General features: G+C 57.8%; 57 protein-coding genes (2 of these 57 only partly in view). 27 read left to right on the forward strand and 30 right to left on the reverse strand.

Annotation, left to right across the window (positions count from 1 at the left end; genetic code table 11):
- The 8 genes from R1T46_RS01095 to R1T46_RS01130 form a co-directional block, all read right to left on the reverse strand.
- Positions 1–368, reverse strand: the 5' portion of a protein-coding gene (locus tag R1T46_RS01095) for an ureidoglycolate lyase (protein WP_041332580.1). Its footprint begins 136 nt before the window's first position; 368 of the gene's 504 nt are visible here — the first part of the coding sequence; its start codon is at positions 366–368; the stop codon falls past the left edge of the window.
- Entirely contained in the window at positions 365–1,390 is a 1,026-nt protein-coding gene (gene alc, locus R1T46_RS01100; protein ID WP_041332579.1) for an allantoicase, read from the reverse strand. The genes R1T46_RS01095 and alc overlap by 4 nt, the downstream gene beginning before the upstream one ends.
- 15 nt (positions 1,391–1,405) lie before the next feature.
- Positions 1,406–2,338: an allantoinase PuuE gene (puuE, locus tag R1T46_RS01105; protein WP_041332577.1), complete on the reverse strand. Its 933-nt coding sequence runs from the start codon at positions 2,336–2,338 to the stop codon at positions 1,406–1,408.
- A complete protein-coding gene (locus R1T46_RS01110) occupies positions 2,335–3,024 on the reverse strand; it encodes a TetR/AcrR family transcriptional regulator (RefSeq protein WP_041332576.1) in 690 nt (229 codons plus the stop codon). The genes puuE and R1T46_RS01110 overlap by 4 nt, the downstream gene beginning before the upstream one ends.
- Positions 3,025–3,093: 69 nt before the next feature.
- On the reverse strand, positions 3,094–3,870 hold the full coding sequence (locus tag R1T46_RS01115; RefSeq protein ID WP_041332575.1) for an outer membrane protein OmpK: 777 nt from the start codon (positions 3,868–3,870) through the stop codon (positions 3,094–3,096).
- A gap of 62 nt (positions 3,871–3,932) precedes the next feature.
- A complete protein-coding gene (locus R1T46_RS01120; protein WP_041332574.1) occupies positions 3,933–4,862 on the reverse strand; it encodes an ABC transporter permease in 930 nt (309 codons plus the stop codon).
- Positions 4,855–5,958 (reverse strand): ABC transporter permease, encoded by a 1,104-nt coding sequence (locus R1T46_RS01125; RefSeq protein ID WP_041332573.1) that lies wholly within the window; start codon positions 5,956–5,958, stop codon positions 4,855–4,857. The genes R1T46_RS01120 and R1T46_RS01125 overlap by 8 nt, the downstream gene beginning before the upstream one ends.
- Entirely contained in the window at positions 5,945–7,480 is a 1,536-nt protein-coding gene (locus R1T46_RS01130; protein WP_091644528.1) for an ABC transporter ATP-binding protein, read from the reverse strand. Before R1T46_RS01130 ends, R1T46_RS01125 begins: the two co-directional genes overlap by 14 nt.
- A gap of 238 nt (positions 7,481–7,718) precedes the next feature.
- Here R1T46_RS01130 and xdhA point away from each other — a divergent pair, with 238 nt between their 5' ends.
- From xdhA to R1T46_RS01165, 7 genes are read left to right on the forward strand one after another with little or no spacing between them, the layout of a single operon-like run.
- On the forward strand, positions 7,719–9,182 hold the full coding sequence (gene xdhA, locus R1T46_RS01135) for a xanthine dehydrogenase small subunit (protein WP_317307070.1): 1,464 nt from the start codon (positions 7,719–7,721) through the stop codon (positions 9,180–9,182).
- A complete protein-coding gene (gene xdhB, locus R1T46_RS01140; protein WP_041332572.1) occupies positions 9,175–11,529 on the forward strand; it encodes a xanthine dehydrogenase molybdopterin binding subunit in 2,355 nt (784 codons plus the stop codon). Before xdhA ends, xdhB begins: the two co-directional genes overlap by 8 nt.
- On the forward strand, positions 11,529–12,389 hold the full coding sequence (gene xdhC, locus R1T46_RS01145) for a xanthine dehydrogenase accessory protein XdhC (protein ID WP_317307071.1): 861 nt from the start codon (positions 11,529–11,531) through the stop codon (positions 12,387–12,389). Before xdhB ends, xdhC begins: the two co-directional genes overlap by 1 nt.
- Positions 12,386–12,616, forward strand: a complete 231-nt coding sequence (locus R1T46_RS01150; RefSeq protein WP_041332571.1) for a hypothetical protein — start codon at positions 12,386–12,388, stop codon at positions 12,614–12,616. Before xdhC ends, R1T46_RS01150 begins: the two co-directional genes overlap by 4 nt.
- On the forward strand, positions 12,613–12,957 hold the full coding sequence (gene uraH / locus R1T46_RS01155) for a hydroxyisourate hydrolase (protein ID WP_091644537.1): 345 nt from the start codon (positions 12,613–12,615) through the stop codon (positions 12,955–12,957). Before R1T46_RS01150 ends, uraH begins: the two co-directional genes overlap by 4 nt.
- 8 nt (positions 12,958–12,965) lie before the next feature.
- Complete coding sequence (gene guaD / locus R1T46_RS01160; protein ID WP_052479656.1) at positions 12,966–14,333, forward strand: guanine deaminase; 1,368 nt, start codon at positions 12,966–12,968, stop codon at positions 14,331–14,333.
- A 3-nt stretch (positions 14,334–14,336) separates the two neighbouring features.
- A complete protein-coding gene (locus tag R1T46_RS01165; RefSeq protein ID WP_091644540.1) occupies positions 14,337–15,539 on the forward strand; it encodes a urate hydroxylase PuuD in 1,203 nt (400 codons plus the stop codon).
- 62 nt (positions 15,540–15,601) lie between these two features.
- On the opposite strand, the gene R1T46_RS01170 is transcribed toward R1T46_RS01165, so the two are convergent.
- The gene (locus R1T46_RS01170) at positions 15,602–16,633 is read right to left on the reverse strand and encodes an isopenicillin N synthase family dioxygenase (RefSeq protein ID WP_041332570.1); all 1,032 of its coding nucleotides are present in this window, start codon (positions 16,631–16,633) and stop codon (positions 15,602–15,604) included.
- A gap of 532 nt (positions 16,634–17,165) precedes the next feature.
- Between R1T46_RS01170 and R1T46_RS01175 the strand changes: the two genes are divergently transcribed.
- Positions 17,166–18,527, forward strand: coding sequence for an amidohydrolase family protein (locus R1T46_RS01175; RefSeq protein WP_317307072.1), 1,362 nt, complete (start codon positions 17,166–17,168; stop codon positions 18,525–18,527).
- A gap of 71 nt (positions 18,528–18,598) precedes the next feature.
- Here R1T46_RS01175 and R1T46_RS01180 read toward each other — a convergent pair whose 3' ends face one another.
- The 5 genes from R1T46_RS01180 to R1T46_RS01200 form a co-directional block, all read right to left on the reverse strand.
- A complete protein-coding gene (locus R1T46_RS01180) occupies positions 18,599–19,666 on the reverse strand; it encodes a BMP family ABC transporter substrate-binding protein (protein WP_041332568.1) in 1,068 nt (355 codons plus the stop codon).
- A 617-nt stretch (positions 19,667–20,283) separates the two neighbouring features.
- Positions 20,284–20,436, reverse strand: a complete 153-nt coding sequence (locus tag R1T46_RS01185; RefSeq protein WP_158498346.1) for a hypothetical protein — start codon at positions 20,434–20,436, stop codon at positions 20,284–20,286.
- Complete coding sequence (locus R1T46_RS01190) at positions 20,408–20,947, reverse strand: hypothetical protein (RefSeq protein WP_317307073.1); 540 nt, start codon at positions 20,945–20,947, stop codon at positions 20,408–20,410. Before R1T46_RS01190 ends, R1T46_RS01185 begins: the two co-directional genes overlap by 29 nt.
- A complete protein-coding gene (locus R1T46_RS01195) occupies positions 20,865–21,680 on the reverse strand; it encodes a hypothetical protein (RefSeq protein ID WP_317307074.1) in 816 nt (271 codons plus the stop codon). The genes R1T46_RS01190 and R1T46_RS01195 overlap by 83 nt, the downstream gene beginning before the upstream one ends.
- Before the next feature lie 38 nt (positions 21,681–21,718).
- A complete protein-coding gene (locus R1T46_RS01200) occupies positions 21,719–22,321 on the reverse strand; it encodes a hypothetical protein (protein ID WP_317307075.1) in 603 nt (200 codons plus the stop codon).
- 443 nt (positions 22,322–22,764) lie between these two features.
- Here R1T46_RS01200 and R1T46_RS01205 point away from each other — a divergent pair, with 443 nt between their 5' ends.
- Entirely contained in the window at positions 22,765–23,547 is a 783-nt protein-coding gene (locus R1T46_RS01205; RefSeq protein WP_317307076.1) for a helix-turn-helix domain-containing protein, read from the forward strand.
- A 53-nt stretch (positions 23,548–23,600) separates the two neighbouring features.
- Here the strand turns inward: R1T46_RS01205 and R1T46_RS21580 are convergent, their stop codons facing one another.
- From R1T46_RS21580 to R1T46_RS01225, 4 genes are read right to left on the reverse strand one after another with little or no spacing between them, the layout of a single operon-like run.
- Complete coding sequence (locus R1T46_RS21580) at positions 23,601–24,041, reverse strand: DUF3565 domain-containing protein (RefSeq protein ID WP_407070156.1); 441 nt, start codon at positions 24,039–24,041, stop codon at positions 23,601–23,603.
- Positions 24,038–24,328: a putative sulfate/molybdate transporter gene (locus R1T46_RS01215; protein WP_228301442.1), complete on the reverse strand. Its 291-nt coding sequence runs from the start codon at positions 24,326–24,328 to the stop codon at positions 24,038–24,040. Before R1T46_RS01215 ends, R1T46_RS21580 begins: the two co-directional genes overlap by 4 nt.
- Positions 24,246–24,605 (reverse strand): putative sulfate/molybdate transporter, encoded by a 360-nt coding sequence (locus R1T46_RS01220; protein WP_317307077.1) that lies wholly within the window; start codon positions 24,603–24,605, stop codon positions 24,246–24,248. The genes R1T46_RS01215 and R1T46_RS01220 overlap by 83 nt, the downstream gene beginning before the upstream one ends.
- A gap of 39 nt (positions 24,606–24,644) precedes the next feature.
- Positions 24,645–25,529: a helix-turn-helix transcriptional regulator gene (locus R1T46_RS01225; protein ID WP_317307078.1), complete on the reverse strand. Its 885-nt coding sequence runs from the start codon at positions 25,527–25,529 to the stop codon at positions 24,645–24,647.
- 116 nt (positions 25,530–25,645) lie between these two features.
- On the opposite strand from R1T46_RS01225, the gene R1T46_RS01230 reads away from it, so the two are divergent.
- The 7 genes from R1T46_RS01230 to R1T46_RS01260 all read left to right on the forward strand — a co-directional run bounded on the left by R1T46_RS01230 (position 25,646) and on the right by R1T46_RS01260 (position 31,222).
- Positions 25,646–26,344: an ABC transporter permease gene (locus tag R1T46_RS01230; RefSeq protein ID WP_041332562.1), complete on the forward strand. Its 699-nt coding sequence runs from the start codon at positions 25,646–25,648 to the stop codon at positions 26,342–26,344.
- Positions 26,341–27,084: an ATP-binding cassette domain-containing protein gene (locus R1T46_RS01235; protein WP_317307079.1), complete on the forward strand. Its 744-nt coding sequence runs from the start codon at positions 26,341–26,343 to the stop codon at positions 27,082–27,084. The genes R1T46_RS01230 and R1T46_RS01235 overlap by 4 nt, the downstream gene beginning before the upstream one ends.
- Before the next feature lie 69 nt (positions 27,085–27,153).
- Entirely contained in the window at positions 27,154–27,960 is an 807-nt protein-coding gene (locus tag R1T46_RS01240; RefSeq protein WP_317307080.1) for a substrate-binding domain-containing protein, read from the forward strand.
- Positions 27,961–28,025: 65 nt separating this feature from the next.
- On the forward strand, positions 28,026–28,895 hold the full coding sequence (locus R1T46_RS01245) for a formate dehydrogenase accessory sulfurtransferase FdhD (RefSeq protein WP_317307081.1): 870 nt from the start codon (positions 28,026–28,028) through the stop codon (positions 28,893–28,895).
- Positions 28,888–29,475 (forward strand): molybdenum cofactor guanylyltransferase MobA, encoded by a 588-nt coding sequence (gene mobA / locus R1T46_RS01250; protein WP_317307082.1) that lies wholly within the window; start codon positions 28,888–28,890, stop codon positions 29,473–29,475. The genes R1T46_RS01245 and mobA overlap by 8 nt, the downstream gene beginning before the upstream one ends.
- Complete coding sequence (gene mobB, locus R1T46_RS01255; RefSeq protein ID WP_317307083.1) at positions 29,472–29,963, forward strand: molybdopterin-guanine dinucleotide biosynthesis protein B; 492 nt, start codon at positions 29,472–29,474, stop codon at positions 29,961–29,963. The genes mobA and mobB overlap by 4 nt, the downstream gene beginning before the upstream one ends.
- Positions 29,960–31,222 carry a molybdopterin-binding protein gene (locus tag R1T46_RS01260; protein WP_317307084.1) on the forward strand — a complete coding sequence of 421 codons (1,263 nt, stop codon included), beginning with the start codon at positions 29,960–29,962 and terminating at the stop codon, positions 31,220–31,222. Before mobB ends, R1T46_RS01260 begins: the two co-directional genes overlap by 4 nt.
- Here the strand turns inward: R1T46_RS01260 and R1T46_RS01265 are convergent, their stop codons facing one another.
- The 4 genes from R1T46_RS01265 to R1T46_RS01280 are packed head-to-tail and all read right to left on the reverse strand — an operon-like array spanning position 31,223 to position 35,241.
- Positions 31,223–31,699, reverse strand: a complete 477-nt coding sequence (locus R1T46_RS01265; protein ID WP_041334507.1) for a DUF6505 family protein — start codon at positions 31,697–31,699, stop codon at positions 31,223–31,225.
- Positions 31,696–32,400 (reverse strand): biotin/lipoate--protein ligase family protein, encoded by a 705-nt coding sequence (locus tag R1T46_RS01270; protein ID WP_041334505.1) that lies wholly within the window; start codon positions 32,398–32,400, stop codon positions 31,696–31,698. Before R1T46_RS01270 ends, R1T46_RS01265 begins: the two co-directional genes overlap by 4 nt.
- Positions 32,397–33,242 (reverse strand): Mrp/NBP35 family ATP-binding protein, encoded by an 846-nt coding sequence (locus R1T46_RS01275; RefSeq protein WP_317307085.1) that lies wholly within the window; start codon positions 33,240–33,242, stop codon positions 32,397–32,399. Before R1T46_RS01275 ends, R1T46_RS01270 begins: the two co-directional genes overlap by 4 nt.
- A 19-nt stretch (positions 33,243–33,261) precedes the next feature.
- The gene (locus R1T46_RS01280) at positions 33,262–35,241 is read right to left on the reverse strand and encodes a 4Fe-4S binding protein (protein WP_317307086.1); all 1,980 of its coding nucleotides are present in this window, start codon (positions 35,239–35,241) and stop codon (positions 33,262–33,264) included.
- 149 nt (positions 35,242–35,390) lie between these two features.
- On the opposite strand from R1T46_RS01280, the gene R1T46_RS01285 reads away from it, so the two are divergent.
- The 9 genes from R1T46_RS01285 (at position 35,391) to R1T46_RS01325 (ending at position 42,766) form a co-directional block, all read left to right on the forward strand.
- Positions 35,391–35,969, forward strand: a complete 579-nt coding sequence (locus R1T46_RS01285; protein ID WP_317307087.1) for a DUF3305 domain-containing protein — start codon at positions 35,391–35,393, stop codon at positions 35,967–35,969.
- The gene (locus tag R1T46_RS01290) at positions 35,969–36,592 is read left to right on the forward strand and encodes a DUF3306 domain-containing protein (RefSeq protein ID WP_317307088.1); all 624 of its coding nucleotides are present in this window, start codon (positions 35,969–35,971) and stop codon (positions 36,590–36,592) included. The genes R1T46_RS01285 and R1T46_RS01290 overlap by 1 nt, the downstream gene beginning before the upstream one ends.
- 109 nt (positions 36,593–36,701) lie before the next feature.
- Positions 36,702–37,313, forward strand: a complete 612-nt coding sequence (locus R1T46_RS01295) for a molecular chaperone (protein ID WP_317307089.1) — start codon at positions 36,702–36,704, stop codon at positions 37,311–37,313.
- A 41-nt stretch (positions 37,314–37,354) separates the two neighbouring features.
- Complete coding sequence (locus R1T46_RS01300) at positions 37,355–37,543, forward strand: twin-arginine translocation signal domain-containing protein (RefSeq protein ID WP_317307090.1); 189 nt, start codon at positions 37,355–37,357, stop codon at positions 37,541–37,543.
- An 86-nt stretch (positions 37,544–37,629) separates the two neighbouring features.
- Entirely contained in the window at positions 37,630–40,515 is a 2,886-nt protein-coding gene (locus R1T46_RS01305; RefSeq protein WP_317307091.1) for a formate dehydrogenase subunit alpha, read from the forward strand.
- Positions 40,516–40,530: 15 nt separating this feature from the next.
- Positions 40,531–41,139: a formate dehydrogenase FDH3 subunit beta gene (fdh3B, locus tag R1T46_RS01310; protein ID WP_317307092.1), complete on the forward strand. Its 609-nt coding sequence runs from the start codon at positions 40,531–40,533 to the stop codon at positions 41,137–41,139.
- 85 nt (positions 41,140–41,224) lie between these two features.
- On the forward strand, positions 41,225–42,397 hold the full coding sequence (locus R1T46_RS01315; RefSeq protein WP_317307093.1) for a formate dehydrogenase subunit gamma: 1,173 nt from the start codon (positions 41,225–41,227) through the stop codon (positions 42,395–42,397).
- Positions 42,394–42,519: a hypothetical protein gene (locus R1T46_RS01320; protein ID WP_036202841.1), complete on the forward strand. Its 126-nt coding sequence runs from the start codon at positions 42,394–42,396 to the stop codon at positions 42,517–42,519. The genes R1T46_RS01315 and R1T46_RS01320 overlap by 4 nt, the downstream gene beginning before the upstream one ends.
- A complete protein-coding gene (locus R1T46_RS01325) occupies positions 42,512–42,766 on the forward strand; it encodes a sulfurtransferase TusA family protein (RefSeq protein WP_051946750.1) in 255 nt (84 codons plus the stop codon). The genes R1T46_RS01320 and R1T46_RS01325 overlap by 8 nt, the downstream gene beginning before the upstream one ends.
- A 43-nt stretch (positions 42,767–42,809) precedes the next feature.
- On the opposite strand, the gene R1T46_RS01330 is transcribed toward R1T46_RS01325, so the two are convergent.
- Positions 42,810–43,349, reverse strand: coding sequence for a cytochrome b (locus R1T46_RS01330; protein ID WP_036202834.1), 540 nt, complete (start codon positions 43,347–43,349; stop codon positions 42,810–42,812).
- A 218-nt stretch (positions 43,350–43,567) separates the two neighbouring features.
- Here R1T46_RS01330 and R1T46_RS01335 point away from each other — a divergent pair, with 218 nt between their 5' ends.
- Positions 43,568–45,253: a SulP family inorganic anion transporter gene (locus R1T46_RS01335; protein ID WP_258955235.1), complete on the forward strand. Its 1,686-nt coding sequence runs from the start codon at positions 43,568–43,570 to the stop codon at positions 45,251–45,253.
- A 27-nt stretch (positions 45,254–45,280) separates the two neighbouring features.
- Here the strand turns inward: R1T46_RS01335 and R1T46_RS01340 are convergent, their stop codons facing one another.
- The 4 genes from R1T46_RS01340 to uraD form a co-directional block, all read right to left on the reverse strand.
- Positions 45,281–47,497, reverse strand: coding sequence for an EAL domain-containing protein (locus tag R1T46_RS01340; protein WP_177190665.1), 2,217 nt, complete (start codon positions 47,495–47,497; stop codon positions 45,281–45,283).
- Positions 47,478–48,389, reverse strand: coding sequence for a diguanylate cyclase (locus tag R1T46_RS01345; protein ID WP_036202825.1), 912 nt, complete (start codon positions 48,387–48,389; stop codon positions 47,478–47,480). Before R1T46_RS01345 ends, R1T46_RS01340 begins: the two co-directional genes overlap by 20 nt.
- An 8-nt stretch (positions 48,390–48,397) precedes the next feature.
- Positions 48,398–52,009: a CHASE domain-containing protein gene (locus R1T46_RS01350; protein WP_317307094.1), complete on the reverse strand. Its 3,612-nt coding sequence runs from the start codon at positions 52,007–52,009 to the stop codon at positions 48,398–48,400.
- Between the two features lie 139 nt (positions 52,010–52,148).
- On the reverse strand, positions 52,149–52,664 hold the full coding sequence (gene uraD, locus R1T46_RS01355) for a 2-oxo-4-hydroxy-4-carboxy-5-ureidoimidazoline decarboxylase (protein ID WP_041334489.1): 516 nt from the start codon (positions 52,662–52,664) through the stop codon (positions 52,149–52,151).
- 524 nt (positions 52,665–53,188) lie between these two features.
- Here uraD and R1T46_RS01360 point away from each other — a divergent pair.
- The gene (locus tag R1T46_RS01360; RefSeq protein ID WP_041334486.1) at positions 53,189–53,944 is read left to right on the forward strand and encodes a GntR family transcriptional regulator; all 756 of its coding nucleotides are present in this window, start codon (positions 53,189–53,191) and stop codon (positions 53,942–53,944) included.
- Positions 53,945–53,997: 53 nt separating this feature from the next.
- Here R1T46_RS01360 and R1T46_RS01365 read toward each other — a convergent pair whose 3' ends face one another.
- The 3 genes from R1T46_RS01365 to hyi all read right to left on the reverse strand — a co-directional run.
- Positions 53,998–55,311 carry a glycerate kinase gene (locus R1T46_RS01365; protein WP_041334483.1) on the reverse strand — a complete coding sequence of 438 codons (1,314 nt, stop codon included), beginning with the start codon at positions 55,309–55,311 and terminating at the stop codon, positions 53,998–54,000.
- 130 nt (positions 55,312–55,441) lie between these two features.
- Positions 55,442–56,329, reverse strand: coding sequence for a 2-hydroxy-3-oxopropionate reductase (locus R1T46_RS01370; RefSeq protein WP_199447348.1), 888 nt, complete (start codon positions 56,327–56,329; stop codon positions 55,442–55,444).
- A 39-nt stretch (positions 56,330–56,368) separates the two neighbouring features.
- Positions 56,369–56,727: the final stretch of a hydroxypyruvate isomerase gene (gene hyi, locus R1T46_RS01375; protein WP_036202810.1), read on the reverse strand. 418 nt of this gene lie beyond the right edge of the window; the window shows 359 of its 777 coding nt (coding positions 419–777); its start codon lies beyond the right edge, outside the window; the stop codon is at positions 56,369–56,371.

Genomic DNA, 56,727 nt, shown 5'->3' on the forward strand with positions numbered 1-56,727 from the left:
GCGTGGTATGTGACGCCTTGATGGCCTTTGACCAGAAATACCCGGACGGCGGTTTCGTCGAAATCACCTGGCAGTGCAACGACTGCCAGAAAGTCGACGTTGTTCATGGGTATGAATGACTGACTCCCCAACGGGTGACGTTCCATCAGATCTAGTTCGAGAGGAACAAGAGGCTGGCCACGAAAAATCGAAAGAATGCCCCGATCTGTAGCACCCGATAGAGCCACAGTGGACAAGGCATGAAAACGCTCGGTACGCCCCTGGTTAATGGGAAAAGACTCGGCACCATCGGTATCAATCACATCTCCGAACGGAGCGAAAGCTTCGCGGGTCAAAGGCTCGGCAACAAGACGTCGGAACTGTTTCATGACACGGGTGTTCCGCACAGGCGAACGCGGCTGACGCCACCGTCAGGAATGCTATTGAACCGGATGTGGGTAATCGGCCCGAGGTCCTCCAGCGCCTGGAACTGATGGATACGGTCAGCCGTCAACGGCTGCTGATCCATCAAGGTCGGCCAGAACATGCTTTGGGTAATCAGAGACTGTGCCGTGCTGGCTCCATCCTCCACGCAGGCCGCCTGAATGGAGCAGGCGGCCGGAAAGTTGCCTTTAAAATGCGCTGTATCCACCTCTATGCGTTCAGCAACCCCCTTGTGACCAAGGGCCAGAATGCACCAGTCGTTACCGGGTTCGCGCCGCCGGCGGGTTTCCCAGCCATCGCCCATATTAAGGCCTCGTCCCGGTCTCAGTAATTTGCGCGGCTCGCCGTAGTGGGCGTCGCTCCAGGCCACCTGATCTGCGCCATGTTCCAGTGCCAGAAGATTTCGGCTCTCACCGGCCGCCAGCATTATTTCCCAGTCACAGAAGGGTTTGCCATAGACTCGCAGGCGCGCCAGTCCGCCATCCGGATAGATATGCATGCGCAGGTGCGTCCATGGCTGACCGGATTCAATGGCGCAAAACCGGTGATCATTACCGCTCAGCCCGGTAGCGGGCACCAAAACTTGCCAGCCTGCGTGTTCATCCGGATCGCCGTCCGGACTGAAACAGGCTTCCAGAGAGGCCGCCGGAGGAAAGTTTCCGGTAAAAAAGCTGGTATCAAAATCAACGCCCATCAGAACGCCCGGCATGGCCAGACGCACGATGCACCAGTCGTGGCCGGTTGTCCTTCGGCGACGTGTTTCCCAGCCGTCCATCCACTTGCCATGGTCGTCGTAGCGGTCGGGATAGAATACAGGCTGTGCCGGGTTCAGCATGCGATCCCTGGGTGCAAAAAACTCATCCGTCACCCGGGTCACTTCCGCTCCCAGACTGCGATCTGCCAGATTCAGGCCCAAGCGGGTAAACTCCGGCCCATCCACAACAGGGGCCACAACTGCATCGGTCATTCGAACACTCCGGTATCAATCGGGTTGGTAAGGGTGCACTTGCTTCCAGTGGCGGGCGATATCGATACGCCGGCATACCCAGACCCGGTCCTGTTGCTGGATATAATCAAGGAATCGCTGCAACGCACGGAACCGGCCCGGACGCCCGACAACCCGACAATGCAGGCCAACAGACATCATTTTCGGAGCCTCCGCACCTTCCTCATAAAGCACGTCAAAGCTGTCTTTCAGGTACTGGAAGAACTGCTCTCCGGAATTAAACCCCTGGGGTGAACAAAAACGCATGTCGTTCGCCTCCAGCGTATAGGGCACCACGAGATGGGGCTTCTGTTCGCCCGTGCTGGTCTCGACGGTGGTCCAGAATGGCAGGTCATCACCGTAGTAGTCGCTGTCGTATTCCAGGCCGCCCTGCTCCACGACAAGTCGACGGGTATTCGGGCTGTCCCGACCGGTATACCAGCCCAGAGGAGGCTCTCCGGTGAGTTCGGCATGCTGCTCGATTGCCCGTTCGAGGTACCGGCGCTCTTCCGATTCGCTCATGTCCTGGTAATGGATCCAGCGCTGACCGTGGCAGGCAATTTCATGGCCGTCGTCCAGGAACGCCTGAACAACATCCGGATGACGGGCCAACGCCATGGTGACCCCGAAAACAGTCAACGGCAGTTCCCGCTTCCGGAATTCTTTCAGAATACGCCAGACACCGGCACGGGATCCGTACTCATAGAGGGATTCCATACTCATGTGCCGGTCCTGGTAGGCAACCGCGCCAATGATGTCAGAGAGAAAGGTTTCTGAGTGCTCATCACCGTGAAGCACACAGTTTTCCCCACCCTCTTCGTAATTCAGTACAAACTGGACCGCAACCCGGGCATTTCCGGGCCACTGGGCATGAGGAGGGTGTTCACCATAGCCCCGCATATCCCTTGGATATGAAACACATTTTTTCATCTCGGACTCTCAAGACCACACCCCCGGAGGATCACACCGGTCAGAAAATCCGCCGCATGGTCGAAGTCGCGCTTCTCGTATTCGGCTTTGTTTTCCACCATCAGGATCTGCACCTGGAAGTCGGCGTAATGTTGGGTTGAAGACCAGATCAGAAAAATCAGCTGCACTGGGTCGACCGGAGCCATGCGCCCGTCGTCGATCCAGGACTGGATAACCTCCGCCCGGCCCCGGACCCACTCGCGCATATTCGTGCGCAGGTGCTCAAGCAGGAACGGTGCACCCTGGATAATTTCCATGGCAAACAATCGGGACGCCAGCGGGTACTTGCGGGACATCTCCACCTTGTTCCGGATAAACGTCGCCAGGGCTTCCGACGGGTCGTCTTGCGGACTGATCTCCGTGAACACCTTGTTCCAGCGCGCGAGAATGTCGTCAAACATAGCCCCGTACATGCGCTTCTTGTTGCTGAAGTAGTACAGTACGTTGGACTTTGGCAGCCCGGCCCGCTCGGCGATATTCTGGATCGTCGTACCTTTGTAGCCGTTCAGAGCGAACTCTTCCTCGGCGGCAATCAGTATTCTTTCCCGGTTACGCTCCCGTATCCTTCCCGGGCGATACGTCCGGTTCTTTCCTTTGCTGTCTTTTTTTACGGCAACGGAGCTTTCTGCAACAGAAATGTTGGTCATGAGCCTCTCACTTGTTGTCCAGTTGTTCAGGAATCCGGCAATAAGATTCTGCCGGACTCCTGTTCAGGATCAAAAGTGAAATTTCACCAGTGCACTGACGGAGCTCTGATCATCGATCAGCGTATCGCCAAGACCGTACTTGTTGTTCCAGTACTGGTATTCAACACCAGCGTAGAGAACCCCCGGAGCTCCCCAGAAGTTACTCACATCCAGCTTGATCTGAGGCACGAACTGAAATTCCGACTTGTGGTCAGATTCTGCTGTGGACCAGTCAATGTAGCCGTCAATCAGAAAGAGGGCCGAACCCATCTCTAACGGAGCACCCCAGGTAACGGTCAACTGATAATCATCACTGACCTGATCGTTATCGACGTAGTAAACGGAGGTGTTGAAATACATGAAGCCAGGCAGATCCCAGGCCAGCCCCAAACCACCCATGTAGTTGTTGACCTGCGTGCTTCCGCCGAATTCGTATTGAGCGCCCAAAGTGACGTCCTTGACCGGACCAAAGCTCATGTCAGCACCGGTTAACCAGCTTGTGCTCAGGGTGGGCGCAAATTCGCCGTACACATTGTCAGAGCCTTCAACATCGCCCTGTCCCTGATCACGGTCGATGAAGAAGAAGGTGCTTCCCCAGTTGTGAGCCGTCGCGTTCTCGAAGGTGAAATAGGTGGCTTCGTATTCAAAGCCGCCGTTACCGCCGGCGTCGAACTGAACACCCTGGTACTGGTCACTGTGCAGAATGGAGATGCTCGATGAGCCGAAGAATTTCTCCGCCTGGGCTGCTGGGGCAAAAGACGCTGCGGCCACACAGCCGGCGATCAGTATTTTACTAAATGCTTTCATGGATTTACCTCTCAGTTTACGTTCTTTTTGAGTCATTGTTGGTGCACATTTGATGGTTATTGTTAGCGTCCCGGCCGATAGGGCTGGCCTAGGGAAAGGGGGGTATTCAATCGGGTTCGGCCAGGATTCCAGGACAACAGAACCAGCATCAGAATAGTGACGACGTAGGGCAACATCGCCAGCAGTTCCGTGGAGCTCTTCCAACCAAGACCCTGTAGAACCAGGTGCAGAATACTGGCTGCCCCGAACAGGTAGGCGCCGAGAACTACCCGCTCAGGGCGCCAGGTAGCGAAAACGACCAGCGCCAGGGCTATCCAGCCCCGCCCGGCCGTCATGTTCTCGGTCCAGAGTGGGGTATAGGCAAGTGACAGGTACGCACCAGCCAAGCCGGCCATGCCGCCGCCGAACGCCACCGCGAGATACCGTAAAACCAACACGTTCAGGCCGTTGGCGTTGGCCGCTTCCGGGTCTTCCCCAACCGCGCGCAACAACAGGCCACCACGGGTTTGACGGAGGAAAATGGCCACACCGGCAAAGGCCATCAGGGACAGGTACACTAATGGATCCTGATCAAACAGAACACGCCCCAGCACCGGGATATCGCTCAGGAAGGGAATTGCGACACGCGTGAAGCCATCGATGGATTGTCCCACAAAGCCTGCTCCGAGGAAGGCACTTAAGCCGGTCCCGAAAATGGTCAGTGCCAATCCTGCAGCGTACTGGTTTGCAGCCAGGGACACCGCCATAAACGCGAACAACAACGACATGCCGATCCCGGCCAGTATCGCAGCGGCCACACCCACCACCAGGCTGCCACTGGTCAGTGCCGCTACAAACCCCGCGACGGCCCCCATCAGCATCATGCCTTCCTGCCCAAGGTTCAGGACCCCGGAGCGCTCGCAGATCAGCTCACCAAGCGCCACCAGCAGCAGCGGAGTACCCGCAACAACAGTGGCAGCCAGCACGTTCGTCAGCAGTTCCATTTCAGGCATCTCCAGTGACAGTCTTGGCTGCGATGGTGGTTTGCCGCGACGGCCATTTCAGGCGGATGCGGTAATGGATAAAGGCGTCACAGATCAGCAGGTAGAACAGCAGCAAGCCTTGAAACAGACCGGTAACAGCCTTGGGCATATTCATGGCGATCTGGAGCATCTCCCCCCCTATAAAAGTCAATGCCAGCAGCGCGCTGGCAACAACGATGCCAAGAGCATGCATACGACCAAGGAAAACAACGATGATGGCGGTGTAGCCGTACCCGGGAGACACCTGCGGAACGAGCTGACCAATGGGGCCCGTGACCTCCGAAGCCCCGGCCAGGCCGGCGGTGGCACCACCCACCAGGAAAGCAAACCAGGTCAGCCGTCGGGCACCAAAACCTGCGAAAGCGGCTGCCCGATGATCCTGCCCTACCACATTGAGTTGAAAACCGATAAAACTGCGGGCAAACAGCACCCAGACCAAGACCGCAGCCAGCAACCCGAACGCCAGCCCCAGATGCAAGCGTGTGCCGGGAATCAGCGCTGGCAACAGGGCCGAGTCAGCAAACATCACGGACTGGGGAAAGCCAAAACCATAAGGATCTTTGAGAGGACCGTGCACCACATACAGCAGCAGATTCAGCGCGATGTAATTGAGCATGATGGTGGTGAGAATCTCGTTGCAATGCAGGTGCGTTTTCAGTCCTGACGCAACGGCCGCCCACAACATTCCCGCCAGGGTTCCCGCCAGCAGAACTACTGGCAGCACCCAGAAGCCGTCTGCATCAACCAGCCAGACCGCCATGATGCTGGCACCTAAAGCCCCCATCAGAAAGTGCCCTTCAGCACCGATGTTCCAGAGTTTCGCCCGGTAGCAAACGGTCAGCCCCGCCGCACACAGAAGCAGCGGCGCCATTTTCAGCCCGAGCTCTGCAAGCCCCATCAGGTCGCTGATCGGTGTAATGAAGAAAAACTTCAGGCCATCCATGGGATCCTTGCCCATCGACAGAAAAAGGACAAAGCCGGTAGTGACTGTCAGAACCAGGGCGAGCAGTGGCGATGTCCACCTCATCAGAGAGGAATCAACGGGACGACGCTCAAGCAGCAACATGGTTCACCTCCGCAGACTCGAACTCTCCCGCCATCCATTGGCCAAGCTGTTCGATGCTCAGTTCAGAGGTAGACGCGAGGGGTGAAAGCCGCCCGTTACACAGCGCACCCAGCCGATTGCAGAGTTGGTAGAGCTCATCGAGGTCCTCCGAAATCAGAACAATAGCAGCCCCGGCATCCCGCAATTGGACCAGAGCTTCATGGATAGCCACCGCAGAGCCGACATCAACGCCCCAGGTAGGGTGCGACGCCACCAACAGACGGGGGTTCTGTAACGCTTCGCGGCCAATAATGTACTTTTGGAGATTGCCTCCCGAGAGGCTGCCGGCGGTGCTGCTTTCGTCGTTACACCGGACGCCGAAACGACGGATCACCTCCCGGGAAAATTCGCGGACCCGACCAAAACGAATCAGCCCCCGGTTCACCAGCCCCTGACCGGAGGCTGTCAGCAGTGCGTTATCTGCCAGGGTCATATTTGGAACCGCCCCCCTTCCCAGGCGTTCTTCGGGAACAATCGCAACACCAAGATTCCGACGTTGATTCGGCGCCAGATTTTCAATTCCCCGGCCGTCCAGACTGATGCTGCCAGCATCCACCAGAATCTCTCCAGACAGGGCTTTCAGCAGCTCATCCTGGCCGTTGCCCGCTACCCCTGCGATGCCCACAATCTCACCCTTGCGCAACTCCAGGGCGACGCTCTTGAGGCTGGTGCCAAACGGATCGTTACTCTTCCATTTCAGGGCCCGGACATTGAGCAGAACCTCCCCGGGCTCCGCTGCGGTCACCTGAGTTGAAATCGGCGTATCGTTACCGACCATCAGTCGCGCTATGTCGTTCGCCGACACCTCCGCCGGCCTGCAGTCGCCACTCACGCGCCCCTGGCGCAAAACCGTTGCGTTGTGACAAAGGTTGCGAACCTCTTCCAGCTTGTGACTGATGAACAAAATGCTGCAGCCTTCGCTCGCGAGCTGCCTCAGCGTGGCAAACAGTGAAGAGACTTCGTGGGGCGTCAGCACCGATGTCGGTTCGTCCAGAATCAGCAAGGTGCTTTCCTGAATCAAACAACGGACAATCTCCACCCGCTGACGCTCCCCGACTGACAAGGTACTGACATAGCGACGGGGATCCAGCGCCATACCGTAGCGCTCCGACACTTCACGGATGCGTTCGTCGAGCCGCTTCCGGTCCCGGGCTTCAAAAGGAGGCAAGCTGAGGGCGATGTTCTCGGCGACTGTCAGGGTTTCGAACAGGGAGAAATGCTGGAACACCATGCCAATGCCCATACTCCGGGCCTGAGCCGGGCTAGTCACCCTGACTTCATGACCATTCCAGAGCATCCGGCCTTCATCCGGCTGAACAACGCCATAGATCACCTTCATCAAGGTGCTCTTACCGGCGCCATTTTCACCCAAAAGCGCATGAATCTCACCGGCTTCCACCGTGAGGTCAATTCCATCGTTGGCCCGGCAACCCGGGTATTCCTTGACGATGTTTTTCAGCTTAAGGCGCAACGCCGCAGCCATACACAGCCTCTCATTCCGTTATGTATGCCTGGCCAGCCGATTAAGAAACTGACCAAGTAATCAACATTTCAGGTGAGAGCAATATGCTTGCCAATAGTTAATAAAATCGAAAAATTATTTAATTGAACCAGTTGGTCAGTTTTTTGCAGAAACCCTTCCTAACGCTGCGGAAAACCTGCCTGAAGAGAGGAATGGGGTGCCGCTATACACCGCAAATAGCCTGCTAGCGGAGAGAACCATGATCGAATTTCTTCTGAACGGCCAAATTGAAAAAGTTGACCAGTTCGACCCAAATTTGAGCATCCTGGAATGGTTGCGCACCAAAATGCGCCTTACCGGTACCAAAGAAGGCTGCGCCTCCGGAGACTGTGGTGCCTGCACGATCATTACAGGAACAGCTGACCAAGATGGCAACACTCATTACGACGCAATCAACAGTTGCATCACCTTGCTGGGAAGCCTTCATGGCAAGGAACTGATTACCGTCGAAGCCTTCCAGCAGAAACCACGTCATCCGGTCCAGCAGGGCATGATGGAGAAGCACGGTGCCCAATGCGGTTTTTGCACGCCCGGCATCGTGATGTCGCTGACGGCCCTGCATGCCAACCGCAAGAACAGCACGGTCAGCCGTCATCAGATTCTTGAGGCCCTGTCTGGCAATCTCTGTCGCTGTACCGGCTATCGTCCGATCATTAAGGCAGGACAGGATGCCATGGTTAAAGAATGGACACCGGATACTGAGCACCCGGCCGCTGGCATGGCCCCCGGGTCGTCGGAATCTGCTCTGAGCCGGATTCACCAGAACAACATCACCATCGAAGCAGCCGGAGGTTCACGGTATGACGCGCCGGTCTGCCTTGATGACCTTCGCTCATTGCGCCGCGCCTATCCCGATTCCAGACTGGTCGCCGGCAGTACGGATCTGGCACTGGAGATCACTCAACAGCTGAGTTCCCTGGATCATCTGGTCAGTGTGGAACGCGTACCGGAAATGAAAGGCTGCGCCCTAGAGGGCGACGAGTTGGTGATAGGTGCTGCCACTACCTATCAGGCATTCAGGGAAACACTGTGCGAACTTTGGCCGGCGTTCGACGCCATGCTCGAGCGACTCGGCTCACTACAGATCCGCAACCGGGGCACTTTGGGCGGCAACATTGCTAACGCTTCGCCCATCGGCGATATGCCGCCACCGCTGATCGCACTCAATACCATTTTGGTGCTAGACGGCCCGGACGGGCAGCGCTCGATGCCTATCGAAGACTTTTTCCTGGGCTATAAAGAAACGGCCCTGAAATCGGGCGAATTCCTCCACTCTGTGCGGATCCCGGCACCGAAAACCAACGAAACTTTGCACATCTACAAAATCTCGAAGCGATTGGACGACGACATCTCCGCCGTTCTGGGCGCTTTTCGACTGACCATAACCGATGGTGTGATCAGTGACTGTCGCCTTGCCTTCGGCGGCATGGCCGCCACGCCCGCCCGGGCACTGCAAACGGAGAACGCGCTCAAGGGGCAGCTCTGGAACGAAAACAACGTGGCCGCTGCGATTAACGTCCTTGGCAGCGACTTTTCACCCCTGAGTGATGTCCGGGCCTCGGCCTCTTATCGGCTTCAGGTTGCCGGCAACCTTCTGCGCCGCGCCTGGCTGTCTTCGGATTCACTCCCACGCGAGCAACTGACGGTGACCGACTATGCGTAAACTGCCCCTGAACACACCCACACCGGCCCACACTGCCCAAGGGCTGGCCGGACAAAGCGCCAAACACGACAGCGCCTGGAAACACGTCAGTGGTCAGGCCCGATACATTGACGACTTACCCATGCCGGAAGGCATCCTGCACGCCGCGGTCGGTCACAGCCAACAGGCCCACGCCCGAATAATGTCCATGGATCTGGAGGCCGTCCGCCGATACCCCGGTGTCATCGCCGTAGTCACTGCCAAGGATGTGCCTGGCCATCTCGACATCGGCCCGGTGTTCCCCGGTGACCCGGTACTGGCGGATGAGATCGTGGAGTTTATCGGGCAGCCCCTGTTCGCCGTCGCCGCAACCTCCCACGAAGCTGCACGCAAGGCAGCGAAGCTGGCGAATGTTCAATACGAGCCCCTGGATGCGGTCATTACCGTAAACCAGGCACTGGACAAAGAATTGTTTGTTCGCCCCAGCCAGACCCAGTTGCGAGGTAACCCTGATCATGCTCTCTCCCAGGCATCTCATCGCCTGATCGGCGAACAGGTCGTCGGTGGACAGGAGCATTTCTACCTGGAAGGACAGGCTTGTCTAGCCGAACCCACCGAAGACAGGGGTATGTTTGTTCACACCTCCAGCCAGCATCCCTCCGAAGTACAGAAGCTGGTCGCTGAGGTATTAGGGCTGCCCATTCACGAGGTCCAGACTGAGGTTCGAAGAATGGGCGGCGGCTTCGGCGGGAAAGAGACCCAGGCGGCCCCAGTCGCCTGCATTGCAGCCCTACTAGCCAATGCGACGAGCCGACCGGTGAAGTACCGTTTGTCACGCCCCGACGATATGATCCAGACCGGTAAGCGGCATGACTTCTTCAATACCTATGACATCGGCTTTGACGATGACGGCCTGATTCAGGCGGCCGACATTATGGTCGCAGGCCGTTGCGGTTACTCCCCCGACCTGTCCGATGCCATCGTCGATCGTGCCATGTTTCATGCCGATAATGCCTACTATCTGAACCAGGCCCGGGTTACCGGCCACCGCTGCAAGACCCACACCGTTTCGAACACGGCATTCCGGGGCTTTGGCGGACCTCAGGGCATGATGATCATAGAACAGGCCATGGATGATATGGCCCGCCACCTTGGCCGCGACCCGCTGGATATCCGCAAGCTCAACCTGTACCGGCCCGGACGCGACATCACCCATTATGACCAGACCATTGAACAGCACGTACTTCCGAAGCTGATGGAGACGCTGGAAACCAGCTCTGACTATCGTCAACGGCGTTCGGAAATCACCAAATTCAACCAGTCCAGCACGGTACTCAGGCGGGGGCTGGCGCTGACGCCTGTAAAGTTTGGCATCTCCTTCACCGCCAAACACCTGAACCAGGCGGGCGCACTGGTTCACATCTATACCGATGGCAGCATTCATGTAAATCACGGCGGTACCGAGATGGGCCAGGGGCTCTATATCAAGGTGGCGCAGGTGGTTGCGTCCGCTTTCCAGGTCGATCTTGAGCGCGTCAAAGTGTCCGCCACGCGCACCGACAAGGTGCCCAACACCTCGCCAACCGCCGCCTCTTCCGGCTCCGACTTGAACGGCATGGCAGCACTGGACGCCTGTGAAAAGATTCTCGCGGGGCTGACAGACTTTGCAGTACAGAACTGGTCGGTCTCACCAGAAGCCATCCATTTCTCGGATAACCAGGTGCAGATCGGCGACCTGCAGATGCCATGGGAAAGCTTTGTTCAGGCCGCCTATATGAACCGGGTACCACTGTCTTCCTCAGGTTTCTACGCCACTCCCAAGATCCACTACGACCCGGAAAGCGGAAAGGGGCACCCGTTTCTGTATTACTCGAACGGCGCCGCCTGCTCTGAAGTAGTGATCGACACCCTGACCGGGGAATATCGGGTCCTTCGTACCGACATCCTGTTTGATGCCGGTCGCTCCCTGAATCCCGATATCGATATTGGCCAGATCGAAGGCGGGTTCGTCCAAGGTATGGGCTGGCTGACCACGGAAGAACTGGTGTACAGGGATGACGGCAAACTGCTAACAACCGGCCCTGCCACCTACAAGATTCCGGCAGTCTCGGACTGTCCGCCCGACCTGAGGGTTGCTCTGCTGGCCGACAGCCCGAACCGCGAAGCCACGATATTTCACTCCAAAGCGGTCGGGGAACCGCCATTGATGCTCGGCATCGCCGTCTGGAGCGCCCTGCGGGACGCAGTCTCGAGCCTCACCGACTATCGCTTCAGCCCACCGCTGGACACGCCCGCCACACCAGAACGGGTGCTGGGTGCCGTCACCGCTAGCCAGGCCTGGCTTGGCAAGCAGCAGGAGGCATCCTGATGGAACGTCGAAAGCTCTGGTACCAGGCCGTAGCCGACTGCGAAGCACGCGGTGAGCCCTATGCCCTGGTCTCTGTTCTCGGCGTAGCCGGGTCGGTCCCCCGGGAGCCGGCCAGCAAGATGGTGGTCACTGGTGAACACAGTTACGACACCATCGGTGGCGGGCACCTGGAGTACCAGATTTGCCAACAAGCCCGGGACAGGCTGGCTCGTCAGGACTATACCAGCGACCTCGCACACTTCCCGCTGGGCGCCAGTCTTGGTCAGTGCTGCGGCGGCAGCGTGTCGGTACTACTGGAAGCACACCCGGGGAGTGAGCAGGAACTGATACTGTTCGGGGCCGGCCATGTCGCCAAAGCGCTGGTCACTATCCTCGCTCAGCTGCCCTGGCGAATCACCTGGGTGGACGAACGTCTTGAGCTGTTTCCATCTGATGTACCCGCCAATGTCCATATCCACCACACGGATGACCCCGTCGGTGATGCACCCAACCTGTGCTCGGGTAAACACGCTCTGATCTTGACCCACAATCACCAACTGGATTTCGATCTCTGCCGCGCCCTGTTAACCGCCGGCGGTTGCTCAAGCCTGGGCCTGATCGGGTCAGAAACCAAGGCAGATCGATTCCGCAAGCGGCTGGACCACCGGGGTTTCAGTGCCGATGCCATCGACTCCATCCGCTGCCCCGTTGGCCATCCTGATGTCCCCGGTAAACGGCCAATGGAAGTGGCCGTCTCGATCAGCGCCGAACTGCTGGCTCTGACCACCCCCCACCGGACAACTTCCGCCCGACGAGGGTTGCCCTGGCGGCAACTGCGGGGGCTGATCCAGAACACCGATACGAAAGAGACAACCGAATGACCATTGAAGCACTCAACGCCCTGCACCATGAGGAAGCGGAAGCCCGACTCGCCCGCAGCCATGAGTTCTGGCCAAAACTGACTGAGCAAGACTGGTTCGATGCCTTTGAGGCTCATCCGAAGATGGGAGACATCAACAGTCTGCGTGCAACGTATGCCAGCATCAAAGCCATGGTCATTGGCGAGCAGGCCAGGATGACCAAATTGCGACTGGAGAAACTGCTATGAGCGCAAAAAGCTCCGTTACGACTCACATTCTCGATCTCGGCAGTGGCCAGCCTGCCGCCGGTGTGGCGGTCAGCCTGTATCGGGTTCAGGGCCAGGGTCATACCGCCATTGCCAGTGGCACAACCGATGCCGATGGCCGCGTAATGGACTGGTTCGATACCGCTCTTGAAGCCGGCCACTACCAGCTCCGTTTTGCGACCGGCGACTGGTACCACAGCCTCGGGATGGACGCCTTCTTCCCCGAGGTCTGCCTGGAGTTCCGGGTCAACGATCCGGAGGCCCACTACCACGTTCCCCTGCTGTTGAATCAGTGGGGCTACTCAACGTATAGGGGGAGCTGATGACCACAATGACAGATCCATATCTTCCACTGGGCTGCAAGGCTCACCGGGGCACAGTGCTCCATTTCCTGGAAGACCCGGGCAATGAACCGGAGCCCGCGGCGGGCAGCGTGGCCTTCTTCGAGGACGGCCTGCTGATTGAGCACCATGGCAAAGTGCTGGTAGCCGGTGACGCCAGTGCATGGTTGCACCAATTGCCCGAAGGCACTGAGGTGACCCACTGGAAAGACCAGCTGATCCTGCCGGGTTTTATCGACACCCACGCACACATGCCCCAACTGGGGGTTATGGCCAGTTACGGTGCCCAGTTGCTGGACTGGCTGGAAACCTACACATTTCCTCATGAGGCCCGATTCAGCGACATGGACTGGGCCCGGACTGAAGCGAACCGGTTTACCGATCTGCTGCTACGCTACGGCACCACCTCGGGCTTGGTATTCTGCACCTCCCATCCTGAGTCGGTGCATGCCCTGTTCGAGGCTGGCGAGCAACAGGGAATGGCCCTTACCGCGGGCAAGGCCATGATGGACCGCCATGCCCCCGAAAACCTGAAGGACACGGCCCAGAGCAGCTACGACGACAGCCTCTCGCTGCTGGAAACCTGGCACAAACGCGGACGCCAACGCTACGCGATTACACCCCGGTTTGCCGCTACTTCGACGCCGGAGCAGCTTTCGCTCGCCGGCAAGCTCGCCGCAGAGCATCCGGATGTCATGGTGCAGACACACTGGGCGGAGAATACCGGCGAAATCCAGTGGATCCGTGAACTGTTCCCGGAGCGCTCCAGCTATCTGGATGTGTACGATCACTATGGCCTGCTGGGCGATCACACCGTTCTGGCGCACGGGATTCACATTGATGATGTAGACCGCAAACGACTGTCTGAGACGGGCACCCGCATCGCTTTCTGCCCCACCTCAAATACCTTTCTGGGCAGCGGACTCCTCGACTTCCGGGAAGCCCGCGAAGCTGGGGTTTCGGTCGGGCTGGCCTCTGATGTTGGCGGAGGTACCAGTCTGTCGATGCTGACCACCATGGCCGAGGCCTACAAGGTTTGTCGGCTACGCGGCCAAACCCTGACGCCCTGGCAGGCGTTCTATCTCGCCACACTCGGCAATGCCCGGGTCCTGCATCAGGACCAGCAGACCGGCAGTTTTCAATCCGGGCGCTTTGCTGACTTCGTGGTCCTAGATCCGAGCGGAACACCGCAGTTGGCCATGAAGCAGGAATTCACACACACGCTCTTCGAAACTCTCTTCAATCTGATGATTCTGGGCGACGACCGAGCCATCACCGCCTCTATCGTGGCCGGTGAACTACGCCACCAGGCAGCAGGAACTGACGCTGCCACCACCTACTTCACGCAAGGAGCCTGAGCCATGGAAGCCTACCTCAGCGAATGGTTGTCCCTTCTGGTCCGCTGGTTTCACGTTATCGCAGGCGTTGCCTGGATCGGCGCATCGTTCTACTTCATCTGGCTGGACAATCACCTGCGGGAACCACCGGAATGGAAGAAAAACGAGGGCATCAAGGGCGACCTGTGGGCCATTCACGGCGGTGGTTTTTACGAGATCGCCAAGTACAGACTGGGGCCGAAGGAAATGCCCCGGGAACTGCACTGGTTCAAATGGGAAGCCTATTCAACCCTGCTTAGCGGTCTGGCCCTGCTGTTTGTTGTTTACTACATGGGCTCACCGGGCTATCTGATCGACCCGGCCAAGGCCGATCTCAGCACCGGTGCCGCCATCGCAATCGGCCTGGGCAGCATTGCCGTGGTTCTTGCCATTTACGAAACCCTGATTCGAAGCCCTCTTGCCGACAAAGGCAAGGCGTTTGCGCTAATTCTGTTCGGCATTCTGGTTCTCGTCGACTGGGGGCTGTTTCAGGTGTTCTCAGGCCGGGGCGCGTTTATCCACGTCGGGGCGGTGATCGGAACCATCATGGTGGCCAACGTCTTTCTCGGCATTATTCCCTCACAGCGGGCGCTGGTCGACTCGGTCCGGGCGGGGGAAGAAGCCAACGAAAAGGTCGCTCGCCTGGCCATGCTCGCCAAGCTGCGCTCGACCCACAACAACTACCTGACGTTGCCGATCATCTTCATCATGATCAGCAACCACTACCCGCTGCTGTATGGAAACCCTCACGGCTGGGCAATCCTGGCGGCCATCGGGTTCATCACGGCCTTCGCCCGGCACTACTTCAACCTCCGGCACAGGGACATCAACCAGCCCTGGATATTGGCGGTCGCCGCAGTGCTCACCGCTGCCTTGATCTGGCTTGTGGCCCCGGCCCCGGCAACCACGCTGGATACGGCCGACCACCCGGAGGTCAGTAATGAGGTCGCAATCGCTCTCATCAACACCCACTGTGTGGCCTGTCATGCCAGCAGCCCCGGCCATCCGGCCTTTCAGGCACCGCCAGCGGGCATCAAACTGGAGAACCTGTCGCTTCTTGCCATGCACGCCGACAAGGTACGCCAGGCGGCGGTAGATTCTCACTACATGCCACTGGGCAACCTGACCGGCATGACGAACGAGGAACGCCAGCTACTGGGGCAATGGCTACAGCACAACAAACCCTGAAATCATCCTGAAAAAAGGCCTCCCGAAGGAGGCCTTTTTCACTTTGGAACGTTCTATCCCGATTACTTCCGGGCTTCGGCCGCCTTCTCTGCGGCATCAAAGTTGGCCTGGATTCGCTGCAACAGGTAGTCCCGTGCAGAGATCGGCGGGTATTTCTTTCCCGGCCCCTGAATAACCTGCTCTTTGTTCGCCTGACAGAAGAACGCCATGCTGTATCGGGGCCCCTTGTATTCGCCCTCTTTCGGCATCCTGACCCGATGCAGGGTCGACTTCAGACGGTCATCGCTCCAGCGCATCAGCATGTCGCCGATATTGCAGGTAATCCGGTCCTCTTTCGGCGCCACAGTGAACCACTCCCGGTCATCACCTTTGCCCTCGGCGTCTTTGCCCGGGCTGACCTGCAGGCCACCCTGGCCTTCCTGCTGGAACACCATGGTCAGGCAATCAAAATCGGTATGGGCCCCGGCGCGCCAGATGGATTCATCCAGGCGGGCATCGTCGGCCAGGGGCAAATAGTGCAGCAACCGGAGCGTGCTCTGATAATCCTCCAAACTGCGATCATGGGCCCGGCCAAAGAAGTCCCTCTCAAACCCGAGACGATCGGCAAAGCACGACAGAACCGTCATACCCAGCTGCCAGGCGCGGTTCTCGAAATCCAGCATCACCCGGCTGAATTCCGGGACCACCGTCTGGTTCGGCCAGAGATCATCCATGTGTGGGAGCGTAATCTGGAACGACTCTTTCTCATCCGCCGTTCCGGTGGACGGCCGTACCTGTGACTTGAACTCCCAACCGGAATTCAGTCCTTTTTTCAGCGGATACTGTTGTTTGCTGCTTTCCGGCAACGCAAAAAAGCACTCGGACAATGCAAAAGCCTGCTTGATCAGGTCGAGTTCAAGCCCGTGATTGGACAGTTGAAAAAAGCCCACGTCAGTGGCAGCTTGCCAAAGCTGATCAGTGATCTCTTCTCTACGGCGATCAAAGTCGGACAGATCGATAACGGGTATGTCCCCTTCGACCTCCCGACCCATACCACCAAAGGTCGTTTCCAGGTCCAGTTCTTTCAGCGCGTATTTTTCTGCAGTGTGAGTCATTGTGCCTCCCGGCATATCGCCAATGATTAGAACGGTTTCCGAAAGCAAACATGGCAGGAATGCGGGAGGCAGTGCATGGCCATCGCCGCCAACCACGCCTGCAGGCACTTTCGGTCGACGACTGAGCAATGACCCGAAGTCGCGTGTCTGGCGATTCCTGACTGCTTCTACTCAGACTCGCAGGCGATCCCCGGAGGAACCTGACCTGCCATGCAAAAAGATGCAGCATTTGTGCCATATGACTAGCTCTGCAACCGCTTTGAAATTCAGGGGCCCGGGCCTGCACGGCGTATCAGGGCGAGCTTCAGGAGAGCCATTCGAGTGCAGCCTTCGGAAGCCTCGCACCAGCGTGGCGCATTAAAACCGCCGACAACGAGGCAGCACCTACTCTGACCAACCGGTCAGCAAATGGCCGCAATCTTGCATTGCAGTCCGGGGTAACCACCATTCAGAAGAGTAGAAGCGGTCAGAGGAACGCGCGATACCGGCAACACCTCGGGACATTGCTCTTGAACATCGAGAGGAGCAACCATTGGACTACCTTATCAAGAACGCCGTCGCAGTCGCGTCCACCGGGTTTTCGGATGCCCGGGACCTGCGCATCCGGGGCGGATACATTACCGAGCTGGGCAACGCCCTCGCCCCCACACAGGAGGACCCGGAAACCGTCATTGATGCGTCCGGCTGCGTGGTCTGGCCAGGGTTGGTGAATACCCACCATCACCTTGCCCAGTCCATCATGAAGGGCGTACCGGAAGGGCTGAATCAGGATCTTGGAGGCTGGCTCAGCAGCGTACCCTACCGCTTCTGGCCAAAGGTGACGCCAGAACTTATGTACCATGCCGCTCGTCTGGGACTGTATGAACTGATTCGTTCCGGCGCCACCACTTGCGCCGACCACCATTACCTTTACCACAGCACCACCAGCTCGGAGTTGGAAGACGCCGTCTGGCAGGCCGCCGAGGAACTCGGCATCCGGATGGTTCTGTGCCGGGGCAGCGCCACGGAAACCGGCTCCCATGAAGGCATGATCGAACACAAGATCGAGCCGGAAAGTATCGACCAAATCATCGACCGCCTCGACACAACCCGAAAAAAACACCATCAAGCCGGGCCAGACGCCATGAAAAAACTGGTTGTGGCGCCGACCAGCCTGATCCATTCCAGTTCTCCGGAAGGCCTGAAAGCCCAGGCGCAATGGGCACGGGAAAACAAACTGAGAATGCACTCGCACTTGCTGGAGGTAGACTTCGACGAAATTCAGGCCCATAAGAGATATGGTCAGAGCGCGATCGATTATGCGGAATCCTGCGGTTGGCTGGGGAAGGACGTCTGGTACGCGCATCTGGTTCACAGTGACGCTCATGCCATCGAACGCCTCGCCGCCACCCAGACCGGCATCGCGCACTGCCCCACCTCAAACTGCCGCCTTGGCAGCGGGATTGCCCCGGTGATCCTGATGGCTGAAGCCGGTGTGCCCATTTCCCTGGGAGTAGACGGTTCGGCCTCTGCCGAATCCGGATCGATGCTGCAGGAACTGAACCTGACCTGGTTAATTCACCGGGCTCAGAACGGGCCCGATGCCACGACACTGGAGCAGGTTCTTGAATGGGGAAGCCAGGGTGGCGCAGACCTCCTTGGTCTGGAAAATACCGGTAGCCTGGCCGTCGGAAAAGCGGCGGACCTGGTGCTGTATGACGTCAACAATCCACGCTTTGCAGGCGTGCACGCTCCACTGATGTCACCGCTTATGTGCGGTGAGCCGGTACACGTCAAGCACAGTTTTATACACGGCAAGCGCATCGTCAGCGACGGATGTGTCGCCGGCCTTGACGAAGCGGACTTGACACGAAGCGTCCGGAATAGCGTTGCGGCACTCCTGAAAAACGCCTGAACAAGCACTTCCCATAATAAAGCCGGCAGGCCACTTACCTGCTGGCTTTTTATGGGCAAAAGCGCAAGCTTTTATTGCGGCAGCGTAGCGGTCATACCTTCAACGTACCAGTTCATGCCAGCCAACTCTTCCTTGGTCATTGAAACACCTTCAGGCACCCGAAGTTCGCCCGACTGGTCTTTCAGGGGACCAGTGAACGGATGGAACTCACCCTTGTCGATTGACTCCATTACCGAATTCACTTTGGCGCGCTGTTCATCGGTCAGGCGCTCTGAGATACCAACCACCTGAATCACGTCGTCAGAAATCCCGCCCCAGTAATCGGCCGGCTCCCAGGCCCCGTCCATGACCGACTGCACGGTATCGATATAGTACGGCGCCCAGTCATTTACCACAGACAACAGGTGCGCATCGCCACCAAACTTCCGCATATCAGAGGCCTGACCAACACCCCAATTGCCTCGCTTGTCTGCTGCAATCAGCGGTGCCGGGCTGTCGGTGTGCTGAATAATCACGTCTACCCCCTGGTCCATCAGGGCATTGGCTGCATCAGCTTCTTTAGCCGGGTCGAACCAGGTGTTGACCCAAACGACCTTGAGCTCAATATCCGGATTCACCTCCTTGGCACCCAAGTACACGGCGTTGATGTCGCGAATGACTTCTGGAATAGGGAAAGAGGCGATATAGCCCAGGGTATCGGTTTCGGTCACCAGACCAGCGGCCGTTCCAGTGACATAGCGACCTTCATAGGTGACGGACAAGTAGGTGCCAAGGTTTTCACCTCGCTTGTACCCCGTGGCATGCAGGAAGGTAATGTCGGGAAATTGCTCTGCTACACGGGCCGTCGGATTCATGAATCCAAAGGAGGTGGTGAAGATTACATCATTGCCGGCCTGAGCGAGTCGCCGAATGGTACGCTCTGCGTCAGCACCCTCACTCACGTTCTCGACATAGGTGGTAGACACTTTATCGCCAAAATGCTCTTCAAGGGCCAGACGCCCCAAGTCATGCTGATAGCTCCAGCCGTGATCCCCGACGGGACCAACGTAAACGAAGCCAACCTTCATGGGGTCTTCTGCCAGTACGGACATGGACATACTGAGTGTGGCAGCAAGTACCAGGCTAGATTTGGGTTTCATGGATAATCTCCTGAGCTTTTGTTTCATTTCGCGTTTTGGTTTAAATCGCTTACTAGACGGTCACAGCAAAAAGCTGGCCAACTGCTCAGGTTTTTCAGTCCATTGTTTTAACTAACATTTATGAAAGCTTCACCCCGCTCCAAGAAATACCGGGCACCAACTTGGATCAGTTTCTTCTGACTGCACCTCAACGACTCGTTTACCTTCGCTAGGGTGAACTCCATCCAGCGCAGCGAATCAAAGGTCATTCTTGAGGAATCAGAAATTCTCACTCGGGAGTACCACGGGGTTCCAGCCCTTTCCACAACCGATTTTACCACGACAGATCCCTTTTCAATCTTGATCGGAAAATCTGCTTTTCCAGCTCGTCATGGTTCATCTGCGCTAATGCCTGCCTCTTCGCCTAAACTCGGAACTCGCGAAGCCAACAACAACGTGACCCGGCGATCGGGCTTGTGGCAGTCTTTAAGATCATCACCTCTCTTGCCTTTGCAACCTTGCCCGGTCACCGAGCTATCCTCGCCGTGGGCCGTGTCGTTACCGTAAGCTCTTCAGGTTCTGGTTCATGCTCTGGTGCGAGCTCAGCCACGACCTGTGGCTGCCCGGTGATGCTCACATCACATTCCGACACAGCCAGTTCTTTCGTCCACTCTGTGGTTCTCCAGAACCAGCGTGCCTTCGCCGGTTTTCATCAAGCCGTTGTTGCCGCTGATCACACTGTCGATGGTGGCCTGATAGCCACTACTGGCCGTCGGCTTCCACCGCGCCATCCACATCAGATACCTTTACGGTGCCGGCATCCCCCGCAAAGATGGCAAAGCCGGGGCTGGGGATCATGGGACCGGTGACAGAACCGTTGGCATCGGTCCAGACGGAATTCGTCGCTGTCCAGGTGCCGTCGCCGCCGCCCTGGGTAGTGCCGCTGGCCAGGCCGTTGGCGTTCCAGAAATTCAACGTGGTGCCACCGGTGTTGATCAGGTTGATCTGTTTGTCGCCGGTAAGGTATTGCAGGCCGTAGGACGGATCCGGGCTGGCCAGCTGCAGGCCACCGTTGCTTCCGGAAAGGGAGCCGGTGTAATCAAACAGGCGGTACAGGCCCCGACCAAAGCTGCCGGTGTCGTTCAGGGTCAGCGTGGCACCATTGATAGCCAGATCGCCGTTGATGGAAACACTGTCGCTGGAGCCCGGTGTCGAGAAATCAACGCTTGGCGCACCAAACTCGAAATCCAGCAGGCTGCCCTGGGCCAGGGTCAGGTTGCCGTCGACGGTGAGCGTGCCCAAGCCTTCGCCCGGCGCCAGGGTGGCCGCCGGATTGCACCGTGGTATTGCCCAGTGCGCCGCTGCCGCCCAGCAGGCCACCTCTGTTCACGGTAAAACCCACCCCATTCATGACGCCGTTCTTGATCAGGTTACCGTCACCAGAAATTGCACCGTCATAGAGGTAGTCGTTGGCCCGATTGATTTCCAGGGTGCTGACACGACTGAAGTGCAGATCCCCCACAATGGAACCGGTATTGCCGCCGGCACCAAGGGAAAGGCTCGCACCATTGTTAAGAACGGCAGAGCCAGTAAAGGTATGGTCGCCAGTCCAGATAACGTCCGAGCCAATCAGACCGAAGTGCCCCCCCTCACTCACCCACCAGTCCTGGGCAGTGCCTTCCGTTAACGTCCAGGCGCTGCCACCGGCTTTTTCAAAAGATTCGAATCCACGAAAAATATCGGAGGCATCCGTTCCAACTAACGAAGTATCAAAGGTGCCATCAGCGCTGCCGCCCAGTGCCAACACATCATTACTGCCATTAGCCTGCACATTGCCGCCCAGGCTATAACCGTTTTCCAGGGTCAGGCGATTGTCACCACTGACAAAGTGAACCGCCGTTGCTTGGTTGGCACTCGCATTGACCGTACCGACCTGGGTCACCGCCAGGGCGGAATCGGTGATGCAGTAACCACCCACGCCATCTGTGCCCGTTGTGTCACCGCTTCCGCCTGTTCCGCCGTCACCACCCAGCACCTGAGCACCGGCGTCGATACGAATATTGGCGCTGGCGTCTACCAGGATCCCTGCGCCGCCATCGCCACCTTAGCCGCCGTTACCATTAAATAGTCAGACTTCCCGCCGGCCCCGCCGTTACCGCCATGCTCAAAAGGCGGAGGGCTGCTGCCCACAATCACCGGCACGGCACCAAAGTCGAACCCTGTGGTGGAAAGCGGCGTTCCGGTTACATTCGCCAGCTCCATAGACAGAAAGTTCCTGCTGCCCTGCAGATCCAGCGTAAAGCCATCCGATGCGCGATTGAAACCATAGCTGCTCATTCCATAGGGCTCCAGCACCGTATCAATCGCACTCGCCAGTGCGATAAATCGGACACTGGTGTTAATGGTAATAATCGATATAACACCGTCGACCGTCACACTGAACTGATCACCATCATTGATGCCGGCCAGCGTTGTCAGGTCCGTTGCCCAATCTACCCCGGCAGGTAATTCAGCAGCCAAATATGGGCGCGCCCCGGTAAACAGCAGGCTCATGCCGTCGCCGCCGTCTCCGCCGTTACTGAACAGGCTGCCATGGTAGCCATTCTCACCACGCCCCCCGGTGGTACCGTCATGGCCTGTGCCATCAGCACCATCAGGCGCGGAACAGGCCGGCACCGAGATCAACAACAGGAAAGAAAAAGTCGCGCTGGAAACAGAGTAGAATCCAACACGGGCAAGGCAATGCCCCCAATACGGCGCTGAATGATGAGCGACATAACGACTCCGACATATAATTTTCTGTTATAAGCGATGTAGGGTAGAAGGCGGGATGGGCAAGAACTACTTATTGTTTTTATCACTTTCCGGAGTTTTATCATTTTTCGCCGCAGTCATACGCCGGCCAAGGGCGGGAAACCCTAGAAACACAAATCATGGCGCATCATCATGAAAAAGCTGGACGACCTTTCATTGCAGGGCAGCATTCATACTTTGAATATGTCCGGCGGGAACACTTTTGATATCCCCGGCGTTCGTGGGCGCATGGAGCGGCTTCAGTTTGCCAGTGGCATTGTGTTGACCGGCTGGAATACGAGGTGCTGGAAGACTGTTTTCTTGACATGCAGGGATCCTCTACCGAACCCTGGTTCGAGAGCGCCCTGCATCTACAGGGACAGTCGGAACTGGCTTGCCCCAATGGGGAGCGCCATACGCTCCACCCTGACGCGGCCTTGCTGATGCGCGTTTACCAGCAGGGCTCGCAGTTCCAACTGCACAAAGGGCAACTGGTTCGTCATGTTGGTGCGTCTTCCACATTGAGCACATTGCGCCCACGCTTCGGCGGCAATTTGCCCGCCACCCTCAAGGCATTTGACGTGCCCTATGGGGATAGCTGCCATATTCGCACCATGACGCCGAGCGCGCGTTTACGGCAACTGGGCTCTGGATTGTTTTCTCACCACGCCAATGGCGCTTGCCGCGACTTGAAGCTGGAAGCCATCGCCAACCTCTTTTTGTCTGAACTGATTGAAGGATTTGAGGAAGGCTCCGACGCCGATGACACACTGCCGCCGTGGGAAGAGCAGGCCTACCAGGATCTTCTGGATCAGATTAGCGGCGCCCTGGACTCCACGCTGTCCATCCCGGCCCTGGCCGATCGGGTGGGACTGACCGAACGCCGACTGGACCAGTTGTTCAAACAAAAGCACGACCAGACTTGCGCCGAATTTATCCGCAATGAACGCATGAAGCTGGCTCTTCGTCTTCTGGAAGACGGCAGCCACCCTGTCAAAGTCGTGGCAGACAAGGTCGGCTACGGTTATGTGAGTAACTTTTCCCGCGCCTACCGAGCCCGTTTTGGTGAAACACCAGCACGGACTCTGCGTCGCGGTGCGTCCGAGTAACGGGGTAGAACCCGTATCCGCTAGAGAATAAGTGGACACTATCGATAACCTGATCACGGTTGATCATCCGGCAGCGCACCTTCTTCACATTTCGTGCAGTCAAGCTCAAGCCCCAGCATCGACTCTCTACCTACCGCCGAAGTGACCCAAGGGCGGTTCACCCAAGGCGGCGAATGACGCACATGCTGATTATGGCCGCATGCCAACTGAGCGACCCAGTGGTTTTCCTTGTCTTTGTGATAGCCAGTGATGGGTTGTTTCATAAGTTCCGATCCTACCCTGTTTCCTCGCACCCAAGCCGCCCGAACTGTTTCCGCAACCACACCCGCCAGAAGCCCGAACAAGGGGTCGGCCCAGACGGTCACCAGTGCGGTTGTCGCGATAACCGGCCAGCAAGACGGCTTCGCGGCCCAGAGACGCCTGGACATGGCGAGCTCTACAGCCGCTACCAACAACAAGGCCCCGAGACCCACCACCGGAATGGCAGCGATCAATGATAGCCCCCCGGCAGGAAAGCAACCATGAGCAAAGCGGTTCCCAGCACAATGGGAGCCATGCCGGTTCCGGCACCGAAACGATGGTGCGCGGCCACGCCTCCGGCGCCATGACACATGGGCAGGGCGCCGAGCGGAACGAGAAACAGGTTCGCCAAGCCCGTCGTCACCGACAGTCGGGCTGGCGACACGCGATGAGATTGCTCACCGAAGTAATCCCCAACCACCAAGGCGGTCAGTACGATGGCATTGGTGATCGTAAGCGCCAGTTGAGGGAACACCAGCATGGACATCGCCTGCTGCCAGCACACCGCTGGCGACCAGGCTCTGGGACGTCACCTCGGTGGTCAGCAACAACGCAGCAACCGCTCTCATGGGTTGTACCGGCATCGGCAGCCGATAGTACAACCCCGTTGCAATGTAGAACGCGGCAAACCCCAGCAGTACGGGTATCGGTGGCAACCCTGCCACGCCAATTGCCCCCAGACTCAGTGGCAGCAGGGTACCGATATCACCCAGCGCCCCGCTGACCTCCTTCACAGAATCTTTCGGGTTTAAGGGCATGCGCGCTCCTGATTCTTGGCCAGTTTTTATTGGCAACTCTCACGCGTTATATACGACATGCCCCAACTCGGTGATGTCGTAACCGCCCAACGCCTCGGCGCGCTGGACGAAGCGCTCGCTACCGGCAAACGCCAGCAGCCTCTGCATGGCCGGATCAAAATAGTGGCGCCGGCGCATAGCCAGATCAAAATGCTCCTGCTGCAGAGATATAAAAGCGAGCCCCTGGCGCCGCGCCGCCGCTTCGATTCCCACGCCAACATCCGATTCGCCCTGTCGAATGGCCAAGGCGAGATCGTCTTCGCTAAGCGACGGATGTGTTGCCCACGTGAGGTGTTCGGCATCTATGCGGTGTCGAGCAAGCAAGCTCTGCAGTAAATGGCTAACGCCGGCATCAGGCTGGCGATGCGCGAGACGTATGCCCGGGCGAGCGATATCCTCCAAACGGGCGAGTCGGTGAGGGTTATCGGCGGCTAACAGGAGCCCCTGCTGGCGCTTCGCCCAGCGAATCAGCACCAGGTCACGCATGCCGCTCAGCCCCAACGTGACAGGATCATTGTAGTCCCGGCTGTCAGCATGCCAGATATGCATTCCCGCGAGCATTGCGCGACCGGCGATCAACCGTTGTACGCCATCACCACTCCCCTGGCACAGCAGCGCCAGTTCGGCGCCGCTCTCTTTCACCGCCCACTCCAACAATGGATCCTGGCTGCCTGCCAGGACCGGCGGGGTCGGCGAACTGACGGCGTCGTCGCCCTCAAGATGGTTCATCAACCACAGATCAATACGCTGGCGTGGAAACAACAGCTTTCCGGTCACCCGCACACAGGGAATGACGCCCTGGCTGACCAGATCATAGACTTTGCGCTCTTTCAGGCGCAGATACTCGGCAGCTTCGGCCGTGGTGAGGTAAGCGGGAAGCGTCATTGATCTCTCCTACCGCCTGGAAAAGCACTAAACTGTTTTTAGCTGCATATTTTTCAACAGGCTGTGCAAAGCGTAGTCAGAAACTCCACGATGCTCAATAACAAGGAGACGCAGCTGTGGAAAATAATGCGTTTTACGTAGCGCTGTCGCTACTGCTAAACCTCGACGCTTCGCTCTTTCAGATCGTAGCGCTTTCGCTGCAGGTGTCGCTTCTGGCGGTACTGATCGCGGCTGTGCTGGGGTTTCCCCTCGGGGCGGCGGTGGCACTGTGGCGCTTCCCCGGGCGCAGCGTCATGATTGTCGTGCTCAATGCCCTGATGGGATTGCCGCCGGTGGTGGCTGGGCTCGCCGTCTATTTACTGCTCTCGCGAGCCGGCCCGCTGGGTGAGTGGGGGTTCCTGTTTACACCCGGGGCCATGGTCATTGCCCAGGTGGTACTGGTGTTACCGATTCTGGCCGCGCTCTCGCGCCAGAAGGTGGAAGAGCTTCTGGGTGAATACCGCGAGCAGTTTATGTCACTGGGTATGTCCCGCTCACGCATGATGCCCACCCTGCTGTGGGATGCCCGTTTTGCGCTATTGACTGTTCTGCTCGCCGGCTTTGGCCGCGCCAGCGCCGAAGTGGGCGCGGTGATGATGGTGGGCGGCAATATTGATGGGGTCACGCGGGTCATGACCACCGCCATTGTGCTGGAAACCGGCAAGGGCAACCTGCCCTTGGCGCTGGGGCTGGGAATCGTGCTGCTGACGCTGGTCATGCTGATCAACGCAGGTGCCTTTTTGGTAGGTGAACTGACCAGAAGGCGGATAGGATGACTTCATTTAACGTTCCACTCCTTGCTTCGGCTGCCCTCCTTCCGCCACCAACGCTGCGTTTTGATGGCGTAGCCTTCAGCCAGCAGGGTAAGGCACTGCTGGGCCCCTGCTCATTCACCCTGGACGGCACCGGCCCCACCCTGGTGATGGGGCCTAACGGGGCGGGCAAGAGTCTTCTGTTGCGGCTGGCTCACGGTTTGCTCCCACCGACTCAGGGACGGGTGGCCTGGTCAATTGAGAGACGCCCCCGTCAGGCGATGGTGTTCCAGCAACCGGTACTGTTGCGCCGCTCAGCCTTGGCGAATCTCGTTCACGCGTTAGCGGTGAATAATGTCCCCCGCAAGACACGTACAAAGATCGCTTGTGAGGCGCTTGAGCATTTTGGGCTGACCCCGTGCGCAAACACGTCCGCGCGCGTACTCTCCGGCGGCGAGCAGCAGCGCCTGGCACTGGCCCGTGCCTGGGTACTTGCTCCCCAGGTACTGTTTCTGGATGAACCTACCTCCGCACTCGACCCGGCGGCGATTAAAGGCGTGGAAGCCGCGGTACGCGAGTTTCATCAGCGGGGAACGCGCATCGTCATGACCACTCACGATCTGCATCAGGCGAGGCGCCTTGCCGGGGATGTGTTGTTTCTCTCTGGCGGGAAAGTGTGTGAACACACCTCTGCCGAAACCTTTTTCAATAGCCCCGTCTCGCGGGAGGGGCAAGCGTTTATTGCCGGAGAACTGGTGGAATAGTTCGGCTCTGACGGTTTTGCCGACGCGTTACTCATTGGACGTTCGAAACACGCAAAAGGAGACAGCAAGATGAAAAAGGCATTAATCCTTGTACTCGCAAGTGTCACCGGCATGAGCGTGGCGCTCGGCGCTTATGCCGATGACTACATCACCCTGGCCTCAACGACTTCAACCCAGAATTCGGGGCTGTTCGACGCCATTTTACCGCAGTTCGAAGAGGCCGCCGGCATCGACGTGCGGGTGGTGGCGGTGGGCACCGGTCAGGCGTTTGAAATCGCCCGCCGCGGCGACGCCGACAGCCTCCTGGTACACGATACCGCCGGGGAAAAACGCTTTGTTGAAAACGGCTTCGCCAGCGAGCGGGCCGATGTCATGTACAACGATTTCGTGTTGATTGGCCCTGCGAACGATCCGGCGAATATCGGGAAAGCACAAAGTGCCGCCGAGGCCTTCGCGGCGATTGCCCATGCCAAGGCACCCTTCACCTCACGCGGCGATGACAGCGGCACCAACCGCGCCGAGCTGCGCCTCTGGGAGAACGCCGGCGTCAGACCCGACGGCGACTGGTACCGCGAACTCGGTAGCGGCATGGGGCCAACGCTCAACACCGCTGCGGCCATGGATGCGTACGTGATGTCGGACCGCGCCACCTGGGTGGCGTTTGGCAACCGCCAGAACCTGACGCTGCTTTTTGCCGGCGACGAAGTGCTGTTCAACCAGTATGGTAGCTTGCTGATCTCCGAAGAGAAGCACCCGCACCTTAAACACGATCTGGCGAAACAATGGCATAACTGGCTGATTTCCGGGGATGGCCAGCAAGCGATCGCGGACTTCGAGGTGGACGGACAACAGCTGTTTTTCCCGAATGCCAAATAGGCTAATCTCTGGGGACGTGCATCGATATTCAAATCCGTGGCGTTCCTGGAAGAGCTATAACAACAATGACCATTAATCCGACACTGCCCGATCCCAAAGACCCTCGTCTGTCCCGCGCCGTCGAGGGCGTTGATGAAAACGGTCAATCAAAGTCCATCAGCGTGATCGAAGAGCGCCCCCTGACGATCTATCTGAACAGCCAGGAAATCGTCACCGCCATGACCATTGGCGATCACCCGGAGTATCTGGCCCTCGGTTTTCTCCTGAATCAGGGCATGCTGAAAGAAACCGATCAGGTCACCAGGATTGACTTCGACGAAGAGCTGGACGTCGCAGTGGTCCGAACCGCAGGTGTTACCGATGTCGAGGACAAACTGGAAAAGAAAACCCGCACGTCCGGCTGCGCCGTGGGCACGGTATTTGGTGACATGATGGCAGGGCTTGACGGGTTGTCGCTACCGGACACACCGGTGCACACCAGCACGTTTTACGATCTCTCCTACCAGATCAACCATACCCCAAGCCTGTACATGGAAACCGGTGCCATTCACGGCACGGTTCTGTGTCAGGACCGCCAGATTCTGGCGTACATGGAGGATGTCGGACGCCACAACGCGGTGGACAAGATCGCAGGATGGATGTACCTGAACGGAATCACCGCCGCCGACAAAGTCCTCTACACCACAGGCCGACTGACCTCCGAAATGGTCATCAAAACGTCCCTGATGGGGATCCCGACCCTGATCAGCCGGTCCGGTTTTACCGCCTGGGGCGTCGATATTGCACGGCAGGTCGGATTGACCCTGATCGGTCGGATGCGCGGTAAAAAGTTTACCTGCCTCAGCGGCCAGCACCGTCTGGTGTTCGATCAGGACTTGTCACAGGTTCCTGATGAGGACAAAAAACACCGTCGAAAAGGGGCCGGGCATGACTGAGTGCGCGGTCATTCTGGCGGGCGGCCGGGCCAACCGGATGGGCGGCGGTGACAAGGGACGATTGATGCTGGGTAATCAGTCGCTGATCCAGCGGGTTATTGATCGAATCACGCCACAGGTGGATGCCGTAGTGTTGAACGCCAATGGCGACCTGAGCCGGTTTGAGGATCTGGGGTTGCCGGTGGTAGCCGATTCCATCGGCGATTTTCCCGGCCCGCTGGCGGGGGTTCTGGCCGGCATGGATTGGGCAGCCGAACAGGGGCACGAGTGGGTAATCAGCGTTGCGGCGGACACCCCATCGTTTCCCCTGGATCTGGCTGCACGGTTGGCCGGGCATGACACCCCGGTGGCTTTGGCAGCGACGCCAGACCCGGAACGCGGCCGCCTGCCCCAGCCGACCTTTGGCCGTTGGCCGGTCGCGTTGCGGCATGATCTGCGAGCCGCCCTGCACGACGGCGTGCGCAAAATCCGCCAGTGGACACAAGCCCAGGGAGAAACGCTGGTGGTGTTTGCCGAGGACGACTTTTTTAACATCAATACACCGGAAGACCTGGCCTGGGCGGAGAAGCACCTGAAGTGAATGTCATCGGCATTGTGGGCTGGAAGAACAGCGGAAAAACCACGCTGGCAGCGGCCCTGATTCGCGAGCTGTCCCGCAGGGGGTTAACGGTTAACTCGATCAAGCACGCCCATCATGGGGTAGATGTCGACCAGCCCGGCACCGACAGCTACAAGCACCGCGATGCCGGGGCACGTGAGGTCATCCTGGCGGGCGGGCAGCGCTTTGCCATCATGCACGAGTTGCGCGGCGCTGAAGAGCCAACGCTGGATGAATTGCTGGCGCGGCTGGGCCCCTGCGACTGGGTGGTGGTCGAGGGCTTTAAAACCCACGCACATCCCAAGATTGAAGTGCACCGGCGTGAGTCCGAGCGTGCGCCCCTGTACCCGGAGGACGCCAGCATCATCGCCCTGGTGGCCGACTATGTGGCGGATTTCCCGGGCCCTGTGTTCGATGTAAACAACATACCCGCCATCGCTGACTTTATTCTGAGCCCAGGGAAATCATGAACGGGAAAGCAACGACGCCACTTCGTAACGATTGTTTCGCCCTACCCCCGGGCGTGAACTGGACGCCGGTGGAAGAGGCGCTGGAACGATTGCACTCGCGTTTACATTCGGTGGTGGGGGTGGAACACGCCGTTCCGCTGTCGCAGGTCAACGGTCGGATTCTGGCGAACGACGTCCAAGCACCTCGCGCCCACCCTCCGAGCAACAATTCCGCGGTCGATGGCTATGCCTTCGCAGGGCCGTTGACGGACGTGCCCTGCACCCTGCCCCTGATTAATGGCCGCAGTGCCGCCGGGGAACCGTATACGGGCAATGTGCCTGCGGGCCACGCCATCCGGATTCTGACCGGCGCGGTGATTCCGGCCGGCGCGGATACCGTGGTCCTCGAAGAAGACTGCGAGGTCATCGATGGTCACCTGCATCTAAACGGTACGTTGAAAGCGGGCGCCAATGCCCGCAAAGCCGGCGAGGATATCAAGGCACAGGACAGGATTCTTAATGCTGGAACCCGTCTGACCCCAACCCAGATTTCAGTACTTGCCAGTGTCGGCATCGAATCAGTGGATGTCTATCAGCAGCTGCGCGTCGGCGTTTTATCCACGGGCGATGAAGTAAAGCCCGTCGGCTCAGCGGTCACCGATTGGCAGATCTATGACGCCAACCGGCCGATGCTGAGCGCCCTGGTGACGCAGCTCGGCTATGAGTTGGTGGACCTGGGCCATGCACTCGATCGTGCCGATGAAGTCAAAGCGGCCTTGGAGCGCGGCGCGGAACAATGCGATCTGATCCTGACCAGCGGTGGTGTGTCTGCCGGCGACGAGGATCACGTGTCTAAAACGCTGAAAGCACACGGCGACATCAGTAACTGGCGTATTGCGATCAAACCGGGCCGCCCACTGGCGCTGGCCATGTTCAGGGGAACACCTGTGGTGGGTCTGCCAGGAAACCCGGTCGCCGCCTGGGTCTGCGCACTGCGTTTTGGCGCGCCAGCGATGGCATTGCTGGCAGGCGGAACCTGGTTCGAACCTCAGGGCTATCTCATGCCCGCTGGTTTCTCCAAAAACAAGAAACCGGGGCGCAGCGAGATGTTGCGGGCCCGCATTAGGGACGGGCAGGTTGAGGTGTTCGGTTCTGAGGGCTCTGGACGTGTAACCGGCCTGGCCTGGTCCGAGGGTTTGGTGGAGCTCGATGAAAGCGCCCGACAGATAGAACCGGGCACGCCGGTGCGGTTTATCCCTTATGGCAGTTTCGGACTGTAATCAGTCAACGCTGCCATGGACGGCAAAGGCCTCCAGCGAGGCATCCTGCGGGGCCCGGGAGCGATAGGTCTCCTCAACACCCAGTTCGGTGAGCGTGCGGCTGACCATCAAAAGCGTGTTGTCCTCGAAGTCCTCGCACATGCTGCGCATCTGGTCGATTTCTTCGCAGGCGACCGGATAGGCCGCATCGATACCCGGTGCGCCGTAACACTCAACAAACGTCTGCGCCAGAACCTGACGTAACTGTTCCAATTCCGCGTCGGTGATGTCGCACACGCCCACAAAAGTGGCGCGACCGCCTGACTCGATGCTGTACCAACCATTGCTGAAGGCCTGCCGGGCCTTCCCCTTCAGGTCCGCCTCGGTCCAGTTGGAGAACTCAAACCCGCCGGATATCGCCCATTCACCGCTGGGAGCCGGCACATCAAATACATTGTCATCGGATACATCCAGTCGCAGGATTCGGGCCAGTTTCATACGTGCTCCGCGAATTCGATCAAACTCACTGTTTCAGTCATGACATCCTGGCGCAACAGCATTCGGCCCTTTTCATCCAGGCCCACAAAGAGCCCGGGCTTTGGCAGGTCGATCATTTTGCCCAGGGTGTCACAGCGTGGCCGCCACTCATTGTGTATACGCTCGAAGCCACTGTCCATGAAGTAAGTCAGCCACAGCAATGTGTGTTTGGACCAGCTTTCCAGAAGCGCCATGGGCGTGATCTCAACACAGCCTTCCTCATGCAGACAGGTCTGGTTCGGCGTCTCGCCCGGCTCGCCGCCCACTGGCAAGAAAGGCACATCGATGCCAACCACCAGCCAGTTCGGATGGGCGCTGGGGTCTGACACATCCGCGGCAAAGCGGACACCGCCGCACACCGCGCCATTGACCTTGATACGATCGGGCCATTGGAAGTACACCGGCACCTCGGGCGGGGCCAGTGCGCCCAGGCTTTCAGCCAGGCCTATCTGGGCCACGTAGACCGCCTGAACAGCTTCTTCCAGTGGGGTTTCCGGCGCCAGCACCAGGGCCGCGCGCAAGACGTCCACCGCGTCGGAATAGAAAATCGTGCCGGAATCGACCCCGGCGATGGCGCGGCTGACGGCCTTATCAAACGGATCCGTCTGGTTTGGCACCCATTCCCCCGTAAACAGCGGCGGTAACCGCGGTGACACACTCATCGCATGGCCTCGGCGTACACGTCAGAGGCGATAAGTTCATCGGCGATGCGCTGGAAGGCCCGCGACTGAGGGCTATCCGGCTTTGACACTACAATCGGTACACCGCCATCCGAACCAACACGGATATCCAGATCCAGCGGAATCTCGCCCAGGAAGGGCGCGCCCAATTTTTCAGCCTCCGCCCTGGCGCCGCCGTGCCCAAAAGGATGGTGCTCTTTGCCGCAACCATCGCAGATAAAGGAGGCCATGTTTTCAATCAGTCCGAACAGGGGCACGTCCATCCGTTTGAACATATCGATGCCTTTGCGCGCATCCATTAACGCGATGTCCTGGGGGGTCGAGACCACTACCGCCCCGGCGACAAAGAATTTCTGGCTCAGGGTCATCTGGACATCACCGGTGCCTGGGGGCAGATCCACCAGCAGGACATCCAGCCGGCCCCAGTCCACCTGGTTCATCATCTGTTGCAGGGCGCCCATCAACATGGGCCCGCGCCAGACAATGGCCTCATCATCGGAGGCCATCAGGCCCAGGGACATCAGGGTCACCCCGTGATTGCGCAGCGGCAGTATGGTATTTCCGTCGGGGCTGGAAGGCCGGCCTGAAACACCCATCATGCGGGGCTGGCTGGGACCGTACACGTCGGCGTCCAACAGGCCCACTTTCAGACCTTTCGAGGCCAGTGCAACCGCCAGGTTGGAGGCCACTGTCGACTTGCCAACGCCCCCTTTACCGGAGGCAATAGCGATGATGCGGTCAACGCCTTTCGGGTTCTTGTCCTGAGGCCGGGGGGCGTCGGTACCAATCAGGTTCGGTTTTCCTACTTCGGTGTATTCAACCATGTCGCGTCCTGTTTTTGTTTTAGCTGTCCAGGTAGTCGTCTCTGGTGCGAACCCTGGGGCGCTCCCCCCCTGCCAGGGGCGCGCTTTCCCCGTGGAACTGAGATTTCACCCGACAGTCGTCACACATCTTTATGAGTTGGACGTTATCAGCGTTTTTGTACATCCAGTGCTGGTTTTCCAGTTTTTCAACGATCCGGTTGATGGTGCTGGCAACACCGAAGGGCCTTCCACACTTGATGCATTCGAAAGGCTCCTCGCCGTGCAGTGCCCGGGCACTTAGCGCACCCTTGGACAGATCCAGTTGCGGCTTCAGGTTGATGGCAGTCTCGGGGCAGGTGCTTTCGCACACGCCGCACTGAACACAGGCATTTTCCGTGAACTGAACCTCCGGCCGGTCCGGATGGTCGCCGAGGGCGCCAGTTGGACACAGAGACACACAGGCCAGACAGAGCGTGCATTTATCGGAATCGATTTCGATAGCGCCATAGGGCGCGCCCTGTGGCAGCGGAATCGGCGCTTCAACACCGTTTGCCATCGCACTGACGGTCACCCGTGTAATGTCACGGCGGCCGCCGACCAGTAATACGGGCTCGCTGACACGCCCCGCATTGTCCCCTTCAACACTGAGCTCGTTAGCTGCAACCACTCGAATCCGGCTGGGCGAATGGTGGGCACCGCTCACCATGGCCTGAGCCAGCTCCACTTCCGCGGCAACGGCCTGGCGGTCAGTCTCGTTATCCGCCAGCAGCAGGACTTCCGCATAGCCGGCGCCCAATGCGGCCAAGATCTCGGCATGGCCAATACGATCGATATGCTCGAGCCCCATCGGAATCAGATCGTCCGCCAGCCCATCGCCGTACCGTGCCAGGTGCGCCATGGCCTCACCACCGGCGTTCAGGGTATGAAACACAAGGCGTGGAGATTCTTCGGTATGTTCACGATAAACCCTGGCCATCACCTCCACGGCTTTGGTCAGGGCTTCGAAAGGGCTTTCGGTCATAGTGATGGCTGAGGTCGGGCAAACAGCCGCGCAGGAGCCACAGCCGGCACAGATATCCGAATCAATTTGCACGTGGTCGCCAAACGAAAAAATGGCCTCGGTGGGACAGACGTCCAGGCAGCGGGTACAGCCGGTTTTGTTGGCCCGGGAGTGGGCGCACAGGGAATCCTCCAACCTGAAGTAAACGGTTTTCTCGAACTCACCGACCCGCTCCCGGGCCGTCAGGGCAATACGCTCCAATTCCCCGGTTTTGGCGGGGTCGGCCCAGAAATAACCGTTGCGCTTCTGATAACTGGGAAAGGCCGGAGCGCCACCACGGAGGTCGATAAACACATCGCACTCGCTGTGAGCGGTGGCTTGTACCTCGCCATAACCCAGTGCACCACGGCCGGCGGGATTCAGGGTTTGCAACTGGGCAAACTCCATCCTGAAATGGCCCAGCGCGCCATAGGCTGACGTCAGCCGGCCCTTCGCCACGTCGTAGGCGGCAGAGGGTAGCTGTATGGGACCGGCGTCATTGACAATACAGGTAACCCCCAGCTCGTCCTGCACCAGCTCGGCCATCCTTATGGCCTGCTCAGTAGGGCCGACGATACAGCACACTCCGCTGGAGCGGATCGTTTTTGCAGGCGCTATCGGAGCCGGGAGTTGGGCCGCAGCAACCAGGGCCGCTTGTTTGGCGCGCAGGCGTTTAGGGTTTGCACTCGCGGCCCCCCAACCTGCCCGGTCCCGGATGTCGATGGTGCCCAGCGGTGCGGAATGCCCGGTTTCGGCCTGAACATCCTCGCCCAGACGCTCGAACAGGGCAGCCTGCTGGCCACAGGCAATGAGTACGTCTGCATCACCACCCAGATGCTCAGCGGCCGTCTTCATGTCATGGCCGCACAGTTGATCCACCGCGATGACCTGCTCGGCGGCTGCGGCCTTGCGCAGCGCCTCTGGATCAAAGGACTGTGTTTTATCGCAACTGCATAGCAGTAAGGTCTTGGGTGCCGTCATCAGGAATCTGACTCTTTTCGTTGTTGTTATACGTATACGAATCACTATAGCTCTTCGAGCATGACACAGCGGTTTGTTTTTAGACAATCGGAAAGTTGGATATTTTTTGACCTCCTGCTAGCTTGAAGGAATAACAAAAGAGAGCAGCCATGAGCAGTCGCACAGATCATTGGAAACGCGCGTTACAAGTCGGTGCCGTCGTTCGCCAGTCTCCTGGCGTGACCCAGTGGGCGCGGTATGTCTGGAAGCCGGTGGCGGTCATACCGGGTGCCCCGGAGGCGTTCTGGAAAGAACTGGTCCAGGAAGGCGATGAGGTGGATTACCACGCAGGCTCGGTGACCATGGAACTCTTTCGTGCCGACGTGGAAGGCTACCTTGTATCCCTGAATATGGCCGTTCCCTCCGTCTGGATTGTCATGGATAAGGACCAGACTGGTCGCTCTCCCTCAGGGTGGGTCATCAGCTCCATTACTGCCAGTGCCCATGAGGCATTGGATGCACAGGACAGTGGTGAAAGTATCGTCGAGCCCGTGCCCATTCCCGAGTCTCTGGCGGCCTGGATCAAAGAATTTGTCGATATGCACTACATCGAAGTGCCCTTCAAGAAACGGCGCCGTGACAGTGTCCACGTTGACGGTATCGAAGACGCCAAAGGCGATCCGCGTATCCGTCAGGAGAGCGACGTCTTTCGCGCACCCGCCAACATCAAAAAACCGAGGATTCAGTGATGGATGAGTCACGCCTGCAACGTTGGTCGCGCAAGAAAACAGAAACCGGCAAAAAGACTGAGCTGGCCCCGCCCCCATCAGTCGAGTCCGAACCGTCACATGAAGAGCAGGAGCTCTCTATTAATGAGACGTTGTCCGAGCACGACGTATTGGAGAAGTACGGCTTACCCGATCCCGATGCCATCGAGCTGGGTACCGATATTACCGGGTTCATGCGAAAAGAAATCCCCGAGCTGCTGCGCCGCAGGGCCCTGCGGTCTCTTTGGAAATCCAACCCTGTACTTGCCGTGCTGGACGGGCTCAATGACTACGATGAGGATTTCACGAACGCTGCTGCGACCGGGGCAGTAAAGACCCTCTACAAGGTGGGACAAGGGCTAATCGACCGAACCGCAAAGGTTGATGAGCCGGTTAATAACCCGGTGGGGGGGCGCACCGCAAAGCTGGCCGAGGCTCCGACAACCGTAGTGCCTCCGGAACCTGCAGGACTGCGCGAAACCCCCGTTTCCGACATCGATGAGGCGCCATCAGATACTGATCGTCACTCTCAATCAGTGGTCACCGAAACCGGAGAGAAACCGACGCCGCACTACCGCCCGCGAATGCGTTTTGAGGATTCATGAGTGTTAGAAACCGTAGTTGCGCCCGACACAAATCGGAACTATATACAGTAGATCGGTGATTAAAAATTAGACAACAATAAACAAGAGACAATAGAGAGAGAGAGACGTCTTGGCCAACGCTGCAGAAGTTCAGTGCCCTCGCTCGATCAGTGACGAAGATCGAGCGCGTGCCCAAATGTATCGGTTGCTGGGTGTCCTGCTGGGCGGCCCACCTTCAAGTGAGCTGCTCCGGGGGCTGGTAACCTTAGAGGGTGACGACACTCCGATTGGATCCGCCTCCAGAAACCTCGCTGCCCTTGCCCAACGCACCTCGCCCAATGATGCCGAGCGGGAGTTCAACAACCTTTTCGTTGGCATCGGTCGCGGTGAATTACTGCCCTACACCAGTTATTACCTGACCGGCTTTCTCAACGAGAAGCCCCTTGCGGATCTGCGTAGCGATCTGATGGCCAGGGGCATCAAGGCTAGAGACAACGTTAAAGAACCCGAAGATCACATGGGTACGCTGTGCGAAATCATGGCCGGCATTATTGCGGGCGAGTTTCTGTGTGACAGTGACCAACCTTCTCAGAAAGCCTTTTTCGACGCACACCTGGCAAAGTGGGCGGAACTGTTCTTTGCCGATCTGGAAGAAGCGCAAAGCGCGGTTTTCTACGCGCCTGTGGGCTCGCTGGGCCGGGCTTTCATGGCCGTTGAGGCCGATGCGTTTGCCATTCAATAACTGGGACCTGCCCGGTCCCTTAACTCAGGTGGAGGTGTCCAATGGACAACCCGAAACGTGAAAACAGCCGCCGCCGTTTCCTGAAGGTGGCAGCAGCCGCAGCTCCTGCGGCCGTTGCGCTGGCAGTCTCGCCCAATGCCGCAGCCGGGGCGGTGAAAGAGGCCCCGAAAAGCCGCGGTCTGCGTGACACTGAACACACACGTAAGTACTTCGAATCGGCTCGCTTTTAAGGAAGCGTGCGTCATTCAAGGTTGCGAAAGGCTCTTGAATGGCCACACCTCCGTAAAACGAGAATAAAAAGAGAGAGGTAATTGACATGTTAAGAAAGAAAACCAACGGGGTAGCGAAAGGCCCCCGTGCTGGTTCTTTACTTTCATCCCTCGCTGCCAAGACCATGGATCGTCGTGGTTTTCTGGCCGCCTCCGGTGTCACAGTGGGCGGTCTGGCAGCTTTGTCACTGACGTCTGGCCGCGTTGAGGCCGCAACCCCGTCGACGGGAGGTGGGGAAGTTGTTCGCAAAAAGTCCGTGTGTACCCACTGCTCGGTTGGCTGCACGGTGATGGCGGAAGTCCAGAATGGCACCTGGATCGGGCAGGAGCCGGGTTGGGACAGCCCCTTTAACCTTGGTGCGCATTGTGCCAAAGGGGCTTCCGTACGGGAGAGTGCCCATGGCGAACGTCGCCTCAAGCACCCGATGAAAATGGTCGGCGGCCAGTGGCAGAAAATCTCCTGGGACGAAGCGATCAACGAGATCGGCGACAAGATGCTGCAAATCCGCGAGGAAAGTGGTCCGGATTCGGTCTACTGGCTGGGCAGCGCAAAATTCAGTAACGAGCAGTCTTACCTGTTCCGCAAGTTTGCTGCCTACTGGGGCACCAACAACGTCGATCACCAGGCCCGGATCTGCCATTCGACCACGGTTGCCGGCGTAGCCAACACCTGGGGCTACGGCGCGATGACCAATTCGTATAATGACATCCACAATTCGCAAGCCATCTTCCTGATCGGTGGTAACCCCGCGGAGGCGCACCCGGTGTCGCTGCTGCACCTTCTGAAAGCCAAGGAAGAGAACAACGCACCGCTGATCGTCTGTGACCCGCGTTTCACACGCACTGCCGCCCATGCGGATGAGTATGTGCGGTTTCGTCCTGGTTCGGACGTCGCGCTGGTCTGGGGCCTGTTGTGGCACATCTTTGAGAACAGCTGGGAGGACAAGGAGTTCATCCGTACCCGGGTGTACGGCATGGACGACATCCGCCAGGAAGTAAAGAAATGGAACCCTGAGGAAGTCGAGCGTGTAACCGGTGTACCGGGAGCACAGCTTGAGCGCGTTGCCCGCACCCTGGCGAATAACCGCCCTGGCACAGTCATCTGGTGTATGGGGGGAACCCAGCACACCAATGGCAACAACAACACCCGCGCCTACTGCGTGCTGCAACTGGCGCTGGGCAACATGGGCGTTGCCGGCGGTGGCACTAACATCTTCCGCGGCCACGACAATGTTCAGGGCGCCACAGACCTGGGCGTACTGGCCGACACCTTGCCCGGGTACTATGGCCTGGCCGCTGGCTCCTGGGCCCATTGGGCCAGAGTCTGGGAAGAGGACCTGGATTGGCTCAAGGGGCGTTTTGCCGTTTGGGACAAGGACGGCAAATCCAGAGCCATGATGAACGAGAAAGGCATTCCCGTTTCACGCTGGATTGACGGCGTTCTGGAAGCCAAGGAAAACCTGGAGCAGCCCGACAACACCCGGGCCATGGTGCTGTGGGGCCACGCGCCCAACTCGCAGACCCGGATGCTGGAAATGAAGGAAGCCATGGAAAAGCTCGACCTGCTGGTCGTTGTGGACCCCTTCCCCACCGTGTCTGCAGTGCTGCACGACCGTAAGGAAGGCGCTTACCTGTTGCCTGCGACCACGCAGTTCGAGACATCGGGCTCGGTCACCGCTTCCAACCGATCGCTCCAGTGGCGTGAAAAGGTCGTTGAGCCGCTGTTCGACTCCAAGGTCGACCACGAAATCATGAAGCTGTTTGCGGACAAGTTCGGTTTCACCGATCGCATGTTCCGCAACATCGCCATCAATGGCGATGAGCCGTCGATTGAGGACATCACCCGCGAATTCAACCGTGGTATGTGGACCATTGGCTACACCGGCCAGTCCCCTGAACGTCTCAAGAAGCACATGAAGTATCAGCACCACTTTGACAAAACCACGCTGCGTGCAGTCGGTGGACCTTGTGATGGTGATTATTACGGCCTGCCATGGCCTTCCTGGGGCACACCGGAGATGAACCATCCGGGAACTGCCAACCTGTACGACATGTCGCTGCCGGTTTCCAAAGGCGGCCTGACCTTCCGCGCCCGCTTTGGCGTCGAACGCAACGGCGAAAATCTGCTGGCGGACGGCGTTTACTCGAAGAACTCCGAGATCAAGGACGGGTATCCGGAGTTCACCATGCAGATGCTGATGGACCTGGGCTGGGATGGCGATCTGACGGCCGAAGAGCGTGCCAGCATTGATGCTGTTGCCGGCCCCGAAACCAACTGGAAAACCGACCTGTCTGGCGGCATCCAGCGTGTGGCGATCAAACACGAGTGCGCGCCCTTTGGTAACGCCAAGGCCCGCGCCATCGTCTGGAACTTCCCGGACCCCGTGCCGCTTCATCGCGAACCCCTCTATACCAACCGCCGAGACCTGGTGGAGGACTATCCGACCTACGAGGACAAGACCTTCTGGCGTGTCCCGACCCTGTACGAGTCCATCCAGAAGAAGGACTTCAGCAAGGACTTCCCCATCATTCTGACCTCAGGCCGATTGGTTGAGTATGAAGGTGGTGGTGACGAGACCCGGTCCAACCCGTGGCTGGCGGAATTGCAGCAGGACATGTTCATTGAAGTGAATCCGCGTGATGCGAACAACATGAACATTCGTGACGGCAAGGATGTCTGGGTGTCCGGCCCGGAAGGTGCACGCATCAAAGTCAAGGCCATGGTGACCGAACGGGTCGGCGAGGGCGTAGCCTTCATGCCGTTCCACTTCGGCGGACACCTGGAGGGCAAGGATCTGAGGGACAAGTATCCGAAAGGCTCCGACCCCTACGTATTGGGTGAATCCACCAACACAGTTCAAACATACGGGTATGACTCGGTCACGCAGATGCAAGAGACCAAGTGCACCCTGTGTTCGATTATGCCGGCATAATGAGAGGTGTAGACCATGGCACTTGAAGGAAAAGCACGCGCGAAATTTCTTTGCGATGCCGAACGCTGCATCGAATGCAATGCCTGCGTAACGGCCTGTAAGAACGAGAATGAAGTTCCCTGGGGCATCAACCGTCGCCGCGTAGTCACCATCGAAGATGGCAAACCCGGCGAGCGCTCCATCTCGGTAGCATGCATGCACTGTTCAGACGCGCCTTGTATGGCCGTCTGCCCCGTGGACTGCTTCTACCAGACAGAAGATGGCATAGTGTTGCACTCCAAGGACCTTTGCATCGGTTGTGGGTATTGTTTTTACGCCTGCCCTTTCGGCGCGCCCCAGTTCCCCCAGGCGGGCAACTTTGGCAGCCGTGGCAAGATGGACAAATGCACCTTCTGTGCAGGCGGTCCTGAGGAGGACAATTCCACAGCCGAGTTCTCCAAGTACGGACGCAATCGTATTGCCGAGGGCAAACTGCCACTTTGTGCGGAAATGTGCTCGACCAAAGCCTTGCTGGCCGGTGACGGCAACGAGGTGGCGGACATCTATCGCCAGCGTGTGGTGAACCGTGGTTTTGGTTCCGGCGCCTGGGGATGGGGCACAGCCTACGAGAAGAAGGGCGCGTAAGCCCACTGGATGTTTCCGGGGCCTTAGTGCCCCGGCATTCATTGAGGCCACGAATTCTTTTTGTTCTTTCCGCTGGAGTGCTTTCATGAACGGTAAACTAGTCGGTGCCGCCGTCTTTGTGCTGGCGACATTATGCCTCAACCCCGTGTGGGCGCAAGAAACCACGGAGGTTGACCGGAAGTCTACCGGGGGCGCTCAAACCCTCGAAGACATCATGGCTCGTCAGGAAAAGCTGAAAATTGACGAGCAGTTCCGGTCAGACAACACGGGTGATCCCGCCAATGCGGCACCGATCAGCGAGCCACTGGGTACCCTTGGTGGGCGCTCCGATGCTGATGCCTGGCGTGGCGTTCGATACGACAACATCAACATCGAAACCCAGGTCCGCAATCCGGCCGCCGATGTTCTGATCCAGAACGGAGGCATAGGCTGGTATCAATTGAGGGAGGGCCCCGTCATCAACTACGGCGGCGGCGCCCTGCTTGGCATTATCCTACTGTTGGTGATTTTCTACTTTGTTCGGGGCCGAATCAAGATTGATGGCGGCCCTGCGGGCACCACGATTGAGCGGTTCAAAGCCGTCGAACGGTTCGGCCATTGGCTGTTGGCAGGCTCGTTTATCGCCTTAGGCCTGACGGGGCTGATCACCCTGATGGGGCGAAGCTTCCTGATCCCGGTCATGGGGCCAGACGCCTTTGCCACCCTGGCTGCCGGCTCCAAGTGGATCCACAACAACGTTGCATGGGCGTTCATGTTCGGCCTGGTGATGACGTTCGTCATGTGGGTGGCCCACAACATCCCCAACAAGCTGGACTGGCAATGGCTCAAAGCCGGCGGTGGCATCTTTACCAAGAGCCACCCTTCCGCGAAGAAGTTCAACGCAGGCCAGAAAATCGTTTTCTGGACCGTGATGGTGCTGGGTGTTTCCGTCTCTCTTTCCGGTCTGTCGCTGCTGTTCCCGTTTCAGATGCCCATGTTTGCCGATACCTTCGGCATCCTGAACAGTGTTCTGGGAACCAGCTTCCCAACCGATCTGGCGCCCCACGAAGAGATGCAGTACGCCAACCTCTGGCATTCGATTGTCGCGTTCGTGATGATGCTCGCCATTATCGCCCACATCTATATTGGCTCGGTTGGTATGGAAGGCGCGTTCGATGCCATGGGTAACGGGCAGGTTGATGTGGAGTGGGCGCGACAGCACCACGACCTGTGGGTGGCAGAGGTTGAAGCCAAGCAGGGCAAAGGAGGGTCATCGTGAAGGTTATGATTTCGGCATTTGTCGCGGCGCTGGTGATTGCCTTTGCCGCCCCGCCCGTTCTTGACCAGTTCGGGTGGTCCTCCGCCACGCAAACCAGCAGTGAGAATGTGCGGCTTGACTGAACAGTCCCAGATGCATGAAACAGAGGTTTACCAGATCGATGCCATCGGTTTGGTATGCCCACTGCCCGTTCTGCGTTTTAAGAAGCGCACCCAGGGCCTTCCCAGCGGCACGCAGGTTGACTTCCTGGCCGATGATCCCAGCGGTCGTCGGGATTTACAGGTGCTGTGCGAGCTGACCGGGCACCGGATTGAATGGGTCCGTGAGGAGGATGCCGGGGTGCTTCGGTACCGCATCTGTCTGGCTTAGCGATCGCACCGGAACAGGCCGGCTGCGGTCCTCGCATGCCTACTCAAACCATTCGGCGGAAAATACCATCCCCACGGAGCATATGGCGAAAGGCCGCCGCGATATGGCCTGCGACCAGAACACCTAGCGTTATGGCTAGCCACCCGTGTATCGCAAACAAGCTCCCAGCCAATTCCTTGTCCTCCGGCACAAAAGGCATGGCGGGCAGTCTGACATCGCCCACGATGCCCAAAGCCGGATACGCCGTCACACCGGCCCAGCCAAACAAAGGCGTAACCACCAACATGACGTAGATCAGGTGGTGCATGCTCTTGGCTGCAATCTGCAATGTGCGGGGCATGCTCTCGGGATAGGGTGGGCTTTTTACCCGTATCTTAACCACGATCCGCAGGATCATCAGTAGGAGCACGGTAAAACCTATGGCTTTGTGCCCACTGTACAAGGTATTCGTCAGCGCCCCCCAGATATCAGCTTCCGCACGCGACGCCATCCAGAGCCCGACGGGTATCAACGTCAGGACCATCAGCGCCATTACCCAATGCAGTACCCGCCAGCCCGCGGGGTATTTCTGGATCTGTTGCATACGCCTTCTCCATCAGCGAATTTATTCGTGCACTCTCCAGAGGCCAGCAGAGGCCAGAGGCGGTGCCATGCAGCCTAATGACAGCATAGATCATTGAGTCGAATTCTACTTTCTCTATCCCGATGCTGGTAATGTGCTATACGGTTATCAAAGCCCCTTAAATGGAGAGCCGGACCGGATACGTGCGTTACACCGACACGTTGCCAATTGGAATTGTTATGCGGGCATCCTCAAGTAAACTGATCGTCAGGCTCTTCCCCTTCCTGACATGGGCCAGACCCACGAGACGGCAGAACCGGGCGGACGCCATTGCCGGCATCACGGTCGGGTTGGTACTGATCCCCCAGGCCCTGGCATACGCCCAACTCGCGGGGATGCCGCCCGTTACCGGTCTCTACGCGGCACTGCTGCCGGGCATTGTTGGGGCATTGTTCGGTTCATCGTCACTGCTTGCGGTCGGGCCTGTGGCATTAACCAGCCTGCTGACCTTCGCGGCGCTGCAACCGTTGGCCGAAGCGGGGTCCCCGGAATGGGTGGTGATGGCCATATGGCTCGCCCTCTATTCCGGGCTCATGCAGTTTCTTATGGGCGCGTTCCGCATGGGCATTCTTGCCAACCTGATCTCGAACGCTGTCGTTCAGGGATTCGTGAATGCGGCTGCCGTCATCATTATCGTTTCACAGATCCCTGCCCTACTGGGCTTCGATACAGGCGCCGGCGAAAACTGGCTATCCACTCTCTGGCAGGAATGGCAACACGCCCCCTGGCGGCTGGTCGCAACCGCCGGGTTCGGCCTCGGTGGCGTGGCAGCGCTGCTGCTACTCGGAAAATTGACCGCGCGCCTGCCTGCGGTGATGGTCGTTACACTGATTGGCATCGCCGGCAGTTATCTGCTGGGATTTGGAGAGCTTGGCGGCTCGGTCATCGGTCCGGTCGGAAGCGGACTTCCCCAGCCTTCATTGCCTCTGACACTCTCCGTTGACCAGCACCTGGCGCTTCTGCTGCCCGCTGCGATCATTGCACTGATCAGCTTTACCGAAGCGATGTCCAGTTGCCGCACCATGTCGCGAATAACAGGAGAACCGTGGGACCGGAATCAGGAGTTAATCGGTCAGGGTCTGGCCAAAATGGCCAGCGGCTTCAGCGGTGCCTTTCCTGTCAGCGGTTCGTTCTCCCGCACGGCGCTGAACGCCTACAGTGGCGCGAAAACCGCGAGGGCGTCCCTGATCGCCTCACTGCTCGTGCTGATCTCTCTTTTCGGGTTTACCGAGCTCCTGTATCACCTGCCGACCGCGATCCTCGCCGCCATCATCATTGTGCCCGTCACCCGGCTGATTGATGTCCGCTCGCTTACCCGATTGAGCCGTGAAAACCCCAAGGATGGCATGGTAGCTCTCGTCACCCTGGTGGTGACACTGGTCACCGTGCCAAACCTGTACTGGGGAATTCTGGCGGGCATAGCGGCGTCTTTGCTCGCCTTCCTTCATCATCATGCCGTGCCGCGAATCATTGAACTGGGGGTTCATGAGTCAGGTGGGTTTCGTGACCGACATCTTTACCAGCTGCCGCCCATTGCCGAGGGGGTTCTCGGGGTACGTATGGACGCCTCACTCACTTACCTGACGGCACCGGTTCTGGAGCGCTCCATCCGCAAGCGCGTGGATGCCGCCCCGGATCTGAGAACCGTGCTGATTTCTGCATCCTCCCTGAATCAGGTCGACTCTACTGGCCTGGATACCCTGCAGGACATCTGGTCATTTCTGGATGCAAGAGGCATTGCCCTCTACCTGTCCGGCCCAAAACTTCCGTTGAGGGAGGCCCTCTCAAGGACAGGGCTGGCCCAACTGATCAAAGAGGAGAATATTTTCGCGACCGACGCGAAAGCGATTGAGGCATTGACGTAAAAGCCGGGGCCATCTCAGACGCAGCGTTCAGTGCGACTTCTCGACGAAAAAGGTCCACAACGGTGCCGGGCGCCCAAAGAAGTACCCCTGTAAATACACCCCCGGATGGTGGGTTTTCAGGAAATCAGCATGTTCTTGCGTTTCCACTCCCTCCGCCACAACTCGAACATTCATGGATTCACCTATACGTTTCACCATATCGACGATATCGGCGGACGTGGAATCGTTTAGCGCCGAAAGCACAAACGACCGGTCAATCTTGATTTCCGATATGGGCAATCGGCGCAATTGGGAAAGCGAGGAATAACCTGTTCCGAAATCGTCCAGCGAGAACGTGCAGCCAAAGTTCCGTATCTTCTCCATCTTTTCGACAACGGCGTCCACATCTTTCACCATCACGCTTTCCGTCAGCTCGAACGTAATCAGCGCGGGCGGGTAACCCGAGTCTGCAACCAACCCGAGGATCGCCTCAGCAAAATCCTCTTCCGCCATGTGCTTGGCGGAAATATTGATTGAGCAGCGGAGCTTTCGCGAATCTGCTCTCATCTGAGCCAACATTCCCAGGCACACGCGAACGATATGGCGCTCCAGGGCGACAATTTGCCGGGTTCGCTCGGCAAAAGGAATAAATTCGCCGGGCCCCAACAACCCTCTTTCCGGATGATCCCAGCGAACCAGAAGTTCGATGCCCGCCAGTTTCCGGTCCGGGCTATGCTGAGATTGAGCATACATTGCAATTTCGTTCTCGGTAATCGCTCGGGCCAGTTCCGACTCCACCGCCATCTGCCGCCGGATATTCTCGCTCATGGAATCTTCAAACACCGCAACAGCCCGGTTCGAGTCCTTCGCATTTCGGTGCGCCGTTTCGGCATGGCGTAAAGCCAGGGATGGCATGTCGGAGCTTTCTGTTGGGTACAGCGCAATGCCACCGGTTGCCTCTATCGTCAACACCCCTTCCGAGCGATAAGGCACGGGTTCCCGTAGAGACTCCTGAATACGCTCGAACACCTGCAGGGCTATCCGATAGGCTTCATCCAACGTCCACTGCTTTGGTGCCAGCACGATTCCAAACTCATCGCCCGACAGACGAGCGATGGAGTCGTCTTCATGGCAGGCATTCCTGAGCCTCTCGGCAAATGTCTGAATGACAATATCACCGCAGTCGAAACCAAAGGTCTCGTTTACATATCGGAAGTTGTTGATATCAACAACGATCACCGCAGTGGCCATGCCACCGTGATGACACAACTTCAGCACGGTACTCAGCTGGTCCAGGAAAAGCGCCCGGTTGGGGAACCCGGTAACGGGGTCACGCCAGGTCAGCTCTTCCAGCCGCTGCTCGGTTTCTTTCAGGTTGGTGATATCGTTGAAGACCGTCACGTAGTGGGTCACCTGGCCGTCCTCGGCCCTTATGGTGCTGATCGTTCTCAGCTCCGGATAAACCTCGCCATTCCTTCTGCGGTTGTAGATCTCCCCCGACCAGTGATTATGTACCCCCAGATAGTCCAGGATACTGGTGCTGTTATGGCGCTTATCCACGCGCACATCAAGAACGTCATGATAACGACCTAACGCTTCGGCTTCAGAGTAACCGGTAATGCGGCTGTAGGAGGGGTTCACTGCGGTGATTTTGCCCTCGTGATCAAGCACCGCGATACCTTCCGAGGTCGACATGAAGGCCTGCTCATAGAGGTTCGTTGAGTCAGCGGCACGGCCCCGTTTCTGCTCCTGCATCAAGCGCCAGTTCAACTGGTCCGACTGATGCAATCTTTCGTTTAACGTTTGATTGAGCTCGACCATATGATCGAGCATGCCTTTCAGGGAAATGTGCGTGCGCACTCTTGCCCGCACGGAGGGGATGCTGATTGGCTTACGAATAAAATCCACAGCCCCCACCTCAAATCCCTTTTCCTCACTGTCTGTGTCAATGAGCGCCGTGATGAAGATAACCGGAATGTGCTGAAGTTCCTGACGCATCTTCAGCCGTCGACACATTTCCAGACCATCCATGTCTGGCATCATGATATCCAGTAGCAATAAATGAGGACGTTCTCCCCTATCGAGAAGCCCCAACGCCTGTTTCGCACTGGTGGCCACGATAATGTCATGATCGTTTTTCAGTGCATCCGACAACACGCGTATATTGGTGGGTTCGTCATCCACGACCATGATCTTGGGTTTCACCTGAAAGAGGCGCGTTCCAATCGAGTCGTCTCGGTCCAGCTTAGATAGCAGGTCTGACACAGCTACGCCCCCCTTCCCTCTTTGCTTCATAAAGATACTGATCCGCTGTTTCCTTCAACTCTGAAGCATTCGTCCCTTTGTGAGGAACGACAGCGTAGCAACCGACTGACACTGAAAAGCCAGGGCAATCCTGCCCGCTTCGGCGACACTTTTCGTGTTCGTTTGCCAGAACCTCCTCCAGACGTTTGGCCGCCCGAACCGTACTGTTGAGCGTGGCACCGGGCAGCATTGCTACAAACTCATCGCCGCCGAGTCTTGCCACCAGATCGCCCGCACGGCCGAACGCCTTTTCCATGGACGTCGCCAGCAGTTGCAGGCAAACATCACCCTGGGCGTGCCCATGTTGATCATTAATACTTTTGAAATGGTCCATATCCACCAGAGCAAGGCCGAGGGAAAGTTCCTGTCGAAGCGCCCTCCGCCACTCCAGGTCCAACTGCTGCTCAAACATCCGTCGGTTGCCGATCCCGGTCAGTGTATCCCGCAACGCCTGGGCGGCCAGCAAATTCGTCTTTCGCTTAAAATCAACAAAGGTTGAAACCTTGGCACTCAGAATGATCTTGTTGAAAGGTTTGAGGACATAATCAATAGCGCCTTCCCTGAACGCCTCTTCAATATCGCTGCTCTGGTCGGAAGCGGACATACAGATCACCGGCAGTTCCTGGTAGAGCGGGTCCGACTTCAAGCGTTTAAGAAACTCAATACCGTTGCCATCGGGCAGGTAGAGGTCGAGAAGTACAAGGTCCATGTCCGGCGAAAGGCATCGCTCTGCCTCGGCCAGCGTCTTGGCAACAACGAGTTCGCAGGCCGCCCCCAGTATCCCCACAAGACTGGCGATACCAGTGGGATTGTCTTCCACAACAAGTACAACTGGCTGTTCTTCATTACTCATTGTCTGGCCTATCCCTCCAGTGGAACATCGTCCAATAGCGCGAGTGCAAGCGGGAAGTCATAGACTTCCAACGCTTGCCTCAATTGGTTTGCCAGTTTCATCTCGCCACTGGCAATGAGGTGATTCAAGATCACCCTCAAATCTTCATCTTCAGCGATACGATTGCCACCCAGTTTCGTCTTTACACGAGAGAGCACGATTTGTAACTCTGCGTCGGTTTCAGCGACATTGTCGCCAGAAGCGATCAAGCCGAAGTGCTGCTCCAAACGTCGGCTGTGCTCCAAGAGCAGGTTGAGCAACTGGGGTAATATGGACAACGAGGTATGATCCTCCTGGGCGTTCTCAATCAGACCAGCCACCTGCGCAAGCTCTGTATCGGCAATACTGGCAGCAGCCCCCTTGATCTTGTGCGCCATGTGACGGGCATCTTCCGCCAGCGTTGCCTTCCGGACATCAGCAACCATCTCAGCGGAACTGGCAATAAAGCTTCTGACACACCGAGTGAACAACGCTTGATCATCACTGAAAAGACGATCGTAAGCCTGACGTGAGATAAAGTCCGGCATGTCCGTTACCGCCACCTCCGTGTCGTCGGATACCTCACTCTCGTCGGACACCTCGGGCGTGTAAACCACTGACCGACGATCTTCAAAGTAGGTTTCCAGCAGTAACTGGATATCCTTGGGAACCACCGGTTTGGTGAGATAGTCCTGCATTCCAGCCGCCTTGGCCGTCATGCGGTCATGATCGGAAATAGAGGCCGAGAGCGCAACGATGATCGAGTCATTTGCATTGACGCAGCCATGGATACGCTCGGTCACCTCCTGTCCGGTTTCACCGTCCAGGTGAAGGTCCATCAGTATGAGGTCGAAGCCCATCTGCCCCAAGCACTCGACAGCCTGGTCCCCCGTCTGGACAGACTGCACATCGACACCAAACGAACTCAGGTAACTCTCAACAATTTCGCAGTTCAAGGGCACATCGTCGACCACCAGCGCGGATAATCCGTCAAACTGGGGCTTGCCCCCTCCCCGCGAATCCGGAGTATTCCCATGTCTTTGGGAGAAGTGCTCGAAGAGCTTTGATGGTGTCAGGGGCTCAAAGGCCATGTGCCCGCCGGAACGCTCGAAGTCCGCCACCCAGTCCCGCCAATAGCCGGCGGAGGCAATGATCAGTATGGCCCAGAGCGGGTACCTGCCGGGATCGGTCAGGAGCTCGGTCACGAAACCGTCCAGCAGGCTCGGTTCCGTGCCTTCCATGTCAATCAGGAAGAACCTGTCTTCGACGTCTTCAACCTTCGCAATACTCTCAAGGATAGCGGGCCATTGAGTCATATCATCGACGGTTTCAAGTGTCAGGCGCCAATGCTCCCGATAATCCTCGAGCAAGGCCAGATTGGCACGGAAACCGTAATGGAAGACGTGAATCGGCCTTCCCGTCCTCGAGGAACTTACTGTGCCATCATCCTGGGAGACACCGACAGGCACCAAAAGCCGGAAAGTCGAGCCCTTGCCAATGTCGCTCTCCAGGGTCAGTTCCGCTTTCATCAATAGTGCCAGTCTTTGGCTAATGGCAAGGCCTAACCCGGTTCCACCGAAATTCCGGCTCGTGGATTCGTCCGCTTGCCGGAAGTTCTCAAAAATTCGCCCCTGGTCCTCGGGTTTGATACCCACACCGGTATCCACAACTTCAATTTGCAGATAGCCGCTTGCCTGACTCTCAGTCCGATAATCAATCCGGACATCGATACCGCCCTTGCGGGTGAATTTGACGGCATTACCGACAAGATTGGTGCATATCTGGGAGATGCGTAGCAGATCGCCCGACACACGATTGGGTGTCGCGGGATCAATAGACACCCTGAGTTTCAGGCCTTTTTCTTCCGCAACAATGGCAAACAGGTCAACGCTACGGTGAACCAGCGCCTCAATATCAAACGGATGGATATCAAGCTCAATGTGATCCGCTTCGATCTTGGACAGATCAAGAATGTCATTCAGAAGTTGCAGGAGTGCCTCAGACGCCGAGAAGGCTTTCTTAACGAGCCGCCGTGGGTGATCCTCCAACCCGGCTTCCTGCAACAGCACAAGCACACCGATAATCGCGTTCATTGGGGTGCGGATTTCGTGGCTCATATTGGCAAGGAAGGCCGTTTTGACGGTCACCGCCGATTCCGCCTCCTGCTTCTGTTCCTCAAGTTCCGCGTTCAGAACTTCCAGCTCCTTTTCACGCTGCACGATATCGGTTACGTCAATCGTGGTCGCCATGAAACACCGCTCACCCTGCAAAGTCACCGGGTGATAACTGACCACAACATCGCGGATCTCACCCTTGCGGTTTTCAAGCGAAGCACTGGCCTGAACGCTCTTCCCTTCCAGCGCCTGCTGATAATGTTTGCTGCGCTCTTTGACGAGGTCGGGGCCAAGCATTTGCTCCAGATTCTGGCCAATGGCTGTTTCTTTACTGAACGGGAACCAGTGTTCTCCGTAGGCGTTCATAAAACGACACGTGAGTCGGGAGTCCCAGACAGACACGGTTAATGGAAGGTGGTCAGTCAGCGTGTTTATGAAATTCAGGCTTTCCTGCAGCTCAGCTGTTTTCTCAACAACCTTACTTTCGGCGCGGCGGCGAGCGTTGGCCATGAGCGCAAAGACCAGAAAAATCAGGGCATTAATAACGAGCCCACTGACCAGAATGATGATGGGCTGTTTGCCAGCGTTAAAGGTTTCGAAGCGCAGCGTGGTCTGGACATCGAAATGCCACTGACGACCATACATATCCATCACGTAAGACGTCTCGAACATGGGAGTAGGGTCGTAATTGTCGCCACGGGTTTCATCGAGTTCACTGTACAGGCGGGATTCACCGTCCGTAACCCGAAAGTGAACAAGCCGGTTGACGTTGGCGAGCGTGCCTTCCATCAGTTTCGACATGATGAAGGGTGCGTAAACCAGCCCGCTGAACAATGACTCACGTTGATCGGCCGGTGGCACCTCTGCGGATTGGTAGAATGGCCGAAAGAAAAGGAACCCTGGTGTTTTTTCTTCATCCTGTACCAATACGATAGGGCCCGTGATCTGGGTTTGGCCAGTTCGCATTGCTTTGAGCGCGGCCTGGTATCGATTCGATTCATGAGCCATGTCGAGCCCGACGGCCGCGTCATTAAACGCCTCCGGCTCAATGTAGACAATGGGCCAGAAGTCATCGCCACCATGGGAAGGATGCACCCGGAAGTAGGAACGCTCCTGTTGTTTTTCCGCGATATAGTCGCCCAGATTTTCCGCGGAGACACGCTCAATAACGCCGATACCATTGATACCCGGCAAACGCTCCTGAAGCGCCAGCACTTCGCTGAAGCGCTTCCACATTTCCAGGTTCACGCCGCCCTCTGAGGCACGGATAGCACCGGCACCGAACATCAATGCAAATTCGTACTTCTGCATCCGGTCCCGCAGCAGTTCATTGAGCTGTTTCACCTGATGGTCAAACTGCTCCCCGGCCTTCTCCTCTGCAATTCGGGACGAAACCTGCCAGGCGGTGAGGGTAAGCAGTAACGAGAGGGAAATCACCACCCAATGAAGTAAGGACAGTGACTGAAAGGACTTCCATGCGTTGAACATATCTCGGCCCACATCCTGTTAGGAACAACACGATAAAGTGTAGTTCAGTTTCGGAGTGAGCACGAAAGGATCTACGTCTCAATAGACTAATAAATCTATACTTTGAACCAGATGCACAAAAGGTTCGGGGCTCCGCCCACTACATGGCTTGCAGGCGGAATAAGGCAATTTTATTGATCTCGCTCAGGGCACGCTGAAATTCCTGTTCGGGAGAGTTGTGAATGCGCTCTTCGAACGACGCCAGTATCTGGTGTCGATTACTACCTCGCACCGCCATCACAAAAATAAACCCAAACTTGGCTTTGTACGCCTCATTCAGCCTTACAAAGCGCTCAAACTCTTCCGGGCTGCAATCCTGAATGCCGGCACCGGCCTGCTCGGACGTACTGGAGGCTGTAAGCTCTCCACGCATAGCGGCTTTGCCTGCGAGATCAGGGTGGGCGTTGATCAAGGCCAACTGGGTGTCGCGATCCGCACTGAGAAGGATGTTGGCCATCCGCTCATGCAGGCTTTCGACCTCATCACATGTCTCATCGATGCCCATCTCATAGGCTTTATCCGCTACCCACGGTGAATGCTCATAGATGTCCGCAAATGCGGCTACGAAGTCCTCGCGCCCAAGGCTGGACGGAGTCAGGGTTCGAAAACGGCTCATTGTTTACTCCTGATACCTCAATGAATGCGATTGGCGCCCACGCTTCAGAGCGAAACACCATAATATCGTATACAATTAACATAGACACCAATGTGAGGCAATTCTTTTTGCAGGCCGGCAATATCTCTGGCTTCAGCATGGCGGTCACTCACCACCACCAAGTCACAAAAGATCCACAAAAGACGACATTTATTGATTTATGGGATACAATATTTCTATATTGTGTATTCACTTATGATTGAATTATGTTACTCTTTGATCAGGTCATCGTGGCCACGGCGGGGAGGTGTTGTGACATTCGATCTGCGAACCTTACCCGCCCTCCTGCAACACACTCGACTTGCCTCAGTGTGTTTTTACCCGCCTCCCGGCGGGTTTTTTTTGCCCCTTCCCCAACCCCAGCGATGGCCTGGAGCTCCAAAAGGTGGCACGGGAGCGGATCAGGCTCGGCTAAACGGGGTCATTTCTCGTATACTATCCCACTACCGGATTTCGTACTTCCACCACCTCATTCGCGAGACATTATGAGCAAACAAGCGCAGCCCACCAAAAGCCCGAACCGAGCCGAGAAGAAACGGACGGGGGCGACAAGCGACACCATATACGCCCACATGTTCGACGCTATTCTTGAGCATCGCCTGGCCCCGGGAACCAAATTGAGCGAAGAGGCGTTGGGAGAAATTTTTGGAGTCAGCCGCACGATTATCCGGCGGGAGCTGTCACAGCTGGCACATGAGGGTGTCGTTTCCATTCGCCCCAACCGGGGCGCGATGGTGGCCAGCCCAAGCGTGGAGGAAGCTCGCCAGATTCTCTACGCAAGGCGTTTGGTCGAACGTGCCATCACAGAGCTTGCCGTTCAGCACGCCACTGAAGAACAGATCGATGAGCTGCGGGAGATGGTGACAGAGGAGCATGATTGCTTCGCCCGCGGGGATCGGGGCGCCGGCATTCGCTTGTCTGGCGAGTTCCACCTGAAACTGGCCGAGGCGGCAAACAACGCCCCCTTCGTTGGCTTCCAGCGCAGCCTGGTTTCGCAGACCTCACTGATCATCGCCCAATACGAAAAGGGAACCCGTTCGCACTGCTCCTATGATGAGCACAACCAGCTACTGGATGCGATATCCGCCCGTGACACCGACAAAGCCGTTTCGTTGATGATGCATCACATGGATCATATCGATGCGAAACTGAACTTTGATAACGAAAGCACAACCGATGACCTGCATGCGGTGTTTTCACACATCGGTTTTGCCCGGAAAAAAGCCGGCACCAAACAATAAGGCCCTGCCACGGTATCCGCGTACAGGACCGATATTAGTGCTCGGTGCTTCCCTCACATGGACTTCGGAAGCACCAGAATGGCCCGAAAATCATTAACATTGGTGCGAGTCGGACCCGTGATGATCAAGCCATCAAGCGCCTCAAAAAAGCTGTAGGCGTCGTTGCGGGCGAGATAGGTGGCAGGGTCAAGCTTCAGGGCCTGAACCCGCGACCAGTCATTGGGTCCGAAAATGGCGCCGGCGTTATCCTCGGAGCCATCAATACCGTCCGTGTCGATGGCCAAAGCGTGAATATTGGACGCTCCCTGAAGGACCGAGATGGCACCCAGGAGGTATTCGACGTTGCGACCTCCTCGCCCTTCACCGGACACCGTAACGCTGGTCTCGCCGCCTGAAAGGATCAACAGAGGTTCTTTGAGGTCTTTTTGCAGCTTCAACGCCATTGTCGCGTGCTCACCTCCGAGCTCCCTCGATTCTCCTTCAAGATCGTCACCTAACACTCGAACATCCACACCGGCCAGATTTGCGGACGCTTCGGCGGCCCGAAGTGCATCACAGGCCCTGGCCTGAACGATCGTGCGGTCAAGTCCAAATTCGGGTGAATGCGGCTTGGGGGCAGTATCGTCGCTGACCAGGTGGCTGCGCACAGCCTCTGGAATATCAATGGAGTACCGCTCCAGTATTTCCAGGGCATCCATTGGCGTTGTCGCATCTGGAATGGTCGGCCCTGAGGCGATAAGCGCAGGATCGTCGCCGGGCACATCGGAAATCAGGTAGGTAATCACCCTCGCCGGATGGGCAGCGACAGCCAGGCGCCCACCCTTGACGCGCGAAAGGTGGCGCCGCACCGTGTTGATCTCCCGGATCGGGGCCCCGCAACGCAACAGCGTCTTGTTGATGGCCTGCTTTTGCTGCAGTGTCAGCCCTGGCGCCGGCAGCGTCATGAGTGCGGAACCGCCACCGGAAATCAAAGCGACAACAAGATCATTCTCGGTCAGCCCGGCCACCGACTCGAGCATACGCTGGGCAGCCTTCTCGCCCAATTCGTCCGGCATGGGATGAGAAGCTTCCAATACCTCAATGTGACGACATTCCGCACCGTGTCCATACCGGGTAACAACGAGGCCGGAAAGGTCGGCGTCATCGTAGGTATCAGCCCACGTGCGCTCGAAGGCCGCAGCCATTGCCGCCGCCGCTTTGCCAGCCCCAATCACGACGGTACGTCCGGCCGGGCGCGGCGGTAGCTGGCCAGCCGAAAGCAGCGTATCGGGATGCACGGCGGAGACCGCCGTTGCGGCAAGCTGCCTGAGCCAGACATTCACTTCTGTCGGATGATCAAAGGACAGCGAATTGGACAGGGCGTGCATCTGCGGCTCCTCGCAACGGATAGAAACTAAAGAAATGACGTGGTACGCCAGCGCGCCCCCAATCGCGCCCTAATGGCCGGTGCCGAATCGACACCGGCCATTGGGTCTGAGTGCTGCGCCGGCGGCTTAACTAGGCACCAATTTCGTGGTCCGCCAGTTTTTCCAGGGCCTTCACAATACCCGCGTGATCCCAATCCGCGCCGTTGTTCGCGGCGCAGGCCTGGAACAGTTGCTGGGCATTGGCGGTGCCAGGCAGCGACAGATTCAGGCTGCGTGCACTTTCCAGAGCCAGGTTGAGATCCTTCTGGTGCAGGCGAATGCGGAAGCCTGGGTCAAAGGTACGCTTGATCATGCGCTCTCCGTGCACGTCGAGGATCTTCGACTGGGCCAGACCACCCAGCAGGGCCTCACGCACTTTCGTCACATCCGCTCCGGCTTTCGATGCGAAAAGCAGGCCCTCAGATGCGGCCTGGATGGTCAGCGCTACGACGATCTGGTTAGCGACTTTGCAGATCTGACCGGCGCCGTGCTCGCCAATATGGGTGATGGTCTTGCCCATTACCTCAAGGACGGGCAGGGCCCGGTTAAAGCCTTCATTGGTACCACCCACCATAATGGTCAGGGTTGCGTTAACAGCGCCACCCTCACCACCAGACACCGGAGCGTCGACGTACTCACCGCCAGCCTCGGTAATGCGCTTGGCAAATGCCTGGGTGGGGATCGGCGCAATGGAGCTCATGTCAATGACCAGCGTACCGGGCTGGAGGCCTTCAACAATGCCGGCCTCGCCAAGCAGCACTTCCTCAACATCGGGGGTGTCCGGCACCATGGTGATGATAATCTCGGCCTGTTCCGCAACCGCCTTGGGGCTATCAACTTCTTTCGTACCCTTGGCCGCCAGGCCTTCGTCCAGGGTGCCGTGCTTAACGTAGGTCACCAGCTCGTGGCCCGCTTCCAGCAGATGGCCGGCCATGGGCCGACCCATAATCCCGAGACCAATAAATCCGATCTTGCTCATAATCCTCTCCTTACTTACTAACTTTCTTGTTGAATGACCTTATCGTGCGTTGTCCAGCCAGCCGAGCCCTTCCAGCGTCGTCGCCGCAGGCTTGTACTCGCAGCCGATCCACCCCTGGTAGCCCAGGCGATCAAGATGGCCGAACAGGAACGGGTAATTGATCTCCCCCGTGCCGGGTTCGTGGCGCCCTGGATTGTCCGCCAGCTGCACATGGCCGATTTTCGAAAGGTGCTTTTCGATGGTCGGGGCCAGGTCGCCCTCCATGATCTGCATGTGATAGATGTCGTATTGCAGTTGCAGATTGTCGCTGCCCACTTCCTCAAACAACGCCAGGGCCTGCTCCGTCCGGTTGAGGAAGAAGCCGGGGATGTCCCGGGTATTGATGGGTTCAGCGAGCA

Source organism: Marinobacter salarius (assembly GCF_032922745.1).
GTDB lineage: Bacteria > Pseudomonadota > Gammaproteobacteria > Pseudomonadales > Oleiphilaceae > Marinobacter.

Bases quoted from the DNA above. Each gene is read 5' to 3' on its own strand.
- alc (WP_041332579.1), bottom strand. From the start codon at position 1,390: ATGACCGATGCAGTTGTGGCCCCTGTTGTGGATGGGCCGGAGTTTACC.
- puuE (WP_041332577.1), bottom strand. From the start codon at position 2,338: ATGAAAAAATGTGTTTCATATCCAAGGGATATGCGGGGCTATGGTGAA.
- R1T46_RS01110 (WP_041332576.1), bottom strand. From the start codon at position 3,024: ATGACCAACATTTCTGTTGCAGAAAGCTCCGTTGCCGTAAAAAAAGAC.
- R1T46_RS01115 (WP_041332575.1), bottom strand. From the start codon at position 3,870: ATGAAAGCATTTAGTAAAATACTGATCGCCGGCTGTGTGGCCGCAGCG.
- R1T46_RS01120 (WP_041332574.1), bottom strand. From the start codon at position 4,862: ATGCCTGAAATGGAACTGCTGACGAACGTGCTGGCTGCCACTGTTGTT.
- R1T46_RS01125 (WP_041332573.1), bottom strand. From the start codon at position 5,958: ATGTTGCTGCTTGAGCGTCGTCCCGTTGATTCCTCTCTGATGAGGTGG.
- R1T46_RS01130 (WP_091644528.1), bottom strand. From the start codon at position 7,480: ATGGCTGCGGCGTTGCGCCTTAAGCTGAAAAACATCGTCAAGGAATAC.
- xdhA (WP_317307070.1), top strand. From the start codon at position 7,719: ATGATCGAATTTCTTCTGAACGGCCAAATTGAAAAAGTTGACCAGTTC.
- xdhB (WP_041332572.1), top strand. From the start codon at position 9,175: ATGCGTAAACTGCCCCTGAACACACCCACACCGGCCCACACTGCCCAA.
- xdhC (WP_317307071.1), top strand. From the start codon at position 11,529: ATGGAACGTCGAAAGCTCTGGTACCAGGCCGTAGCCGACTGCGAAGCA.
- R1T46_RS01150 (WP_041332571.1), top strand. From the start codon at position 12,386: ATGACCATTGAAGCACTCAACGCCCTGCACCATGAGGAAGCGGAAGCC.
- uraH (WP_091644537.1), top strand. From the start codon at position 12,613: ATGAGCGCAAAAAGCTCCGTTACGACTCACATTCTCGATCTCGGCAGT.
- guaD (WP_052479656.1), top strand. From the start codon at position 12,966: ATGACAGATCCATATCTTCCACTGGGCTGCAAGGCTCACCGGGGCACA.
- R1T46_RS01165 (WP_091644540.1), top strand. From the start codon at position 14,337: ATGGAAGCCTACCTCAGCGAATGGTTGTCCCTTCTGGTCCGCTGGTTT.
- R1T46_RS01170 (WP_041332570.1), bottom strand. From the start codon at position 16,633: ATGACTCACACTGCAGAAAAATACGCGCTGAAAGAACTGGACCTGGAA.
- R1T46_RS01180 (WP_041332568.1), bottom strand. From the start codon at position 19,666: ATGAAACCCAAATCTAGCCTGGTACTTGCTGCCACACTCAGTATGTCC.
- R1T46_RS01185 (WP_158498346.1), bottom strand. From the start codon at position 20,436: ATGGCGCGGTGGAAGCCGACGGCCAGTAGTGGCTATCAGGCCACCATC.
- R1T46_RS01205 (WP_317307076.1), top strand. From the start codon at position 22,765: ATGCAGGGATCCTCTACCGAACCCTGGTTCGAGAGCGCCCTGCATCTA.
- R1T46_RS01215 (WP_228301442.1), bottom strand. From the start codon at position 24,328: ATGCTGGTGTTCCCTCAACTGGCGCTTACGATCACCAATGCCATCGTA.
- R1T46_RS01220 (WP_317307077.1), bottom strand. From the start codon at position 24,605: ATGCCCTTAAACCCGAAAGATTCTGTGAAGGAGGTCAGCGGGGCGCTG.
- R1T46_RS01225 (WP_317307078.1), bottom strand. From the start codon at position 25,529: ATGACGCTTCCCGCTTACCTCACCACGGCCGAAGCTGCCGAGTATCTG.
- R1T46_RS01235 (WP_317307079.1), top strand. From the start codon at position 26,341: ATGACTTCATTTAACGTTCCACTCCTTGCTTCGGCTGCCCTCCTTCCG.
- R1T46_RS01240 (WP_317307080.1), top strand. From the start codon at position 27,154: ATGAAAAAGGCATTAATCCTTGTACTCGCAAGTGTCACCGGCATGAGC.
- R1T46_RS01245 (WP_317307081.1), top strand. From the start codon at position 28,026: ATGACCATTAATCCGACACTGCCCGATCCCAAAGACCCTCGTCTGTCC.
- mobA (WP_317307082.1), top strand. From the start codon at position 28,888: ATGACTGAGTGCGCGGTCATTCTGGCGGGCGGCCGGGCCAACCGGATG.
- R1T46_RS01260 (WP_317307084.1), top strand. From the start codon at position 29,960: ATGAACGGGAAAGCAACGACGCCACTTCGTAACGATTGTTTCGCCCTA.
- R1T46_RS01265 (WP_041334507.1), bottom strand. From the start codon at position 31,699: ATGAAACTGGCCCGAATCCTGCGACTGGATGTATCCGATGACAATGTA.
- R1T46_RS01270 (WP_041334505.1), bottom strand. From the start codon at position 32,400: ATGAGTGTGTCACCGCGGTTACCGCCGCTGTTTACGGGGGAATGGGTG.
- R1T46_RS01275 (WP_317307085.1), bottom strand. From the start codon at position 33,242: ATGGTTGAATACACCGAAGTAGGAAAACCGAACCTGATTGGTACCGAC.
- R1T46_RS01280 (WP_317307086.1), bottom strand. From the start codon at position 35,241: ATGACGGCACCCAAGACCTTACTGCTATGCAGTTGCGATAAAACACAG.
- R1T46_RS01285 (WP_317307087.1), top strand. From the start codon at position 35,391: ATGAGCAGTCGCACAGATCATTGGAAACGCGCGTTACAAGTCGGTGCC.
- R1T46_RS01290 (WP_317307088.1), top strand. From the start codon at position 35,969: ATGGATGAGTCACGCCTGCAACGTTGGTCGCGCAAGAAAACAGAAACC.
- R1T46_RS01300 (WP_317307090.1), top strand. From the start codon at position 37,355: ATGGACAACCCGAAACGTGAAAACAGCCGCCGCCGTTTCCTGAAGGTG.
- R1T46_RS01305 (WP_317307091.1), top strand. From the start codon at position 37,630: ATGTTAAGAAAGAAAACCAACGGGGTAGCGAAAGGCCCCCGTGCTGGT.
- fdh3B (WP_317307092.1), top strand. From the start codon at position 40,531: ATGGCACTTGAAGGAAAAGCACGCGCGAAATTTCTTTGCGATGCCGAA.
- R1T46_RS01315 (WP_317307093.1), top strand. From the start codon at position 41,225: ATGAACGGTAAACTAGTCGGTGCCGCCGTCTTTGTGCTGGCGACATTA.
- R1T46_RS01330 (WP_036202834.1), bottom strand. From the start codon at position 43,349: ATGCAACAGATCCAGAAATACCCCGCGGGCTGGCGGGTACTGCATTGG.
- R1T46_RS01335 (WP_258955235.1), top strand. From the start codon at position 43,568: ATGCGGGCATCCTCAAGTAAACTGATCGTCAGGCTCTTCCCCTTCCTG.
- R1T46_RS01345 (WP_036202825.1), bottom strand. From the start codon at position 48,389: ATGAGTAATGAAGAACAGCCAGTTGTACTTGTTGTGGAAGACAATCCC.
- R1T46_RS01350 (WP_317307094.1), bottom strand. From the start codon at position 52,009: ATGTTCAACGCATGGAAGTCCTTTCAGTCACTGTCCTTACTTCATTGG.
- uraD (WP_041334489.1), bottom strand. From the start codon at position 52,664: ATGAGCCGTTTTCGAACCCTGACTCCGTCCAGCCTTGGGCGCGAGGAC.
- R1T46_RS01360 (WP_041334486.1), top strand. From the start codon at position 53,189: ATGAGCAAACAAGCGCAGCCCACCAAAAGCCCGAACCGAGCCGAGAAG.
- R1T46_RS01365 (WP_041334483.1), bottom strand. From the start codon at position 55,311: ATGCACGCCCTGTCCAATTCGCTGTCCTTTGATCATCCGACAGAAGTG.
- R1T46_RS01370 (WP_199447348.1), bottom strand. From the start codon at position 56,329: ATGAGCAAGATCGGATTTATTGGTCTCGGGATTATGGGTCGGCCCATG.